Source organism: Xanthomonas sp. WHRI 1810A, assembly GCF_040202885.1.
Lineage (GTDB): Bacteria > Pseudomonadota > Gammaproteobacteria > Pseudomonadales > Pseudomonadaceae > Aquipseudomonas.
This window is the reverse complement of record NZ_JBEGED010000001.1, coordinates 447,397-505,067: the sequence shown is the minus strand read 5'-3', so window position 1 is coordinate 505,067 and position 57,671 is coordinate 447,397. Positions and strand designations below refer to the sequence as shown.

Below are 57,671 nucleotides of genomic sequence, written 5' to 3'. Positions count from 1 at the left end.
GCCATCGGCGCGACGTGATTTGGAAATCGCCCACAGCAGGCTCGCTTCGATCGGCGTGGTCTCGGCGTTCATGTCATGGCCATACAGGCACAAGCCGGCTTCCAGGCGCAGCGAATCGCGAGCGCCCAGGCCGATGGGGGCCACTTCCGGCTCGGCCAGCAGGCGGCGAGCCAGCGATTCGGCCTGATCGGCAGGCACCGAGATTTCGTATCCGTCCTCACCGGTGTAGCCGGAACGGCTGACATAACAGTCGATGCCGTCAATGCTGATGCTTTTGAACTGCATGAAAGTCATTTTTGCCACGTCCGGCGCCAGGCGCGACAGCGCAGTCACTGCTTGCGGGCCTTGCAGGGCCAGCAATGCGCGCTCTTCGAACAACGGCTTGATGTCGCACTGGCCGCCGATGTGCTGCTGCAGGTGCGCCAGGTCTTCGTTTTTGCAGGCGGCGTTGACGACCAGCATCAACTGATCGTTGCCCAGATTGGCCACCATCAAATCATCGAGAATGCCGCCGGTTTCGTTGGTGAACATCGCGTAGCGCTGCATGCCCACCGGCAGGTCAATGATGTCCACCGGTACCAGGGTTTCCAGGGCCTGGGCGGCATGGGCGCCAGTGAGGAGAATCTGGCCCATGTGCGACACATCGAACAAACCGGCCTGCTCGCGGGTGTGCAGGTGTTCTTTCATGACGCCGGCCGGGTATTGCACGGGCATGTCGTAGCCGGCGAAGGGGACCATCCTGGCACCCAGTTCCCGGTGCAGGGCGTGAAGCGGCGTTTGCAGCAATTCAGTGGACATAGAAACTCCTTGAAGGGGGACAGGCATCGACCGGAGTCGCCGCCCTCGAAATAGGCTGTATCAGCACTCGATAATGTTGACGGCCAGCCCGCCACGGGCTGTTTCTTTGTATTTGCTTTTCATGTCGGCGCCGGTCTGGCGCATGGTGCGAATCACCTTGTCCAGCGAGACAAAATGCTGGCCGTCACCACGCAGCGCCATGCGCACGGCGTTGATCGCCTTCACCGAACCCATCGCGTTGCGTTCGATGCACGGCACCTGCACCAGCCCGCCGATGGGGTCGCAGGTCAGGCCGAGGTTATGTTCCATGCCAATCTCGGCGGCGTTTTCCACTTGATTGACGTTGCCGCCCAAGACTTCGCACAAGGCACCGGCGGCCATGGAACAGGCCACGCCGACCTCGCCCTGGCAGCCGACTTCGGCACCGGAAATCGACGCGTTTTCCTTGTACAGAATGCCGATGGCCGCAGCGGTCAGCAGGAACCGCACCACGCCGTCTTCGTTGGCGCCGGTGATGAAGCGGATGTAGTAATGCAGCACGGCAGGAATGATGCCCGCTGCGCCATTGGTGGGTGCTGTCACCACCCGGCCGCCGTTCGCGTTTTCCTCGTTCACGGCCAGCGCGTACAGGTTGACCCAGTCGAGCACGGACAACGCATCGCGCAATGCCGCTTCCGGGTTTTTGCACAACTGCCGATGCAACGCGGCGGCGCGACGCTTGACCTTGAGCCCGCCCGGCAGAATGCCCTCGTTCCGACAGCCCGCTTCGACGCAGTCCTGCATGACTTGCCAGATGTGCAGCAGTTTCTGGCGGGTTTCGGCTTCAGGGCGCCACGCTGCTTCGTTAGCCAGCATGACCTGGCTGATCGACAGGTCGCTGGCGGCGCAGTGCGCCATCAACTCCCTGGCCGTCTTGAACGGGTAAACCAGCGGGGTGGTGTCTTCGACGATGCGATCAGCGCCGGCCGCGTCCTCATCGACTACGAAACCGCCGCCCACCGAGTAGTACTCGCGGCTGCGCACTTGCAGTCCCGAGGCGTCGAAGGCACGGAAAATCATGCCGTTGGGGTGAAAGGCCAGCGGTTTGCGAATCATCGCCAGGTGTTGTTTTTCGATGAACTCGATGCTGTGTTCGCCCAAGAGGTTCAGGCGTTCGCTGCCGCGAATCTGCTGCAGCCGCGCGGCGACGGTTTCGGTGTCTACCGTGTCGGGGTGTTCACCTTCCAGGCCCAGCAACACGGCCTTGTCGCTGCCATGGCCCTTGCCGGTGGCGCCGAGGGAGCCGTACAGCTCGACCCGCACGCAGGTGATCGACGCGAGCACGCCATCGCGCCGCAAGCCTTCGGCGAACCGCGCTGCGGCTCGCATCGGGCCCACGGTGTGAGAGCTGGAGGGGCCGATGCCAATCTTGAACAGGTCGAACACGCTCAGGGACATGGTTGGGCTCCGGTTATTGTTATGGTGTTTGGAGGCTTGCCGCAGGTGGCTTCTTCGCGAGCAAGCTCCCTCCCACAGATTAACGTATGACCTGTGGGAGGGAGCTTGCTCGCGATAGCAGTGAGCCAGACACACCGCGTCAACCTGATCGCGGGCAAGCGCGCTCCTACGGTGGGGCGCGAATTACGCGTCCTGGTAGCTCTCGATCGACGGGCAGGCACAGACCAGATTGCGGTCGCCGAACACGTTATCGACCCGACCTACCGGCGGCCAGTATTTGCCGTCGATCAACGACGCCACCGGGTACACCGCCTGTTCGCGGCTGTACGGATGGCTCCATTCGCCAACCAGCTCTGCAGCGGTGTGCGGGGCGTTTTTCAGCGGGTTGTCTTCTTTGTCCAGTGCACCGCTTTCTACCGCACGAATCTCTTCGCGGATCTTGATCATGGCATCACAGAAACGGTCCAGTTCTTCCCGGGATTCGCTCTCGGTCGGCTCGATCATCAAGGTGCCCGCCACCGGGAACGACATGGTCGGGGCGTGGAAACCGAAGTCGATCAGGCGCTTGGCCACGTCGTCGACGGTGATGCCGCTGCTGTCCTTGATCGGGCGCAGATCCAGAATGCATTCGTGAGCCACCAGACCGTGGGTGCCAGAGTAGAGCACCGGGTAATGCTCTTCCAGGCGGCGGGAAATGTAGTTGGCGTTGAGAATCGCCAGCTGCGATGCACGCTTGAGGCCCTGGCCGCCCATCATGCGGATGTACATCCAGGTAATCGGCAGAATGCTTGCGCTGCCGAACGGCGCAGCGCACACCGCGCCCTCCTTGCGTTCCATCTTGCCGTGGCCGGGCAAGAAAGGCGCCAAATGCGACTTCACGCCAATCGGGCCAACACCCGGGCCGCCACCGCCGTGGGGGATGCAAAAGGTTTTGTGCAGGTTCAGGTGGGACACGTCGCCGCCGAACTTGCCCGGCGCGCAGAGGCCGACCATCGCGTTCATGTTGGCGCCGTCGATGTACACCTGACCGCCGTTGTCGTGGACGATGCCGCAGATCTCGCGAATGCCTTCTTCGAACACGCCGTGGGTGGACGGGTAAGTGATCATCAGCGCCGCGAGGTGCTCACGGTGCTCGATGGCCTTGGCGCGCAAGTCTTCGATGTCAACGTTGCCGCGCGCGTCGCACGCCGTCACCACCACGCGCATCCCCGCCATGTTGGCAGTGGCCGGGTTGGTGCCGTGGGCGGACGAAGGAATCAGGCAGATGTCGCGACGCTCATCGCCACGGCTCTGGTGATAGGCACGAATGGCCAGCAAACCGGCGTATTCACCTTGGGAACCGGCGTTGGGCTGCAGCGAGATCGCGTCGTAACCGGTGGCGGCGCAAAGCATCTCTTCCAGCTCATCGGTGAGCTGTTGATAGCCGGCGCTTTGCTCGGCAGGGGCGAACGGGTGCAGGTTGCCGAACTCGGCCCAGGTCACAGGGATCATTTCGCTGGCGGCGTTGAGCTTCATGGTGCAGGAGCCCAGCGGAATCATGGTGCGGTCCAGCGCCAGGTCCTTGTCGGCCAGTTTGCGCAGATAGCGCATCAGCTCGGTCTCGGAGTGATAGCGATTGAAGACCGGGTGGCTGAGGATCGGTGAACGGCGCAGCAGTTCGCTTGGCAGTTTCGCTTCCACCGCGTCAGCCAGTTCGGCGAAGTCAGGCAGCGATTTGCCGTCAGCGAACAGTGCCCACAGGGCTTCAACGTCGGCTTGCTGAGTGGTTTCGTCCAGCGAGATACCCAGGCGTTGTGCATCGACTTCGCGCAGGTTGATCTGCTGAGCCCGTGCCTTGGCGTGCAAGTCAGCGGTGTTGGCGCCGGTGTTAATCGTCACGCTGTCGAAGAAGAACGCTTGCTCGACAGTCAGGCCCAGTTGGCTCAGGCCCTGGGCGAAAATGGCGGTCAGGTGGTGCACGCGATTGGCAATGCGCGTCAGGCCCTGCGGGCCATGGTAGACGGCGTACATGCTGGCGATGTTGGCGAGCAGCACCTGCGCCGTGCAGATGTTGCTGGTGGCCTTCTCGCGACGGATATGTTGTTCGCGGGTTTGCATGGCCAGACGCAGCGCGGTCTTGCCGAAACGATCAATCGACACGCCTACCAGGCGGCCCGGCATGTCGCGTTTGTAGGCGTCGCGGGTGGAGAAGTAAGCGGCGTGCGGACCACCGAAGCCCAGCGGTACACCGAAACGTTGCGCGCTGCCGATGGCCACGTCAGCGCCGAACTCGCCCGGAGGGGTCAGCAGGGTCAGGGCCAGGAGGTCAGCGGCCACGGCCACCAGTGCGTTGGCGGCGTGAAAACGCTCCACCAGCTCGCGGTAATCGAACAGATCACCATTGCTCGCCGGGTATTGCAGCAACGCGCCGAAGAAACCGCTGACGTCGGTCAGTTCGCTTTCGTCGGCGACCACAACCTCAATCCCCAGGGGCTCGGCACGGGTGCGCAGCACGTCGAGGGTTTGCGGGTGGCAGTGGCTCGAGGCGAAGAATTGCTGGCTGCTTTTGTTTTTGCTCAGGCGCTTGCAGAAGGTCATCGCTTCGGCGGCGGCTGTGGCTTCGTCGAGCAGCGATGCGTTGGCAATCGGCAGGCCGGTGAGGTCGCTGATCAGGGTCTGGAAGTTCAGCAGCGACTCGAGGCGGCCCTGGGAAATCTCTGGCTGATACGGCGTGTAGGCCGTGTACCAGGCCGGATTTTCGAGCAAGTTGCGCAGGATCGGTGCCGGGGTGTGAGTGCCGTAATAGCCTTGGCCGATGAAGGTCTTGAACAGCTGGTTTTTGCTGGCGATGGCCTTGATGGCCGCCAGTGCATCGGCTTCGCTCTGACCATCGGACAAGCCCAGAACGCTGGTGCCTTTGATGGATTCGGGGATAACGCTGGCGCTCAGCTCTTCCAGGGACGTGAAGCCCAGGGTGGCGAGCATGGCTTTTTCGTCGTCGGCGCGGGGGCCGATGTGACGCGCGATGAATTCGTTGGCAGTGCTCAATTCGATACGGTCAGTCATGTCGGACTCCTCAGGCTTCGGCGGTGGCTTTGATCAGGCGGTCGTAGGCGTCCTGATTCAGCAATTGACCGACAGCGTTTGCATCGGAAGGGAAGAAGCGAAAGAACCAGCCTTGGCCCATGGGGTCTTCGTTGACCAGCTCCGGGTTGCTGTCCAGGGCGGGGTTGAGTTCGACCACTTCACCGTTGAGTGGCATGTACACGCCGCTGGCGGCTTTGACCGATTCAACCGTAGCTGCTTCCGCGCCTTTTTCGTAGGACTGCAGCTCAGGGAGTTGTACGAAAACCACGTCACCCAGCGCGTTCTGCGCAAAAGCCGTGATGCCGACAGTCACGCTGCCGTCGGTTTCGGTGCGCAGCCATTCGTGATCTTCGGTAAAACGCAACTCGCTCATGAAAACTCCCCAGGATGAACACTATGCTCGTCAAATGGCGCGAGCACGAATGGGGCAAGTGCATAGCAAGTTTGCGGCCAATGTTTGCGAGAACGTGCAGGGCGGGGTGCTTAGGCCCGTTTGCGGTTTTTTGGCCTTTGCTTGGCGTAACGATATCGTTCCGGAATGTTTGAGCGCTGAAAATCTTTTCAGCGTGGACGCCTTATCCACCGCGCCGGTCTCGTTACCGTATTGGAATCGTTACGGCGGATTGAAATCGTTCCACGTTGTAGGAGCGGGCGCGTTACCCCTTCCCGGAAATCCCATACTTGCGTAGCCGATGGGCAATAGCGGTGTGGGAGGTTTGCAACCGCGCGGCCAGTTGGCGGGTCGAGGGGTAGTGGCTGTAAAGCTTCTCCAGCAACGACTTTTCAAAATCATCGACCGCTTGCTCCAGGCTGTCGATCTCGCCATTGTTCTGCCGCGCCACGGAGGTCCCGGCGATGTCCAGATCGCCGATGTCCACCAGTGTGTGTTCGCATATCGCCGCCGCGCGGAAAATCACGTTTTGCAGCTGGCGCACGTTGCCTGGCCAGCGATTGCCCAGCAGCGCGGGGTACGTGCCCGGTGCAAGGCGGCAAACGGGCCGCTGAATCTGGGCGCAGGCCTGCTCCATGAAATAACGCGCCAGCAGCAAGATGTCCTGCCCGCGTTCGCGCAGGGGCGGCACTTCCAGATTCAGGACGTTCAGGCGGTAGAAGAGGTCCTCGCGAAAGGTCCCTTCGCTGACCATCTTCTCCAGATTGCGGTGGGTGGCGCTGAGGATGCGCACGTTGACTTTCACTTCCTTGTCGCCACCGACGCGGCGGAAGCTGCCGTCATTCAGAAAGCGCAGCAGTTTGGCTTGCAGGTAGGGCGACATTTCCCCGATTTCATCGAGAAAGACCGTGCCTTGATTCGCCATTTCCATCAGGCCGGGCTTGCCGCCGCGTTGAGCGCCGGTGAACGCACCAGGGGCATAACCGAACAGCTCGCTCTCGGCCAGGTTCTCTGGCAACGCCGCACAGTTCAACGCCAGGAACGGTGCGCTGTGGCGGGCGCTGACGGCATGGCAGGCGCGGGCGACCAGCTCTTTGCCGGTGCCGGTTTCGCCCTGGATCAACAGCGGGGCGTCCAGTGCGGCCACCCGTTGCGCCCGGGCTTTCAGGGTGCGTATCGGGATCGAGTCACCCAGAAGCGCGTCGAAACCCTCGGCGTGATCGTGATGCAGCGCCGACAAACGTTCGCCAATCCGGCTGGGCACATACAGAGTGAGCAGCGCACCTGCGTCAGTGATCGGAGTCGCGTCCAGTAGCAGCGCTTCTCCGTTGAGGGTGACTTCACGCAATGGCAGGCGGAAGCCGTTTTCCAGCAACGCCGTTTGCAGGCCCGGATCGGAAAACAGCACCCCAACCGATTCGCCTGCCGGTTCGCGGCCGCATACGGCTATCAGCGCCGGGTTCGCCAACAACACATGACCCGCGCTGTCGAGGGCCAGCACCGGATCGGTCATGGCCGCCAGCAACGCATCGAGTTGCAGGTGACGTCGTTGCCCCGGGAGGATGTCGACCACGGTGATGGCTTCCACGCCGCGCACCCGAAACAGCCGGTCTTTGAGCTCTTCGAGCACTTCATGGCTGAGGGTCGGGGCGTCGATGTAGACATTGGGTGGCACCATCTCCACCGCATCCAGGTTCAGATTACGCCCGCCGAGAATGGCCAAGACTTCCTGGGTGATACCGACTCGGTCGATGAAACTGACGTGGATGCGCATGGGGGTGGGAGGTCAGGTGGGGAGAGGGGCGATTATGCCAGTAAACGATCGCGGCTTTCGCCAGGTATCACTTGCAGGAGCGCGCTTGCCCGCCATTGCGGTGTTTCAGCAAGCGCTGTGTCTTTGGGCGCAACCCTTTTGCGGGCAAGCGCGCTCCTACAAAGCTTCAGGTTTGCTTACTCCAAATGCTCCGGCTTAACCGGATCCCCTGATTTCATGTCCAGCTTTTCGCGAATGTCTTCGAACATGGCATCGTACTGACCGTGCATGGCATGCATGTCCACCTCTTTGGGCAGGCCATGTTTCTGTGCGATGCGGGAGGCTTCACTGGCGAAGTTGTAGGCCTTGTCCTTGGGCAGCTCGAATTCGTCACTGAACGCATTGCCGGCGATTTCGCCCTCGACGGAGAAATGCATGCCTTCACTTGAGCCAGCGGTCTGGCTGACCTCGTAGCGAATGTGGATGTCGTAACCCACCTCATCCTTCTGCACGGCAGGATGGGCGAGGTGAAGATGGCCTGGCTCGAACATGAGTGTTGCTCCAGCGATCTGTGATGAATGTACAAGGACAGACCCTGCGCCGACCAAGGGGTTCATGGCTGGCCGGGATGCTCGGGTCAATCGTTTGCCTGAACCGCAGGCTCCGGGCGAGACCATATCCACAGGTTGACCAGCACCATGCCGCTCACCGCGAAATAGATCCACCAATTATGGTTGAGCACCACCAGCATCATGATCGCGCATAACAGCATGGTGACCGTTGCACTGATCTTGGCCCGGCGAGCGATCATTTTTCCGTTGCGCCAGTTGTAGAGCATCGGACCGAAAAGGCGGTGATTTTCCAGCCAGGCACTCAACCGGGGCGAGCTTCGAGTGGCCGCCCAGGCCGCGAGCAGGATGAATTCGGTGGTCGGCAAACCGGGAATGAAAATCGCGATGATGCCGATGGTCAGGCTGACGTACGCCAGGATGCCAAAGAGGATTCGGGACAGTTTGCTGCCGGGTGGTTTGCTGGTCATGGTCTCGGGATACGACAGGGTCAAGAGAGGCAATCCACGGTGTTTTGTCCACGGAAGGCGCCCAGCTTACCAGCGCCGGGCGCAACATGAAGCACTCAGGCAGAAACAGACTCGGCTGAGCCGGCGTAAGCGTATTGCAGCAATTGATTGAACCGCTCGAAGGCAGCCACCGCGCCGGCGTCTATCTGCTGCTCTTGCTCAGGGCCGAATGGCAAATCGTCGAGAATGCGGATGAAGCGTTTCCAGCCATCAGAGCGTCCTCCGGCAGGTTCGCCCAAGTGTCGGGCGCCGAAGCTGTCGCTCAGGTTCAGGGCCACTGCGTGCTTGATAAGGAACGCCGCGCCGAGCTTTGACCCTTCTGATACGAAGAGCCAGCCCAGCGCCTCCGCAACGGTCGGGTCCTTGACTTCGCCGGCCACCGGTTCGGGTATCGACAGCTGCAAGTCCGCCAGGTCGGCCTTGGCCTGACTGGCACGGCAGCGCTCTGCCAGGTCCGGGACGATCTGAATAAGCTGAGGGTCGGCGTACAGCCCTTTTAGTTCGTCTTGAAACAGGTATTGAGCGATCAGGAACCGGCTGTAACTGGCCAGCGTCTCAAATGGCGAATTGGCTTTGACGGCCTTGTCCAGGCGTGCATGCGGCGCGTGGGTGATCTGGTTCAGGCGCTGCGAACGAAGGGCAGGGCGGGGAGTGTCTTGAGTCATGGGCTTTCCTTGCAAAAACAGGTTCGCGTATTAACCAGACGTACGAGTGCGGATTAAACGCAGTAAAAAAGGCGCCGACGTGGATCGACGGCGCATGGGTCATCTAGATGTTCCACACCACGTTGACGCCGAAGTTGCGTCCGGGCTGGGTCAGACGGTCCAGGTTGGCAGGGCTGGTGATGGCCGCTTCTCCGAATCGGTCGTAGCCGCGCACGTCGTCCCAGCGCCAGTACTTCTTGTCGGTGAGGTTGTAGATGCCGGTGTTCACCGTCAGGTCGTCGGTGACGTTGTAGTAGGCGGTCAGGTCGAGAAAGCCTGCGCCGGGCGTTTTGAACAGGGTCGCATCACGGTTTTGCGATTTGAGCGCACTGCTGTCGACCCGGGTCTGGCGCTTCATCAGCGTCCAGCTCAGCAAACCGCCGTAGTGGCGCTGGTCATACCCCAGTCCAAACACGCCGGTCAGTGGATTGATGCTGTTAAGGGGTTTGCCGGTGTCATCGTTGCGCCCATGGGCGTACGCCAGCGAGCCCAGGCTGTAGAGACCCTCTGGCGCACCCATGACGTCCAGATCAAGACGGCCCTTGAGTTCAAGCCCCTTGATGATGGCGTGTTTGATATTGGCGCTGTGGAATGTCACCTGGTTATAACCGGGCTTGAGCGCGTCATCGTTGATGAAATCCTTGTATCGGTTCTCGAACACCGCCACCTCGAACCAGCCCTTATCGAAGTGCCCGCGCAGGCCGGTTTCATAGCTCTGGCTTTTTTCCGGTTTGAGCGCCGAATTAGGCTCGACGACGTAGCCCTGCGTCCCCTCGAAGCGCCCGTACAGCGCTTTGGCCGTCGGCGTGCGGAAACCTTCGGTGTACTGCCCGTACCAGGTGTAGTGGTCGTTGAATGCATAGGTCACCCCCAGTTTCGGGGAGAGCTGGTGCCACACCTTGTCGGCAGCGTTGACCTTGCCAGCTGTTCCAGCCGAAGCCCCGGCCGCAGGCAAACCGGCCAGGAATTTCGGGGTGACTTTCGGATCGAGCCGTGTGTGGTCGTAACGAAGGCCGGGTGTGAACGTCCAGTCGTTCCAGCGCACCTCATCCTGGGCAAACAGCCCGTAGCGGGTGACGGTGGGGTTGGGGAAATCGCTCACGGGCTTCAGGCGATCACGGGGGCTGTCGTCCCCGACGGTTTTGCAACTGCCGAAGGCCGACGCGCAACGGCCGCTGCCGGAACGTTCGCCCGTTGTCTTTTGCTGCTTGAGCGTGGCGCCGTAGGTCAGCACATGGTCGGTCTGGGCAACGGAAAATGCCTTGTCCAGTTGCGTGTCCAGCACCCACTGACTTTCCTTGTAGCGCGTATCGCGTTCCCGATGAACGAGGCGTCCGGGGGCGCCGGCGGCGGAATGCGCTTTGGCATGACTCGATGCCGGGCGGCCACCCGTGGCGCCAGCCGGGCCATGGTTGGCCGCAGGCCTCGCAGCGGTTCCATGAGGGCGACCTGCAGGCGCGCCGTGTCCATTCGCGGCTGAACCCTTCGCACCGGGTCCGGACGTTGGTCTACCCCTCGGCGGAACGTTGTAGAGCTCGTCAGTCTTCTGCTCGGTCTTGGCGATCTGGTGATTGAGGCTCCACTTCACGTTATCAGCCAACAGACTGTCCACCTTGAAGCGGTGTTCCAGACCGAAACGTTCCCGGGTTATCCGGTCGTTACTGTCACGCCATCGGTACATGCCCTGACCGACGCCACCACCAAACGGACCGCCTACCGCACTGCGCTGGGCGGTATCGCGATCGTTGCTGTACTTCTCATAGGTGAGCCCGACTCTTGAATCATCCGCGTAATTCCAGCCCAGCTTCGCCAGCACATTGGTGGCATCGACGTCTTCCGGATTGGCCCGGGTGCGGGACAAACCGGCGCCTGCGTTTTCACCGTACGAGGCGGTTTCCCGGCCATTGCGTTCGCTCACATGCAACAGCGCATCCAGCTCATCCTGGCGCCCTGCAACGGTGGCCGATTTGAGCCAGCTGCGGTCCGCAGAGCTGTAGCCGGTCTTGAGCCTGGCGCCCGTCGATTGGCCATCCTTGATGATGTCGTCCGGGTCCAGCGTGAAGTAGCTGACGGCACCGCCAATCGCGCTGCTCCCGTAAAGCGAGGAGGCAGGACCCCGGAGGATTTCGACACGCTTGATGATTTCCGGGTCGACGTAATTGCGGTGTGACTCAGCGAACGGGCCGAAGAAGAAACTGGCCGGCGTTTCCACACCGTCGATTTGCGTCAGGACCCGATCCCCATCGATCCCGCGAATGTTGTAGCCCGTGGTGCCTGCGCGTTGACCTGCGCCTCCCACCGAGACGCCGGGTTCGTAGCGCACCAGATCACGAATGGTGTTGGTGTTCTGCCGATCCAGCTCGCTGCGCTCCAGCACGCTCACGGTGCTGGGCACGGACTTGGGGTCTCGCGGCTGGCGCGTTGCGCTGATCGTCGTGGGTGCCAGCGAGATGGCGTGCGGATGGTCGGAGTCGCCTGATTCGGCGAGCGCCGAAGGCGCGGTCAGCACGCCGGCTGACAGGATGGACGCGGTCAGAAAAGACAAGGCGTGAGTCGGGTAGTCCTTGGCGCAGACACGTGAGGGAGACGAAGCGGGCGTGACGGATTTGAACCTTGACGGCATGGATAGCGCTCTTTTTCTGCGGATCGTGTTAGCGCAACTGTTCTTTGATGGGAATCAATTGCATTGGCTAAGACTTAACGATTCAGAAGGGGCTATCGCGTAAAAATAAATCTTCTTGGGTGGGCGCGGGGCGTTGGAGGGCGTCGCTCAGAGCAGCGAGGCGGCGTCATGCACTGATGGCGAGTCCCAGACCGCCCTGGCCTTGTCGAACGCAGCGCGGTTTTTCGGGTCGGTCTCGATCCACGCCAAAAACGCCTGGCGCTGTTCCGGCGTGGCGGTTTCGGACTCGACGAGCCAGGTCAATGCCTGATCCATGGCGGGATCACTCAGCACCTCGTGCGCCAGTGCCAGGAAGTCTTGATTGCTGTTGTCGCTCACTGCGGCCTCGGCGGTCGTGTATTCGTCCAGAACGGGCAATGAGTGTATCGCCTGGAACCAGACAAAACTTCCGGAAATTGAGACGTTTCCTACGCCAGCCACCTAAAAAGGCGACGCAGATCCGCTAGCAATCATCGAGACGCGCAGCCACCCCGATACAGATGGCCATGATGAGCTTGAGCTCCTTTTGCACGGTGCTTGCCGATACGTCGAGTTGCTCGGCTATTTCCAGATAGGTGCAGCCATGCAGCCGATTGAGGCTGAAAATGCGCTGCTGCCGCGGGGACAGGCACGTGATGTGGCGGCTCAGACGTTCCAGCAAACGGGCCGCGTGGGCCGCTTCATCCAGCGATGAAGCGGGTGTGCTGATGTGGTGAAGTTCTGCGGGCGGTATGTCATCGACGATCGTGCGGGCTCGCGTACGACGAGCACGCAGGTGGTCCAGCGCCAGGTTGCGCGCGGTCTGGAAAACGAAGGGTTCGAGGTGATCGATGCTGCGCTGCTGAAGGACGCGGTTCACCCGCAGCCAGGTCTCGTGCAGCAGGTCTTCGGCGGTGGGGCGGTGATCGACGATGCGCTGCAATGTGCGCAGCAGGACGGTGCGTTGTGCAGTGAACAGCTCGTTGAGCGGCAGTTGACTCACAAGAGCACCCGGCCAGAAAAGGTCCGGATGATAATGCTTATCAACTGGCGGTCGATCAATAAATTGTAAGTGTCGGGGTTTTGCGAGGCATGGAGCCATGTGCGTGCAGGAACCAACGTGGCGAGCGCCGTTTTCTCAAGCTCGACGCCTCGCGAACACGTTCGCTCCTACAGAGTAAACGGTACCGGGTAAAAATTACTCCGCGTTCATCAGCGCCAGACAGTTGTCCAGCATGCGGTTGGAGAATCCCCATTCGTTGTCATACCAGGCCAGCACTTTCAGCAGTTTGCCGGACACCTTGGTGTGGTTGGCGTCGAAAATGGACGACAGCGGGTTGTGGTTGAAGTCGTGGGAAACCAGCGGCAGGGTGTTGTAGCCCAGGATTTTCGAGTGCTGACTGGCTTCTTTCATGATGGCGTTGACCTCATCCGCCGTGGCCTCGCGTTTGAGGTGAATCGTCAGGTCAACCAGCGAAACGTTGATCACTGGCACCCGCACCGCCATGCCGGTCAGCTTGCCGGCCAGTTCCGGCAACACCAGGCCTACGGCTTCGGCGGCACCGGTTTTACTCGGGATCATCGACTGCGTGGCGGAGCGCGCCCGGTAAGGGTCGGTGTGGTAAACGTCGATCAGGTTCTGGTCGTTGGTGTAGGCGTGGATGGTAGTCATCAAACCACTTTCGATGCCCAGTTCGCGGTGCAGCACCTGCGCCACCGGGGCCAAACAGTTGGTGGTGCAAGAGGCGTTGGAGATCACTTCGTGGGATTGACGCAACATGTCATGGTTGACACCGTAGACCACGGTCGCGTCAGCGCCCTTGGCAGGGGCCGAGATAATTACTTTGCGCGCGCCGGCGGTAATGTGGGCAGCGGCTTTATTGCGATCGGTGAACAGACCGGTGCATTCAAACACGACGTCGATGTTCTGGTCCTTCCAGGGCAGTTCGGCCGGGTTACGAATGGCGGTGACCGAAATCCGGTCGCCATTGACCGTCAAACCTTCCTTGTCGAAATCGACAGTGCCATCGAACTGACCATGAACCGTGTCGTACTTGAGCAGGTGAGCGTTGATTTCGCTGTCGCCCAGATCATTAATGGCGACGACTTGCAGGTCCTGGCGGTAGCCTTGGGTATAAAGTGCACGTAGGACGTTACGGCCGATTCGGCCAAAACCGTTGATTGCGATACGAAGTGTCATACACCCGTCCTCACTGAATTTGTTGTTGGAATTACAAGATTATTCTCATAGAAATAGAAAACAAGCCCTTTTAGTGGCAGTATTTTGGTTTATCTACAAATAGAAACCTGTAGCGCCGGTACAAATGTCCGAAAATCAAGTCGTTGCGTTCTGCCCGGTTTGTTCGTCGAGAATTTGCGAAGCCTGAACGGGTGACCACATCAGCTAGCCTGGAGTTCATCACAATGCATCCCCGCGTCCTTGAGGTAACCGAACGGCTGATCGTCCGCAGCCGTGACACCCGTCAGCGGTATTTGCAGCTTATTCGAGACGCTGCGAGTGACGGTCCGATGCGCGGCAAGCTGCAATGTGCCAACTTCGCCCATGGCGTCGCAGCGTGCGGGCCCGAAGACAAGAACAGCCTGCGGATGATGAACGCCGCCAACATCGCCATCGTCTCTTCCTACAACGACATGCTCTCGGCGCACCAGCCTTATGAGCACTTCCCTGAACAGATCAAAAATGCCCTGCGTGAGATCGGTTCCGTCGGCCAGTTTGCCGGCGGCGTGCCGGCCATGTGCGACGGGGTCACGCAAGGCGAGCCAGGCATGGAACTGAGCCTGGCCAGCCGTGAAGTGATTGCCATGGCGACCGCGGTTGCGTTGTCGCACAACATGTTCGATGGCGCGTTGATGCTGGGAATCTGCGACAAGATCGTGCCCGGCCTGATGATGGGTTCGCTGCGCTTTGGCCATTTGCCGATCATTTTCGTGCCGGGTGGGCCAATGGTGTCGGGCATCTCCAACAAGCAAAAAGCGGACGTGCGCCAGCGTTACGCCGAAGGCAAGGCCACGCGCGAAGAGCTGCTGGATTCGGAAATGAAGTCCTACCACGGCCCGGGCACCTGCACCTTTTACGGCACCGCCAACACCAACCAACTGCTCATGGAAGTCATGGGTCTGCATTTGCCAGGCGCTTCCTTCGTAAATCCCTACACGCCGTTGCGCGATGCGCTGACACGCGAAGCGGCATTCCAGGTGACGCGTCTTACCAAACAGAGCGGTCAGTTCATACCGCTGGGTGAGATTGTGGACGAGCGTGCGCTGGTCAACTCGATTGTTGCGCTGCACGCGACGGGCGGCTCGACGAACCACACGCTGCACATGCCTGCCATTGCGCAATCGGCCGGCATTCAACTGACCTGGCAGGACATGGCTGATCTTTCTGAAGTCGTGCCGACCCTGACCCACGTCTATCCAAACGGCAAAGCCGACATCAACCATTTCCAGGCAGCGGGCGGCATGTCGTTCCTGATCCGCGAACTGCTGGACGCCGGCCTGATGCACGAAGACGTCAACACCGTCATGGGGCCGGGCTTGCGTCGTTATACCCAGGAGCCGTTTCTGGAGGACGGCAAACTGGTCTGGCGCGATGGCCCGTTGGAAAGCCTGGACGAGAATATCCTGCGCCCGGTCTCCCGCCCGTTTTCGGCGGAAGGCGGCTTGCGGGTGATGGAGGGCAACCTCGGTCGTGGCGTGATGAAAGTGTCGGCCGTGGCGCTGGAGCATCAGATCGTCGAGGCGCCGGCTCGTGTTTTCGAAGACCAGCAGGACTTGGCGGACGCCTTCAAGGCAGGCGAACTGGAGTGCGATTTCGTCGCGGTGATGCGTTTTCAGGGGCCTCGTTCCAACGGCATGCCGGAGCTTCACAAGATGACGCCGTTTCTGGGCGTGCTGCAGGACCGTGGCTTCAAGGTCGCGTTGATTACCGACGGCCGCATGTCGGGCGCCTCCGGGAAAATTCCGGCGGCGATACACGTTTGCCCTGAAGCTGCCGATGGCGGTCCGTTGGCCCTGGTGCGTGACGGGGATCTCATTCGGGTGGATGGCGTAAAAGGGACGTTGCAAGTTCTGGTCGAATCGGCAGAATTGGCCGCCAGAGAACCGGCAATCGGACGGCTGGCCAACAATGTGGGCAGCGGTCGCGAACTGTTCGGTTTCATGCGCATGGCCTTCAGCTCCGCGGAGAAGGGCGCCAGTGCCTTTACTTCGAATCTGGAGATGCTTACGTGAAATTGGCGATGGTGGGTGATATCGGTGGGACCAATGCGCGTTTTGCCATTTGGGAAGACGACGCGCTGCATTCGATCCGGGTGTTTCCCACCATCGACTATGCAAGCCCCGAGAAAGCGCTGCTGATCTATCTGGAAGATCTGGATCTGCAGCCGGGCGACGTCGGCTCGATTTGCCTGGCCGTTGCCGGGCCTGTGGTCGGCGATGATTTCCACTTCACCAACAGTCACTGGAAGATCAACCGGCCGTCGTTCTGCGCCCAGTTGAAGATCGACCTGCTGATCATGGTCAACGACTTTACGGCGATGGCCTTGGGCATGACGCGCCTGCGTGACGATGAATACCTCACGGTCCGTCACGGCAAGGGCGACCCCAATGGGGCCAAGGTCGTGATTGGCCCTGGCACGGGCCTTGGCGTCGGGACGCTGGTGCGCAACGGTCCCAAACACTGGGCGGCCGTCCCGGGCGAGGGCGGGCATGTCGATTTGCCGATCGGGACGGCCCGGGAAGCGTTACTGTGGATGCGCCTGATGGCGGATCACGAACACGTCAGCGCCGAAACGGTGTTGAGCGGTGCCGGTCTGCTGCTGTTGTACAAGGTCAGCTGTGGGCTGGACGAGATCGAACCGACGTTGAAGTCGCCCGCCGCCATCACCTCGGCGGCGTTGAACGGCGATCCAGTGGCGGCGGCCGTGCTGGAACAGTTTTGTGTGTTCCTTGGCCGGGTCGCGGGCAACAACGTATTGACCGTCGGAGGTCGCGGCGGGGTGTACATTGCCGGGGGTGTGATCCCGCGGTTTGTGGATTTCTTCATGAAGAGCGGCTTTAATCGCGCCTTCAGCGAGAAAGGCCAGATGAAGGACTACTTCGATGACGTACCTGTGTGGCTGGTGACGGCCGAGTACCCGGGACTGACGGGGGCGGGCGTGGCGCTGGATCAGGCGCTGGCAAATGCCTGACGGTCACTGTGAATGCTTGAATCTGTAAGAGCCAACTGGCTGGCGAAGCGATAGACGCGCCGTATCAGTTGGCCGCTTCGCGAACAAGTTCGCTCCTGCAGAGATTGGCGCGTTACCCATAAAAACAAACTACGCACACAAGGACGATCAACGTGAACGCTGTCACCAAGTCGATTCTGGTGGTCGATGATGACCAGGAGATCTGTGAGTTATTGCAAGCGTACCTGAGCCGGTCCGGCTTCCAGGTCCGAACGGTCGGCGATGGTGCGCAGTTTCGCCAGGCGTTCAACGAAGAACCCAGCGACCTGCTGATTCTCGATGTCATGTTGCCCGACGAAGACGGCTTCAGCCTTTGCCGCTGGGTCCGGCAGCACCCGCGTCAGCCCCACGTTCCGATCATCATGCTCACCGCCAGCTCTGACGAGGCCGACCGGGTCATCGGACTGGAACTGGGCGCCGACGATTACATGGCCAAACCTTTCAGCCCCCGTGAACTTCAAGCGCGCATCAAGGCGCTGCTGCGGCGTGCCCAGTTCGGTCAGGAACGCTCCGGTGGCGAAGTGCTGGCGTTTGACGAATGGCGCCTGGACATGGTCAGCCACCGGCTGTTTCACCGTGACGGCGAAGAGGTGATTTTGTCAGGCGCCGACTTTGCCCTGCTCAAGCTGTTCCTCGACAATCCCCAGCAAATCCTGGATCGCGACACCATTGGCAACGCCACCCGCGGTCGCGAGCTGATGCCGCTGGAGCGCATCGTCGACATGGCGGTGAGTCGTCTGCGCCAGCGTCTGCGCGACACCGGCAAGGCGCCGCGGCTGATCCGGACCGTGCGAGGCAGTGGCTACCTGCTGGCGGCCAATGTGCTGCCGCAAGCCAGCAACGGCTACTGACCGTTGAGCCTGATCGACACGCGCCGAACGCTGCCGGTGCCGCGTTCGCTGTTGGGGCGCATGTTGCTGCTGACGCTGTTGGCGGTGTTGCTGGCCCAGGCACTGTCCAGCGTGATCTGGCTGTCGCAGTTGCGCGCCACGCAGATGGAAGGGCTGATCACCAGCGCTCGCAGCCTCGCCCACTCGATGGCGGCCAGCGTCAGTTACTTTCGGTCGTTGCCGGTCGCCTATCGCCCGCTGGTGCTGGACCAGCTGCGCAACATGGGTGGTACACGGTTTGTCGTTTCACTCAACGACCATCCCCTGGACATGGCGATTCTCGAACCCACCCCGCGCAAGGAGGCCGTGCTGACCGCGGTCGATGAAGTGCTGCGTCAGCATCTGGGCAACGACCCTGACATCGCCATCTGGTTCGTGCGCCCCGAGGACCTTCGGATCTTCAACGGCGGCCTGAAGCTCGACGAGTTGCCGCGCTCGTGGGCGCATTACGCCTTGAGCCTGGAGCCGATCAACCCCCCGGTGCTGGTGACGCAGATCCAGCTGTCGCCAGGGGAATGGCTGTACATCGCCTCGTTGCTGCCCGAGCCGTACACCAGCCTGGAAGAACAGGATCTGCCGACGCAGCAGGTGTGGTTCATCATTCTCACGAGCAGCTTTTTGCTGTTGTTCATCGGCCTGTTGGTGCACTGGCAAAGCGGCCCGCTCAAGCGCCTGGCACGGTCCGCGCGCGATATGTCCCTCGGCGCGGAGGTCGAGCCGGTGGTGGAGGGCGGGGGCAGCGAAGTCGTCGAAGTGACCCGCGCGTTCAACACCATGCGCGAGCGGATCAGTCGTTATTTGAGCGAGCGAGGGCAGCTGTTCAGCGCCATTTCCCACGACCTGCGCACGCCGATCACGCGCTTGCGGCTGCGCGTCGAATTGCTGGAAGACGAGGCGACCCAGGCCCGATTCACCCGCGATCTCGACGAGCTGGAGCTGTTGGTCAAGGGCGCGCTGCAATGCGTGAAAGACACCGATATCCACGAAAACATCGAGCCGGTGGACCTCAACCATGCCCTCGACTGCCTGATCGAACCCTACCTGTCCCCCGCGGGCGACGGGCGTGTCACGTTGCAAGGCAAAGCGATGTCGATGTTCCCCGGCAAACCATTGGCGCTGCGGCGGTGCATGGGCAACCTGATCGACAACGCCATCAAGTACGGCGAGAAAGCGCACCTGCAGGTGGAAGACGACGCCGAAGCGTTCATTCTGCATGTGGTCGACGAAGGGCCAGGGGTGCCTGAGCAGCGTCTGGAGCAGGTGTTCGAGCCGCATTTTCGTCTGGCTGGCAAACATCAGCAGGGCTACGGACTCGGGCTGGGTATCGCTCGCAATATTGCCCACAGCCATGGGGGCGAGGTGACGCTGCAGAATCTGCGCGAAGGCGGGATGCGGGTGACGTTGTTTTTGCCGCGAGGCCTGGAGTAACACGCTGTCCGTTGGAGCGAGGCTTGCCCGCGAAGCTTTTTGCAGCAGCATATTAGCTTCAGATGCTGTGGCGCTTTCTTCGCGGGCAAGCCTCGCCCCAACAAAGCGTCATGCAGGGGGTAGTTCGTGGTGTTATTTGAATGTCACCGCGCTGTGACAATCACGCGTCCCTTCGTTACTGTCCGCTCTAGCCCGTTGGTTAGAATCCACGCAGCGCAAGCGCCAGACTTGCCCAGGCATAACAACAAGAAAGGTTATTTAGATGAATTCGATCACACGTCTCGCCGCACTCGTTTCCCTCGCCTCGTTGTTTCCTCTTAGCGCTCTTGCTGCCGACTCCAAAGGTACGGTCGAAGTGGTCCATTGGTGGACGTCCGGCGGTGAAAAGGCCGCTGTCGATGTCTTGAAGGCCCAGGTCGAAAAAGACGGTTTCGTCTGGAAAGACGGCGCAGTCGCCGGTGGCGGTGGTGCGACCGCCATGACCGTTCTCAAAAGCCGCGCAGTCTCCGGCAACCCGCCCGGTGTTGCCCAGATCAAAGGTCCTGATATCCAGGAGTGGGCGTCCACCGGCCTGCTGGATACCGACGTGCTGAAAGACGTCTCCAAGGAAGAGAAGTGGGACAGCCTGCTGGACAAGAAAGTCTCTGACACCGTGAAGTACGACGGCAATTACGTCGCTGTGCCGGTGAACATCCACCGCGTGAACTGGCTGTGGATCAACCCGGAAGTCTTCAAGAAAGCCGGTATCGAAAAAGCCCCTACCACCCTCCAGGAATTCTACGCCGCAGGCGACAAGCTCAAGGCCGCGGGCGTGATTCCGCTGGCTCATGGCGGTCAGCCTTGGCAGGACAGCACCGTTTTCGAAGCGGTCGTGCTCTCGGTGATGGGCGCTGATGGTTACAAGAAAGCGCTGGTTGATCTCGACAATGGCGCATTGACCGGCCCCGAGATGGTCAAGTCGCTGACCGAGCTCAAGAAAGTCGCCACTTACATGGATCCGGACGGCAAAGGCCAGGACTGGAACCTGGAAGCAGCCAAGGTTATCAATGGCAAGGCCGGCATGCAGATCATGGGTGACTGGGCCAAGAGCGAGTGGACCGCTGCCAAGAAAGTCGCCGGCAAGGACTACCAGTGCGTACCGTTCCCTGGCACCGAGAAGGCGTTCACCTACAACATCGACTCCCTGGCGGTGTTCAAGCAGAAAGACAAAGGCACCGCTGCTGCCCAGCAGGACATTGCCAAAGTCGTTCTGGGTGAAAACTTCCAGAAAGTCTTCAGCATCAACAAAGGGTCGATCCCCGTTCGCAACGACATGCTGGCTGACATGAACAAGTACGGTTTCGACTCCTGTGCCCAGACTGCCGCCAACGACTTCCTGGCGGACGCCAAGACCGGCGGCCTGCAACCAAGCATGGCGCACAACATGGCGACATCGCTCGCAGTGCAAGGCGCGTTCTTTGATGTGGTGACTAACTACATCAACGACCCGAAAGCCGATCCGGCTGACGCGGCGAAGAAGCTGGGCGCTGCGATCAAATCCGCCAAGTAACGCCGTGTTTTACCTGTAGGAGTGAGCTTGCTCGCGAAAGCGTTACGTCAGTGGAATGCACCTGCGCCTGACACGCCGCATTCGCGAGCAAGCTCCCTCCCGCACGATGTGCTTTTGTAATCTTCATTTCTTGTACTGGATTTCACCATGAGTTCTGTTGCTGTGTTCAGCAAAGCCTCGCCGTTCGATGCACTGCAGCGTTGGCTACCCAAACTGGTGCTGGCGCCGAGCATGTTCATCGTCCTGGTGGGCTTCTACGGTTACATCCTGTGGACGTTTGTACTCTCGTTCACCAACTCGACGTTTCTGCCGACTTACAAATGGGCCGGGCTGGCACAGTACGCGCGGCTGTTCGACAACGACCGCTGGTGGGTCGCGAGCAAGAACCTGGCGGTATTCGGCGGCATGTTCATCGGAATCAGCTTGGTCATCGGCGTGATGCTGGCGGTGTTCCTCGATCAGCGCATTCGTCGTGAAGGTTTTATCCGCACCATTTATCTGTACCCGATGGCGCTCTCGATGATCGTCACCGGCACCGCCTGGAAATGGCTGCTCAACCCGGGCATGGGCCTGGACAAATTGTTTCGCGACTGGGGCTGGGAAGGGTTCCGGCTGGACTGGCTGATCGACCCGGACCGCGTGATTTACTGCCTGGTCATTGCCGCTGTGTGGCAGGCCTCCGGTTTCATCATGGCGATGTTCCTGGCCGGGCTGCGCGGGGTCGATCAATCGATCATCCGTGCCGCGCAGATCGATGGCGCGAGCATGCCCAGGATCTATTGGAAAGTGGTGCTGCCAAGCCTGCGTCCGGTGTTCTTCAGTGCCGTGATGATTCTGGCGCACATCGCAATCAAGAGTTTCGATCTGGTGGCTGCCATGACGGCAGGCGGGCCGGGCTATTCATCGGACTTGCCGGCGATGTTCATGTACTCGTTCACCTTCAGCCGTGGGCAAATGGGCATGGGGTCTGCCAGTGCGATCCTGATGCTGGGGGCGATCCTCGCCATCCTCGTGCCGTACCTGTATTCCGAGCTGAGGACCAAGCGCAATGACTAGTCTTGTGGGCAAACCGTCGCTGACCCTCAGCCGCATCGCGATCCATGCCGTATTGATCATCGCCTGCCTGCTGTATCTGGTGCCACTGGTGGTCATGCTGCTGACCAGTTTCAAGACGCCGGAAGACATCGGCAGCGGCAACCTGCTGAGCTGGCCCACCGTGGTCACGGCCATCGGCTGGGTCAAGGCCTGGGCTACCGTGGACGGCTATTTCTGGAACTCGATCAAGATCACGGTGCCTGCCGTGCTGATCTCCACCGCCATTGGCGCGCTGAACGGCTACGTGCTGTCGATGTGGCGTTTCCGCGGCTCGCAGATGTTCTTCGGCCTGTTGCTGTTCGGCTGCTTCCTGCCCTTCCAGACGGTGCTGTTGCCGGCTTCGTTCACGCTGGGCAAGATGGGTCTGGCCAACACCACCACCGGTTTGGTGTTTGTGCATGTGGTTTACGGCCTGGCGTTCACCACGCTGTTCTTTCGTAACTACTATGTAAGCATCCCGGATGCGCTGGTGAAGGCCGCCCGCCTGGACGGTGCAGGATTTTTCACGATCTTTCGCAAGATCATTCTGCCGATGTCGACCCCGATTGTGATGGTCTGCCTGATCTGGCAGTTCACCCAGATCTGGAACGACTTCCTGTTCGGTGTGGTGTTCTCCAGCGGCGATTCGCAACCCATCACCGTGGCGCTGAACAATCTGGTCAACACCAGTACGGGCGCCAAGGAATACAACGTTGATATGGCTGCCGCGATGATCGCCGGTCTGCCGACCCTGCTGGTGTACATCGTCGCAGGCAAGTATTTCGTGCGCGGGCTCACGGCCGGCGCAGTCAAGGGGTAATCATGGCAACGCTTGAACTACGCAACGTAAACAAGACTTATGGCGCCGGCTTGCCCGACACCCTGAAGAACATCGAACTGCAGATCAATGACGGCGAATTCTTGATCCTGGTCGGCCCCTCCGGCTGCGGCAAATCGACGTTGATGAACTGCATTGCGGGCCTGGAAAACATTACCGGTGGCGAGATTGTGATCGACAATCAGGACGTCAGCGGCATGAGCCCCAAGGACCGTGACATCGCCATGGTGTTCCAGTCCTACGCGCTGTACCCGACCATGAGCGTGCGTGAGAACATCGAATTCGGCCTGAAGATCCGCAAGATGAACCAGTCGGCCATCGACGAAGAAGTCGCCCGCGTGGCTAAACTGCTGCAGATCGAACACTTGCTCAACCGCAAGCCCGGTCAGTTATCCGGCGGCCAGCAGCAGCGGGTGGCCATGGGGCGTGCCTTGGCGCGGCGACCCAAGATCTACCTGTTCGACGAACCGCTTTCCAACCTTGATGCCAAGTTGCGCGTCGAGATGCGGACCGAAATGAAACTGATGCATCAGCGGCTGAAAACCACCACGGTCTACGTCACCCACGATCAGATCGAGGCAATGACGCTGGGCGACAAAGTGGCGGTCATGAAGGACGGCATCATTCAACAGTTCGGCACGCCCAAGCAGATCTACAACGATCCAGCTAACCTGTTTGTGGCGAGCTTTATCGGTTCACCCCCGATGAACTTCATTCCGCTGCGTCTGCAGCGCAAGGATGGCGGCCTGGTTGCGCTGCTCGACAGCGGTCAGGCGCGCTGCGAACTGCCGATGACCATGAGCGACGCGGGTCTGGAAGACCGTGAGGTGATTTTGGGCCTTCGCCCTGAGCAGATCGTGCTAGCGTCTGGCGAACCGAGTGCCATGCCGAGCATTCGGGCGCAAGTGCAAGTCACCGAGCCGACCGGACCCGACACACTGGTGTTCGTCATGCTCAACGATAGTAAGGTCTGCTGCCGTCTGGCACCGGACATCGCGCCGCAGGTCGGCGAGTCACTGACCTTGCAGTTCGATCCAAGCAAGGTTCTGCTGTTTGACGCGACGACAGGAGAGCGACTGGGTGCTTTGGGAAAGTCTCCAGCTGCTGAACGGCTCAGCAACGTGACACGGCTGAACCGCAACTGATCGGACCAGGTACTCTTGAAAAGGGCACAGCTGACGGGGCATCCCTGCCGTAATGGCCTGTCAGTCACACGAAGCAAGTAGTTACAACGCTGTTTAAAGCTAATAAAAATAAAACGAGGATTTAAGGGATGAAGAAGGTACAAGGCAAATCGCTTAAGCAATTTCAGCTTATCGGTGGGTTGTCGGTGTTGAGTGCGTTGACGTTGTCCGGAACCGCTTTTGCAATGGAGCCGTTCCACGCCAGCGAACACATGACCGGTGACTGGGGTGGTCTGCGCCAAGAGCTTTACGACAAGGGTTTTGACTTCCCTATCGAGTACGTGGGTGAAGCGGGCTCCAATCTCAACGGCGGGTACAACGACGACACGACAGGCCGCTACAGCGACCAGTTCGCGTTCGGCGTACAAATGGACCTGCAGAAAATCCTCGGCTGGCACGACGCAGAATTCAAACTGGCGATCACCGAGCGTAGCGGCAACAACATCTCCAACGACCGTATCGGTGATCCACGCGCCGGCACGCTCAGTTCATCCCAGGAAGTCTGGGGTCGGGGACAGACCTGGCGTCTGACGCAGATGTGGGTCAAGCAGAAATACTTCGACGGCGCGCTGGATATCAAACTCGGCCGATTCGGCGAAGGCGAAGACTTCAACAGCTTCCCATGCGACTTCCAGAACCTGTCGTTCTGCGGCTCGCAAGTCGGTAACTACGTCAACACCTGGTACAACTGGCCAGTCAGCCAGTGGGCATTGCGCGTGAAGTACAACATCACGCCAGAAGTCTTCGCCCAGGTGGGTGTGTACGAGCAGAACCCGTCGTACCTGGAAACCGGCAACAGCTTCAAGCTCAGCGGCAGCGGCGCGAAAGGCACTGTGGTGCCGGTTGAGTTGGTTTGGTCGCCAACCGTCAACGCCCTGGCCGGCGAGTACCGCGTGGGTTACTACGTCAGCAGCCCGAGTGCCGACGATCTCTACGAAAACGAAAACGGTCAGCCACAGGCCACTGCTGGCGGTGACTTCAAGTCGCACAAGAACAAGCATGGCTGGTGGGTCGTGGCGCAGCAGCAGTTGACCAGCGTCGGCGGCGACACTTCCCGGGGCTTGAGCATCTTCGCCAACGCCACCGTGCATGACAAAGCCACCAACTTCGTCGACAACTACCAGCAGGTCGGTTTTGTCTACAAAGGTCCGTTCAATGCCCGTCCGAAGGATGACATCGGTATCGGTATCGCCCGTATCCACGTCAACGACGATGCTCAGGACAACCGTCGCCTGGTCAACGCCGTCAACGGTATCGACGATTACGACAACCCGGGCTACCTGCCTATCCAGAAGACTGAGTACAACTCGGAAATCTACTACGGCGTACACGTCACCGACTGGCTGACCGTGCGTCCCAACTTGCAGTACGTGAAAAGCCCGGGCGGCGTAGACGACGTTCAAAACGCTCTGGTGGCCGGTATCAAGATCCAGTCGAAGTTCTGATTCAGCGGACGCTCCTCCGCTTCACTGACGATCAAGGGTCGTGTGTGCTTTACGGGCAGCCTGGCTGCCCGTTTTTTTTGTGGTTGGGTTCTGGATCTTCAGGACATTTTTTATTGTTGGAAAACCTGCGTGATCCTGTAGGAGCGCGCTTGCCCGCGATGTGTGTATCAGGCGACGGCGATGTGTTGATCTTACCAACGATATCGCGGGCAAGTGCGCTCCTACAGGTTGAATCGCATCGCTCACACGGGAAAGCAATGGCCATCAGGGAATCAGGCTCGCTTGAGCATCCTCTGCAACGTTTCTTCACCGCCACGCGGCCCATGCCGACGTTTCAGTGGGAGCGTTATCAGCAGCGAGACGTGCTGGTCATCGACCACCCCCAATGCCAGGCGGTGTTCAGCCGCCAGGGCGGGCAACTGCTGCATTTCCAGCCACACGACCAAAAGCCCTGGCTGTGGTGCGCCGCGCATTGGCCGCAGGTTGGCGCCATACGCGGCGGCGTGCCGGTGTGCTGGCCCTGGGTCGGACGGCATCCGAGCGAGAAGGTCTGGCCAGCGGACGGCTGGGCTCGGTTGCTCGACTGGAAATTGATCGACAGCGCCGAGACCGAGGCCGGCGTCACCTTGCACTGGCGGCTCAAACTGTGGGACTGGCAGGCCGATTTATACGCCGAGCTGGGGGAGGGCATGGAGTTGCGGCTGGAGACTCAGCACGAAGACAGCCAGCCGTGTCAGTTCAGTCATGCCTTGCACGCCTACTGGCGCATCAGCGACGTGGCCGATGTCGCGGTGGACGGTCTGGATGGTGCGCAGGGCTATGACCAGCTGAGCCGAAGTCCGTGTGAGCAGAAAGGCGAACTGCGCGTCGCCGGTGGCTGCCAGCGGGTGTTCGAGCGGCCAGGGACCCTGGAATTGCAGGACGAAGCGTGGCATCGACGGCTCAGCATCGACACCGGGGACAGCGCCAGCACCGTGGTCTGGCACCCCGGCAGCCGCCCACTGCTGGGCGTCGGTGGCGCAGAAGCCAGTGGGTTTGTGCGGGTGGAAGCGGCGTCAACCGCGGCGGACAGTTTCAGCCTGGCGCCGGGGCAGCAGGCCAGTTTGAGTCTGCAGGCGCATTTGGTGCATTGAACCTGAAACCGTCTGTAGGAGCGCGCTTGCCCGCGATTGCGTAGTGTCAATCAACACTCATGGGATGATCTGCCGCCATCGCGGGCAAGCGCGCTCCTACAATGTTTAGCGTATTCAGTTGAGCTCATCATCCACCGGATACCGGCTGGCATTCAGGCTTTCCTTGATCTTGCGCAGGTGCGGCTGGAAGTCGACGCCACGGCGCAGGGTCATACCTGTAGCCAGCACATCGAGCACGGTGAGCTGGATGATGCGCGAGGTCATCGGCATATAGATGTCGGTGTCCTCGGGCAGTGGAATGTTCAGGCTCAAGGTGCTGGCGCGGGCGAGGGGCGAATCAGCGGCGGTCAGCCCCAGCACCGAAGCACCGTTTTCCCGAGCGATCCGCGCCACCTCCACCAGCTCGCGGGTGCGGCCGGTATAGGAAATGATCACGAACAGCTCACCGGTGTGTGCCACTGACGCCAGCATGCGCTGCATCAGCACGTCGGCATGGGCGGTGACGGCCAGATTGAACCTAAAAAACTTGTGCTGCGCATCCAGCGCCACCGGCGCCGAAGCACCGAGGCCGAAGAAGTGGATCTGCCGCGCCTGAATCAACAGGTCCACGGCCTTGCTGACGAGGATTGGGTCCAGCGCCTGCAACGCGCTGTCCAGCGATGCGATGGCGCTGCCGAAAATCTTCTGGGTGTAGGCCTGGGGATCATCATCGGCTTCCACGGCCCGGCTGACATACGCCGCGCCGCTGGCCAGGCTCTGTGCCAATTGCAGCTTGAGTTCCGGATAACCACTGACCTCGAACGAGCGGCAGAATCGGTTGACCGTCGGCTCGCTGACTTTCGCCGCCTGGGCCAGGGCGGCGATACTGAAGCGGGTCGCCTGCTGAGGGTTGAGCAGGATGGCCTCGGCGACTTTGCGCTCGGCCTTGTTCAGGTCGCCAAGCCGGCTCTGGATCTGCTCCAGAAGATTGCGTATGCGGTCCATTGAATGTCTTCCTCTTAAAGCAGCGGCAGACAATCTGATGGGCCTTTTTCAAAGGGGCCTTTAGCCTGTCGCAAAGGTGGCCTATCGTACTGAGGGCCTGTGTTGATCACCACTGGAATGTGCGTTATGACGAAATGTTGTGGTTATTACTACATATGGCCTTGAGTAACGCCTTTAAAAAAGGTATTTGTAGCCTAACTTGATAAAAGAACCAACATTATGCTCTCGATTACGGTTGAACCGTGCACATTTGCCCTGTTTGGCGCCTTGGGTGACCTGGCAGTCCGCAAATTGTTTCCAGCGTTGTACCAGCTCGACCGAGCCGGACTGCTGCATGCCGACACCAAAATTCTAGCCTTGGCTCGTGAACTCGGAACTCCAGAAGAGCATTTGGCTTACATCGACAAGAGTCTGCGTCGCTTTGTCCCTGAAGCCCAACTCGAAAACGAACACGTTGAGCGTTTTCAGGCGCGCCTGAGTTACCTGCACGTGGACTTCCTGAAGGCCGACGACTACGTCGCCCTGGCCGAGGCGGTCGGTGACGCAGAAACCCTGATCGCCTATTTCGCCACCCCCGCGTCAGTTTACGGCGCGATCTGCGAAAACCTGGCGTCGGTCAACCTGACCGAGCGCACCCGTGCCGTCCTGGAAAAACCCATTGGCCACGACCTGGCGTCGTCGCGTCGAGTCAACGATGCCGTTGCCCAGTTCCTCCCGGAAAATCGCGTTTACCGGATTGACCACTATCTGGGCAAGGACACCGTTCAAAACCTGATTGCCCTGCGCTTTGCCAACAGCCTCTTCGAAACCCAGTGGAATCAGAACTACATCTCCCACGTTGAAATCACGGTGGCGGAGAAAGTAGGGATCGAAGGCCGCTGGGGGTATTTCGATCAGGCAGGCCAGCTGCGCGACATGATTCAAAACCACCTGCTGCAGCTGCTGTGCCTGATTGCAATGGACCCGCCCAGCGATTTGTCCGCCGACAGCATCCGCGACGAAAAAGTGAAAGTGCTTAAAGCGCTGGCGCCGTTCACCCCGGAACGCCTGGCGACCCAAGTGGTGCGTGGCCAGTACATCGCCGGCTACAGCGAAGGCAAGCCGGTCCCGGGGTATCTGGAAGAAGAGAATTCCAACACCCAGAGCGACACCGAAACCTTCGTCGCGATCCGCGCCGACATCCGCAACTGGCGCTGGTCAGGCGTGCCGTTCTATCTGCGCACGGGCAAGCGCATGCCGCAAAAGCTGTCGCAGATCGTGATCCACTTCAAAGAGCCGCCGCACTACATCTTCGCGCCTGAGCAACGGCTGCAGATCAGCAATCGCCTGATTATCCGTTTGCAGCCCGACGAAGGTATCTCGCTGCAGGTGATGACCAAGGACCAGGGTCTGGACAAGGGCATGCAGCTGCGCAGCAACCCGCTGCAGCTGAGTTTTTCCGATGCCTACCGCAGCGCGCGGATCCCGGATGCCTACGAGCGGTTGTTGCTGGAAGTGATGCGCGGCAACCAAAACCTGTTTGTCCGCAAGGACGAAATCGAATCGGCGTGGCAGTGGTGCGACCAACTGATTGCAGGCTGGAAGAAGGCGGGCGATGCGCCCAAGCCTTATCCGGCCGGCTCATGGGGTCCGATGAGCTCCATTGCCCTTATTACGCGTGACGGGAGATCCTGGTATGGCGATATGTGAACTTGAATTTCCGGCCGGTCTGAAAACCGCCGAATTCGACAGCCCGAGTTTGTTGGCCGAAGGCCTGGCCGATCATGTGGCCGAGCTGTTGACGGCGGCCATCAACAGCAATCCCCACGGCGTTGCGACGCTGGTGGTGTCAGGCGGCAAAAGCCCGGTGGCGTTCTTCAAGGCCCTGGCGCAGAAACCCATTCAGTGGTCGCGCGTCGCGATCAGTCTGGCCGACGAACGCTGGGTGCCAACCGAGCATGAAGACAGCAACGCCGGCCTGGTCAAGCGCTACCTGTTTCAGGGCCCGGCGGCCGAGGCGGGCTTCTTCAGCCTGTACCGTGCCACCCGGACCGTGGACGAAGCGGCGGCTGCCACTGACAGCGCACTCAAGGAATCGATGCCGTCCATTGACGTGCTGGTGCTGGGCATGGGCGATGACGGGCACACCGCATCGTTGTTCCCCAACAGCCCGAATCTGGCCGACGCGCTGGACCTGAACAGCGAGCATTTGTGTCTGCCCATGCTCGCGCCGAGCACGCCGCATCAGCGCCTGACCATGACCCGCAAACTTCTGGCCTCGGCAAAGTCGCCGATTCTATCGATTTCCGGACAGGCCAAACTGGAAACCCTGCGCACGGCACTGGCAGGCGATGACATCGCTGAAATGCCGATCCGTGCCTTTCTCAACCCGACTCTCGAGATTTACTGGTGCCCATAAGCAAAGGATCAGCCGCCATGGAAAATACCCAAGCGAAACAGCCGTTCAATGACATGGCGAGCAAGATTGCCCAGATCGACGCACTCTGCGCGAAAGCGAAGATTCTGCCGGTCATCACCATCGCGCGCGAGCAGGACGTGCTGCCGTTGGCCGATGCGCTGGCCGCCGGCGGCCTGAACGCGCTGGAAGTCACACTGCGCTCGGAATTCGGGCTCAAGGCCATTCGCATCCTGCGTGATCAGCGTCCCGAGCTGTGCACAGGGGCTGGCACTATTCTCGACCGTCGTATGCTGGCCGACGCCGAGGCTGCGGGCTCGCAGTTCATCGTCACGCCGGGCAGCACGCAGGATCTGCTGGAAGCCGCCGTGCAAAGCGAATTGCCGTTGATTCCCGGCATCAGCAGCGCGTCGGAGATTATGATCGGCTACGCCTTGGGCTATCGCCGCTTCAAGCTGTTCCCGGCAGAGATCAGCGGCGGCGTCGGCGCAATCAAAGCGCTGGGCGGTCCCTTCCCGGAGGTGCGTTTCTGCCCGACCGGTGGCGTCAGCGCCGCCAACCTCAAAAGCTACATGGCCCTGCCGAACGTGATGTGCGTCGGCGGCACCTGGATGATCGACAACGAATGGGTGAAGAACGGCGACTGGAATCGGATCACCGATGCCACCGCCGAGGCCATCGCACTGTTTGATTGAGTCCTTGATGTGCAGGCGCGCGCTTGCCCGCGATAACGTTGTGACAGCCGCTTGATGATTGGCTGACACGGCGCAATCGCGGGCAAGCGCGCGGCTACAAACGTCCAAGCCATAAGCGGCGCCCTGCAAAGGAGCGCCGTTTTTTATGTCTTGAGTTAACCGATCAGGCCAATACGCGCAGTGCTTCTACCAGCCGCGCCATGTCATCGGCGGAGGTGGTGAAGCCTGGCGTCACGCGGATGCACGTACCGCACGCAGCGCCCTGACGAGGCACGGTGAACAGGCCGTGTTCATCCAGCAGACGCTGGATCATCAGCTCTTGATCGGCGTGGCGGGTGAACCGGAAAGCCGTAATCCCGCAGTAGAGCCTCGGGTCATCCGGCGTCAGCACCTCGATGCCATCGATCTCCCGGGCGGGCTTGACCCACAGGTCTCGCAGGTAGTTGAGCCGCGCGCCCTTGACCGCTGCGCCCCCGACGGCAAAGTGCTCTTCGAACACGGTGGGCAAGGTCATCAGCGCGGGGATGTTGGGCGTTCCGTAGGGTACGCGTGACAGAAGTTCATCAAGTGGGTAGCGGGCGTCGCCCATGTCAGGGTCGATGGACAGCAGGCGGTCCTTGGCCACATACACAAAGCCCAGACTCAGCGGCGCGCCGATCCACTTCTGCAGGTTGTACCCGGCAAACGCCACCCCCAGCTCGCTCACGTTGAAGTCCAGTTGGCCCAAGGCGTGGGCCCCGTCGAGCATCACGTCGACGCCATGCGCCTTGGCGAGCTGCGCGATGGCCTGTACCGGCATCACCAGCCCGGTACGGTGGGTGACATGGGTCAGCGCCATGAGCTTGAGGCGAGGGTGACGTTGGAAGGCGTCGCGGTAGCGGTCGAGGATGGCGTCGTAGCTGGCCGGGTGGGCGTGCTGTATTTCGATCAACTCCACACCTCGCGTTTTCGCCAGCCAGCGCATGGCGGTTTGCACGCTCATGTAGTCCAGGTCGCTGATCAGCAATTGGTCGCCGGCGCGCAATTCGTTGTAATTGCGGATCAGCGACTGCAGGCCTTCCGTTGCGCAGCGTGTGATCGCGACCTCGGCTGTCTGCGCGCCTACCCACTGTGCCAGTTGCCCACGGATGACCTCGCTGTCCACCGCATCGAACTGCTGGCGCACATACACCGAGTTGCTGCGGTTCACGTACGCCAGGTTTTCTTCGTAATTGCTGAGCGCCTTGCGGGTCATTCGCCCGAAATAACCATATTCCAGATTGATCGGGCCCGGTGCCACTTCGTATTGAGCCGCCACTTCCAGCCAAAACGCTTCGTCGCGTGCACGCGCTTGAGCGTTGACCTCTGGCACTGTGTGGAGGGTGTCTGGCATTGATCAATCGTCCCTGTCGGAAAAGCGGATGGTGGTTTTGGCCGGACGCTCGGTCAGCGGCTGGCGGGGGCGGGTACGCAATGGATCCAGCAGTCCCGACAAGCCGTTGTGGTCGATCTCCTGCATCAACGAAAGCAGGCTGCCCAATTCGCCTTTGGGAAAACCTTCCCGGGCAAACCAGTTCAGGTATTGGCCGGGCAGGTCCGCAATCAAACGCCCCTTATATTTGCCGTAGGGCATTTCACGCGTCACCAGAAGTTTGAGTTTCTCGGGATCCATCAGGGCGCCGTTTATCTATTCAAATGAACTAGGAAGATACGTGCATTCTGCAACGGTGCCAATCGACAGATCATGCAGAAAGCTTGGTGGAACTGTATGGCGTAAATCGTATCTACTTGATTTATAAGGATAAATTATCGCACGAAAACCTGGCACGACCGCTGCAACACTCATGGCATAGCGATGAAGCATCAGCTTTAAAGCATTCAGTATTACAAGTTCGATCAACCTGCCATGAAGGAAATGACAAATGACTGATATCAACAAAGAAGCGATCTCGGTACTCAATGACCTGATCGAAACCAGCATCGACGGCGAGAAAGGTTTTCACACCGCTGCCGAAGACGCCAAGAACCCAGAAATTAAAGCGTACCTGCTGTCGCGTTCGACCGAATGCAAGACAGCCGTAGCTGAACTGCAAGCCGAAGTCCGCGCACTTGGTGGCGACCCGGAAACCTCGTCCAGCGCTGCTGGCGGCGTACACCGTCTGTGGGTAGAGCTGAAATCCGCTCTGTCGGGCAAGACTGATGAAGCTGTTCTGAACGAAGTTGAAAGCGGTGAAGACCACGCGCTGAAAGCTTACAAAGAAGCTTCGCAAAAAGCTGTGGAGAAAAACCTCCCAGTGAACGTCACCAGCCTGATCCAACGTCAGCTGGCCGGCACCCAGGCCAACCACGATAAAGTGAAAGCCCTGCGTGACAGCGTTCGTCGCGCTAGCTAAGTTGTAGCCGATAAAAAAACGCCGACTTGTTCGGCGTTTTTTTATGGGTGAAATACAGGGTTCTCCGGCCAGAGGCATACGGTCAAACCGGCAAATTAATCCCAAACGTATTGACGCCATCCTGACTGCGCACAAACACGGTGCCGCCGTGCATCAGTGCGATGGCTTTGACGATGGCCAGGCCCAGGCCGTGGTTGGCGCCGCTGTTGCTGCGCGAGGCGTCGACCCGGTAGAAGCGCTCGAACAGTTTGGGCAGGTGCTCTCCGGCGATGCGGCTGCCGGGGTTGGCGACGCCGATGCTGACGTGATCGCCTTCGGTGTGGATGTCGACGTGAATGACCTGACCCGCGTCGGTGTGCTGAACGGCGTTGTGCAGCAGGTTGATCAAGGCGCGGCGCAGGTGTGCTTTCTCGATTGGCACGTTGGCGTCGCCCCTGACGTGCACTCGCACCTGAGCGTCTTCGAGGATGAAATCCAGGTAATCCAGCGTGGTGGCCACTTCCTCGGCCAGTGAAGCGCGGGTCAACGCCGTGGCTCTGGTGCCTTGATCAGCGCTGGCCAGAAACAGCATGTCGTTGACGATGGAGCGCAGCCGTTCCAGTTCTTCGAGGTTGGACTGCAGCACCTCGAAATACTGGTCGGCGGAGCGGCCTCGGGTGAGCGCGACCTGGGTCTGGCCGATGAGGTTGGTCAGGGGCGAGCGCAGCTCGTGGGCGACATCGGCGTTGAACGACTCCAGACGCGAATAGGCCTGTTCGACCCGTTCGAGGGTCGAGTTGAACGAGCTGACGAATTCATCCAGTTCCGGCGGCAGCGGCGTCATTTGCAGGCGACCCGACAGGCGTGGCGGCGCCAGCTTGCGCGCCTCCTGGGACAGATCGCGCAACGGCTTCAAACCGATGCGTGCCACCCAGTAACCCAGTGCGCAGGCCATGGCAATGCCAATGGCCACCAGGCTGATCAACGCGATCAGCAGCGAATGCTGGGTTTGCCAGAACGTCTCGGTGTCGATGGCCGTCAGAAACCGCAACGGCGGGCGTTGGTCCTTGGCCGGAAACTGGCTGACCAGCACTTTGAAGGGGTAGTCGTAGTTGTCCAGCCTCAGGTCGCGCATGCCCAGCGGCCCTTTGGCGAACGCCCGGATAGCCGGGTCGGGGTTGCCGAACTCGTAGTCCGGGTTGTCGCTGACCACCCAGAACCGCAGGCGCTTGTCCTCTTCGCTGAGCAATCGCAGCTTGGCGTTGATCTTGGCCCAGTGCTCGGGGTTGCCGTAACGCATCACCGCCGATTCGAGCACGCTGTAGCGCGCATCCACTTCGGCTTCGGGCAGCAGGCCCAGGCCCTTGTCGACCTGGATGTACAGCGCTGAACCGATCAGCACGAACACCAGCAACGCCACCAGCGCGAACAAACCGCTCAGGCGCAGGGCGATGGAGTTAGTCGACACGGCGGCTCTCCAGCACGTAGCCCATGCCACGAATGGTGTGCAGCAGTTTCTGTTCGAACGGACCGTCAAGCTTGGCGCGCAGGCGCTTGATCGCGACCTCGACGACGTTGGCGTCACTGTCGAAATTGATGTCCCAGACCATTTCCGCGATGGAGGTCTTGGAAAGGATTTCGCCATGCCGGCGGGCCAGCACGCTGAGCAGCGAAAACTCTTTGGCGGTCAGATCCAGCCGCGACCCCGCACGCGTGGCCTTGCGGCTGATCAGGTCGATCCACAGGTCGGCGATGCTGATCTGGACCGGCTCGTGGCCGCCGCTGCGACGGGTCAAGGCTTGCAGGCGGGCCACCAGTTCGAGAAACGAAAACGGTTTGCCCAGATAGTCGTCGGCACCTTCGCGCAGGCCGCGAACGCGATCGTCAACGTTCTCCCGCGCCGTGAGCATGATCACCGGCGTTTGCTTGCGCGCACGCAGGGCTCGCAGAATGCTGTAACCGTCGAGCCCTGGCAGCATGACGTCGAGAATGATCACGGCATAATCGGATTCGAGTGCCATGTGCAGACCGCCGATGCCGTCGCGCGCCACGTCCACCGTGTAGCCCTGCTCGGTCAGGCCGCGGTGCAGGTAATCAGCGGTTTTCTCTTCGTCTTCGATAATCAGGACGCGCATCGGTCCACTCTCACTTTTCGGTTATCAGCGTCGCCGCAGGTCTCTGGGTCGGGGACGGCGTCGCTGTGGGTGTCGCGGTAGTAACGGGGCGCGAACGATGAAACAGCCGCTCCAGTTGCAGGTAGATCACCGGCGTGGTGAACAGCGTCAGCGCCTGGCTCACCAACAGGCCGCCCACCACGGCAATCCCCAGCGGCTGACGCAATTCGGCGCCGACACCATAACCGAGCATCAGCGGCAAGGCACCGAGCAATGCGGCCAGCGTGGTCATGATGATGGGCCGGAAGCGCGTCAGGCAGGCTTCGTAAATCGCATCCTGCGCGCTCAGGCCGCGATTGCGTTGAGCGTCCAGGGCGAAATCCACCAGCAGGATGCCGTTCTTCTTCACGATCCCGATCAGCAGGACGATGCCGATCAGCGCCATGATCGAGAAGTCCTGCCCCATCAACCACAGCAGCAACAATGCGCCGATGCCCGCCGAGGGGAGAGTGGAAATGATAGTCAGCGGGTGCACGAAGCTTTCGTATAGGACGCCAAGAATGATGTACACCGCCACCAGCGCCGCCAGAATCAACCAGGGCTGGTTGGCCAACGAGCTCTGGAACGCCTGGGCGGCGCCCTGGAAGTTGCCGTTGATCGATGCGGGCATGCCGATTTCGTTCTTCGCCTGATCCAGCAGAATGACTGCGTCGCCCAGCGCTACGCCGGGCGTGAGGTTGAACGACAGGTTGGCGGCCGGGAACATGCCATCGTGGGAAATAGACAGCGGCCCCATCACTGGCGCGCCGACCTTGGCCAGCGCTGACAGTGGCACCATTTCATTGGTCAGCGGCGAGCGCAGGTAGAAGTAATTCAGGCTTTCGGCCTTGCCTCGCTGCTGGGGATCCAGCTCCAGAATCACCTTGTATTGGTTGATTTCGGTCTGGAACTCATTGATCTGGCGCTGCCCGAAGGCGTCGTACAGCGCCTGATCAACATCGGCGGTGGTCAGCCCGAAACGCGCCGCCGCACTGCGATCGATCTCCAGATGGGTCACGCTGCCGCCCAGTTGCAAGTCGTTGGACAGGTCGCGGAATGCCGGGACTGTGCGCAGCTTTTCGGTCAGTTTCTGGGTCCACAGATTAAGCAGCGGGCCGTCATTGCTCTTGAGCACGTATTGATACTGCGCGCGGCTCGGGCCGGAGCTGAGGTTGATGTCCTGCCCGGCGCGCAGGTAAAGGACGATGCCGGGAATCTTCGCCAGTTTCGGGCGCAGCCGATCAATGAACTGGCTGGCAGACACGTCCCGGTCGCTGCGATCTTTCAAGGCAATCCAGAACCGGCCGTTGGCGATGGTCTGGTTACTGCCACTGACGCCGACCGAATGCGAGAAGGCTTTGACGGCCGGATCCTCGCCGATGATCTTCGCCAGTGCCTTGTGCTTCTCGACCATGTCGGGGTAGGAAATGTCCGCCGCCGCTTCACTGGTTCCCAGGACCATGCCGGTGTCCTGGACCGGAAAGAAGCCCTTGGGAATAAACACGTAACCGACCACCGCCAGCACCAGCGTCAGGCTGAACACGCCCAGCATCAGCCGTTGATGAGCGAGGGCGAAGCGCACCCCGCGTGCGTAACGGTTCAGCAGACGCTCGCCGAAGCCTGGCTTGGCGTGCGGGTCATGTTTGGGCGCGCGCATGAACAGCGCCGCCAGCGTGGGCGCCAGCGTCAGGGACACCACCACCGAAATCAGAATGGTCGAGGTCGCGGTCAGGGCGAACTCTTTGAACAGCCGCCCGACCACGCCGCCCATGAACAGCAACGGAATGAACGCGGCAATCAGCGAGAAGCTGATGGACACCACGGTGAAGCCGATTTCCCCGGCGCCCTTGATGGCGGCATCGCGCATGTTTTCGCCGGCTTCCAGATGACGGTGGATGTTCTCCACCACCACAATCGCGTCGTCCACCACAAAGCCAACCGCCACCACGATCGCCACCAGCGTCAGGTTGTTCAGGCTGAAGCCCATGATGTACATCAGCGCGAAACTGGCGATCAGCGAAACCGCCAGCACGGCCGTCACGATCAGGGTGGCCGACAGCTGCCGCAGGAACAGCGCCATCACTGCAATCACCAGCAACACTGCGATCAGCAGGGTCATTTCCACTTCGTGAAGCGAAGCGCGAATGGTTTTGGTGCGGTCACTGAGCACCGAGACATCCACCGATGCCGGGAGCATTTCCTGCAGGCGCGGCAGCTCGGACAGGATGCGGTCTACCGTTTCGACGATGTTGGCACCGGGCTGGCGAAAGACCACGATGTTCACGCCTTGCCGGTCGCCGGACCAGGCCGTGACGTAGGCGTTTTCCGAGCCGTTGATCACTCTGGCCACGTCTTGCAGATGAACCGGTGCGCCGTCCTTGTAGGAAACGATCAGTTGCTCGTAGTCCTTGGCTTCGAACAGCTGATCGTTGGAGGCGAGGGTGGAAATGCTGTTCTGGCCGTACAGCGCGCCTTTGGCCAGGTTCAGGCTGGTCTGTTGCAATGATTCCCGCAGGTCAGCGAGGGTCAGACCGATGGAGGCCAGCTTGTCCGGAGACGCCTGGACCCGGATGGCCGGGCGTTGCTGGCCGACGATGTTGACCTGGCCTACGCCATTGACCTGGCTCAGTTGGCGGGCGAGCAATGACTCGGTCACGTCGCTGAGCTCGGTGCCGGGCATCAGGTCGGAACTGACGCTGAGGATCAGGACCGGGCTGTCGGCCGGGTTCACTTTGCGCCAGGTCGGCAGGTTCGGCAGGTCGGCGGGCAATCGGCCTGCCGCGGTATTGATCGCGGCCTGCACTTCCTGGGCGGCGGTGTCGATGCTCTTGTTGAGGGTAAATTGCAGGGTCAGATTGGTGGAGCCCAACGCACTGCTGGATGTCATCTGGGTCATGCCGGGGATGGCGCTGAATTGCACTTCCAGCGGCGTGGCGACCGAGGAGGCCATGGTTTCCGGGCTGGCACCGGGCAACTGGGCCGACACCTGGATGGTCGGGAATTCAGCTTCCGGCAAGGGCGCCACTGGCAGCCGCGGAAAGGCAATCAGCCCCAGTAAGACCAGGGCGAACGTCAGCAGGATCGTGGCGACCGGGTGGTTCACGCACCAGGCTGAAATCGAACCGTGGCCTTTCATTTGGAGCGCTCCGCCGTGTCAGCCAGGGCTTCATCGGTGGGCGCCTTGACCACTTCAATGCGCGAGCCCGCCTTGAGTCTGGATTGACCATCGCTGATCAAGACGTCCTGGGCGTTAACGCCACTGATGAGCACCTGATTGCTGTCCTGATACAGCACTTTGACCGGCACGATCTCCACGCTGTCGCCTTTGACCCGGTACACGTAGTGATGCTCGGCGCCGCGTTGCACCACCTGCGGCGGGACTTTGAGGGCGTCACGGTCGATGGCGGTCTGGATCTTCACGGTCACCAGCTGCCCGGGCCAGAGCTTCTCGGCGGGGTTGGCGAACTCGGCCTTGGCGCGGATGGTGCCGGTCGCCGCGACGACCTGGTTGTCGATCAGGGTCAGCTTGCCGTCACCGAGCAACGTGCCGGTCGCGCCTTCGCCCAGGTAGGCTTTGACCGAGGCGGGGGCCTTGGCGCTGATCAAGCCTTGCAGGGTCGGCAGCATCTGTTGCGGCAGCGAAAACGTGACCGATACCGGGTCAATCTGGGTGACTGAAAACAGCCCCTGGGTATCGCTGACGCGCAGGAAATTACCCTCATCCACGTTGCGGATGCCGACCCGGCCTGTCACCGGCGAGCGTATTTGTGTGTAGGACAGCTGGACCTGAGAGGCGTTGATCGAGGCCTGATTGCCGGCGGCAGTGGCTTTGAGCTGATTGACCAGGGCTTGTTGCTGATCGTATTGCTGCCTGGAAATGCTGTTGTCCGTGCTGAGGGTTTTGTAGCGTTTCAAGTCCAGCAGCGCGACGTCAAGTTGCGCCTGGCTCTGGGCCAGCTGGGCCTTGGCCTGCTCCAGTGTTGCGCGGATCGAGCGGTCATCGATGGTGGCGAGCAGGTCACCCGCCTTGACCTGTTGGCCCTCCTTGACCAGCAGCCGGGTCAGGATGCCGTCCACTTGCGGGCGGATCATCACGCTCTGCAACGACAGCACCGATCCGATGCCGGTGACGAAGCGCGGCACATCCTCTTGCACCACATTCACTACCCGTACCGGCACCGCGACCGGGGCGCTGACCTTGGCGGTGGCCGGGCGGGTATACGTCCAGCTACCCACTGCCAATAGCGCCACGATGCCCGCAGCCAGGACGAAAATCTTTGTCTTTTTGTGCATACACGGTTAACGCCAGCGAATGGGTGATCGAGGACAACTGAGGCCTTCTTTATAGCCCTTTGACCCGGTCAGCAAAATGACTGTCACCTGTCAATATTGTCAGCAAGCGACGAGCAGAACATGGCCAGGCATCAAGAAAACCTGCACGAGGGCGATACGTAGTTAGAGAACGTGAGTATCGATCAGGACGTGCCCGAACGCTCGGGACTTGCCGGTCAGGTCATTGTGTACTCAGGAAGTGGGCCCCCGCTCAATTCCACCAAGCAGGCGAGTCCCTCACACTGGAGTACGGCGATGGGTGTTACAAAGGCAGGTTTACAGTTCTATTCAGCCGCGTGTGTCTGGGCTTGCCTGATGTCGGGCCAGGCTATTGCGAGTGAAAACGGGGTGGCGTTCAAGGGTGCCATGGTCAACGGCGGATGCAACACGTCGGCTGCGGCTGGTCAGGTCCAACAGGGGGTGGTCTCGCTGAAGGCCGATGGGCAGCGCGCACCGGCCCCCGATCTCTTCCGCACCGCGTGTGGCCAGCAAAAGCTGCCGCTGCAAGCGTATTACGCCGAGCGTGCCTCGGACAACGCAAAAAGCCGCCTGGGCGTCATGACGCTGACCTACCCGTAACGACGCCGATGTCTTGAACCGAAGCTTCAAGCCCTGACGCCAGACGCATTGACCCACGATGCGGCTGGCGTTTTTGCGTCTGGCAAACGGCGCCGCCCCGATTTGCCAACGCTCCGCCCGTGCGAACAGTTACTACGTTTTGCCCACACTATTTATGCCGTCATGCTCTGCAGCCCTTGTGTGCTGTGGCTTCCAGAGGCGTCCGACTTATTCCTACGGAAAAGTCTTGCGCTTGCCACTGTCAATTCTGAATCCCCTAACTCCCAATCCTGACAGCCGCTAATAAGACATCCGCTTATAGTTCTGGCGTCCCCTGAGGGCACACTCGAATTAACACAAGGATTGTCGTTAGCATGAAAAAAATGTCTCTCTCTCTGGCCGTATTGGCAGCACTGGGTCTGGCTGCAGCAGGCAGCGCCAATGCCGCAAACAACGGCAAACTGGTTCTCACCGGCACCCTCACCAACATCTCCTGCGACGTCGGCGCAGGCTCCGGTGCCAGCGCCGGCAACAACCCAGGCGAGATCAACGTTGATCTGGGCAACGTTTCCTTCACCGACATTGGCCGTCCGGCCGACAACAAAATCGAAACCGCTTCGCCGATCCAGCTGTTGGTCAACTGCTCGGCCGGCGCCGCTCAGTACAACACCGTCAAAATGCGCTTCGTCGCCCGTCAGGGCAGCGGCCTGGACAACAGTGACCAGACACTGCTTCGCACCACGGGCGCGGCAGATGGCGTCGGCATCGCGATGCTCAACTCTTCGAACGAGTTCATGGACCTGAGCGGCAACGAAACCATCGATGCCGCACTGGTCAAGCAGGGCGACGGCGCTACAGCTGAACTCAATTTCGCTGCTGTATACGCGCTCAACGGTTCGGCCGCCGCGACCAACCCTGGTAACGCAGACGGCTTCCTGCCTTTCGTGCTGGATTACGAATAAGGCAACCGGGCAGAGCGGGCCTTGCTTGCTCTGCCCCTCCTCGAGAGACAAGGAGAGGCCCTCATGCGCCCTATTTTCATTCGCAGCCTTACGCTGTTGCTGGGTATGACGCTGGCGATCAGCGTCCAGGCGGGCATCGTGCTCAATACGACGCGGGTCATTTATCCGGCCACAGACAAGGAAGTCAGTCTGGGCATTCAAAACAGCGGCTCAGGCGAAATCCTTGCCCAGTCATGGCTGGAATCGGACGTCGAAAACCCGGACGCCGACCCGGCCGGTTTGCCGTTCGTGATCACGCCCGCCCTGACCCGGATGTCGGGCAACGCCAAACAACTGGTGCGGATCATTTATGCCGGCAGTGGTTTGCCGCAGCACCGCGAATCGGTGTTCTGGCTCAACGTTCAGGAGATCCCGCAGACCGCTGATGAAAACGTGCTGCAGATCGCGATCAGGCAGCGCATCAAGGTGTTTTTCCGTCCGGTCGGGCTGCCGGGCGACCCTCTGGAGGCGCCAGGAAATCTTGAATGGCGACTCATCGACGGCGGCACGCTGGAGGTGAGTAACCCCGGCCCCTACCACGTGTCGATGGTCCAGATCGGTGTGCAGCGCGGGGCGACACGCTTGCTTCAGGAAGACAGCCGAATGCTGGCGCCCTTGCAGCGTGTGAGGTTCCCGATCGAACACTCCGCACAACGCGATCCGGCCACCCTGCGCTTCATCGCCATCAATGATTTCGGCGCTCAAGTGCCTTATCACGCGGTGTTGGCTGACGCCTCATCAAAGCTGGCGACAAAAGCCGTCCCCCAACCTGACTAGCGTCTGACCGCTGGCCGGGTTTTGCCCTTTTCTACCCTTTTTGAGCGGCACTGCTGGCGCTCATACGTCGCGCGCCGGGCGAAAGGATTCAACCGCGCACTGATACCCGAAATCGAGTGATACCTGCTAATGGAACGGCGAGACAACGACAACAAAGGACTGGTTTCGGCGTTGGCACTGGCTGAAGCACTGCGCCTGAAACGCCAGAGCCGACCCCCGGCCAGCCGCGCATCCATGCCGATGCTTATGGCCATGGCTGCCAGCGTGGCCATCGGGTTTCCGGACGCAGCCATCGCTGAATACGCCACCGGGCAACCGGTCGAGCAGCGCGGCAAGCCTGCACATGCGCGGTTCAATACCGCCTTCATTCAAGGCAGCGACCAACCCCCGGATCTCCAGGCGTTTCTGGAGGGCGCCAGTGTGGTGCCAGGCACGTATCGCGTGGACGTATTCGTCAATCGCGGCCTGAGCGGACGACGGGACATTACCTTCAGCGCCAACCCCGTCACCGGTGCGATAGAGCCTTGCCTGACGCTGGAGATGCTGGTGCAGTTCGGCCTGGACAGCACGCGGCTCAAGGAGGCGGGCGCGAGCGAATCCTCCGCCAGCTGTTTCGATTTGCCTGCGCGGGTCGAGTTTGCGCGGGTCGATTACCAGCCCAACAACCTGCGCCTCAACATCAGCGTGCCGCAGGCCTCCATGTCCCGCAGCGCCAAGGGCTACGTCCCGCCGGACTTGTGGGATCAGGGTGAAACCGCAGGTTTCATCAACTACAGCTTCAGCGGCTCACGGCGCAGCAATCGCGGGCAGAGCGCCGATCAGTATTACCTGGGCCTGCGCAACGGCATTAACCTGGGTGCGTGGCGTCTTCGCAACGAATCGTCGCTGGTCTATAGCGACGGGCAACCTTATCGCTTCAGCAGCAACCGTACGTTTGTGCAGCGCGATATCACTGCGCTCAACAGCCAGCTGACGCTCGGCGAGACCTTTACCGATTCACAGGTTTTCGACAGTGTGCGGTTTCGTGGCGCCATGCTCATGTCCGACGACGGCATGTTGCCTGACAGCGAGCGCGCGTATGCACCGATCATTCGCGGCATTGCCGACACCCAGGCCACCGTCGAAGTCCGGCAGAACGGCTTCATGCTCTACAGCGGCAATGTGTCGCCCGGGCCCTTCGAGATTTCCGACATCTACCCAAGCGGCTCCAACGGGGATCTGGAAGTCACCGTGATCGAGGCCGATGGGCGCAAGCGCGTGTTTATCCAGGCCTACGCGTCGTTGCCGATCATGGTCCCGGCGGGCGCCTTTCGCTACAGCCTGGCTGCGGGGGCGTACGACAGCCATGGGGAAAACGGCACCGCGCCGCACTTTGCCAGCGGCACGCTGATCTATGGCGTGAGTGATCGCGTCACCGGATTTGGCGGGCTGCAGATAGCCGAGGCGTATCGGGCCGGCAATCTGGGGGCGGGAATCAATACCGGCTTTGGCGCGCTGTCAGCGGACCTGACGCATTCGGTCAGTCAGCAGCGCGAGCAAACCCTAAGCGGGCAAAGCCTGCGACTGCGCTACGCCAACACGTTAGACCTGACGCACACCACCCTGGCGGTGGCCGGTTATCGCTATTCCACCGATCAATATCGGTCGCTGGACGAACACGTCGATGAACGGGACAACCGTATTGGCCGCTATGGCGCCGGTCGAGCCAAGGATCGGCTCGAACTGAGCGTGACCCAGGCCTTGCCCAAAACTTCCGGGTCGCTGACGTTGACCGGCTCGGAGCAGCGTTATTGGGACATGACCGGAAAGACGCGGCAGCTGTACCTTTCCTACAACGCCAGTTGGCGTTCGCTCAGCTACAACCTGTCTCTGGAGCGTAATCAAACCTTCGACCGAAGTGGCCAGAGCGCCACCGACAACAGGGTCGCGCTCACCTTTAGCCTGCCGCTGGGCGACAATCCGGGCGCGTCGCGGTTGTCCTTCAATGCGGTGCGCGACAGCGCGGGGGATTACAGTGGCCAGAGCGGGTTAAGCGGCCAGGTGTTCGACGACCGCGACACGTTCTATTCACTGCAGGCCGGACACGACAACCGTTCGGGCTCATCAGGCTTCGGCAAGCTCAATACCACGACGCCGTTCGGGCGCTTTGACGCCGGCTACGGTCAGGGCGCGCAGTACCGGAGTCTCTCCTTGGGCGCGGCGGGTTCGGTGGTGGCCCATGCCGGGGGCGTGAACCTGGGGCAAACCCTGGGGGAAACCTTCGCGCTGGTTCAGGTAAAAGATGTCGGCGGGGCGAAGCTGACCAATTACAGCAACGTGCAGACCGCCAGCAATGGCTACGCGGTCTTGCCCTACGCCCAGCCTTATCGAACCAACTGGGTCACCCTCGATACGCGCCAGCTTGGCGCCGACGTCGAGCTGGAAAACGCCGTGTCGCAAATCGTCCCGAGGCGCGGCGCCATGCCCCTGGTGACCTTCAAGGCCTCGGTGGGCCGGCGCGTGCAATTTGAGCTGATGCGCGCTGATGGCAGCAAGTTGCCGTTGGGCGCCGTGGTCAAAGACGGTCAGGGCAAGGTGCTGGCAGCGGTGGACCCTACCAGTCGCGCGTTGGTGCTGAGCGAGGTCGATCAGGGCGAGCTTAATGTCAGCTGGTCGGATCAACACTGCAGCGCGGCGTTCAGTCTGGGACCCCGGGACCCGCAGCGCAGCTATGAACGGCTCAACGTGGTGTGCCAGTGAGTCGCGTCAGAACGGCCGTCGCGTCGTGGCTGGCTCTGCTCTGTCTGGGTCTGTTACTCAGTGCGCAGGGTCACGCGGCGGTATCGCTGGCGGGCACGCGGCTGATCTTCGATGGTCGCTTTCGTGAAGTCAGTATCCAGGCCAGCAATCAGGGCGCTTCAGAAGTGCTGTTGCAGGCCTGGCTGAGCGATGCCAGTGAGGACGCCACCCGCCCCGGCGATCTGCCGTTTGTGGTGACCCCGCATCTGGTGCATTTGCCCGCTCAGGGCAAGCAGTCGTTACGGCTGCTGTACCAAGGCGTGGGCATGCCGTCAGAGCGCGAGTCCCTGTTGCATCTGTACGTGATGGAAATCCCGCGCCGCAGTGATGCCCGGCAGCAACTGACCATCGCTGTGCGGCAGCGCATCAACGTGTTCTATCGGCCCGCGGGTCTGATTGGCAACCCGGCAGACGCGGCGCAGGCACTGTCATGGCAACTGGCGACGGGGCCTGGCGGCGCGTCTGAACTGCGGGTGCATAACCCGACGCCGTTTCACGTGTCGCTGCTGGACGTGCAGCTTGATGGACTGCCGGTCAAGGACGACTGGCTGCTCAAGCCCGGGGAAGCGACGTCCCTGTCCTTGGCCCGGTTATCACCGGCAACGCGGCTTTCATTCAAAGCGCTGACTGACTACGGCGGGCAGCGTGATTTTTGCGCCGACCTGAATCCCGATAAGCCGGTCAACGCTCAATTATCAAGCGGGATCGTGCACCCACCCATAGGGAAATGCTGAGTATGAACATGCGTGTATTCACCCGTCCGAGCCTGTTGCTGGGGCTGGTATTGCTGGCGGTGCCTGCGGGCGCCAGCGCAATGACCTGCAAGACTCAGGGCGCCAACGAGGCGGTGATCCGTGCCGACCTCGGCAGCTCGGTCGCGATTCCTGCGTCGCTTTCCGAAGGCGCCGTGGTCTGGCGTTCCGAGCGCCTGAACCTTGCGGTCGTCTGTGCCAAGGATGGCCAATTGGGGGTCACCGAAGAGGTCTCCCTTTACCTCAACCCCGAGAATCTCCAGATAGGGCAGGGCATTCGTGCCGGGCTGACGCTCAACGGCGTGGACCATGTGCAGACGCAAGGGCGGATCGGTACGCAACAGTATCTGCCGGCGTGCCAGGAGGACGAATCGAACATCGCCGCCTGCCCCACGGTCAGTTTCAACCTGCCGTTTTCGGTGTTCATCCAGAAGTCCGGCCCGACACCGCCGTCCGGCGTGGCCAGCGGTCTGCTCGATTACCGCATGTTCCAGCTCGACAGCGCGTTGGGCCTGAACCCGGTGGCCGACAACAACCTCAATTACGTCATCAACAACCTGACCGGCTTGCGGTTCATTGCCTGTGACGCCGAATTGCGGGTGATGCCCGAGGTGGTGGACTTCGACAACGTCAGCATCCGTGACGTGCAGGTGGGCAAGGTCGCGGACTTTCGGCGTTTTGCGCTGGCCACCAGCAGGACGTGCGATTCCCCTTTCAGCCTGGATGCACGTTTTACTCCGGTGTCCGGCGTGTTGTCCGGCGACGTGCTGGTGCCGGTCAACAACGACAGCATCGGCATTCGTATCACCCGGGTTCAGGACGGCATGCCGTTGCGCTACAACGAGCCGTTTCATCTGAACGATCTGCTGGGTACCGACTATTCGGCCACGGCGGACTTCAATGCCGAATTGCTCTGGCAAACGGAAAAGCCCAAGCCTGGGCCGTTCCAGGCAGAAGTGCTGGTGGATCTGTTCTACAAGTGAGCGAGCAGGCGCACCCGATGAGAGGGCGTGAGGCGGCAGGCAGGCGCGAGGCGATTGAGGTATGCTGCGCGACCTTTTGGGCAACCGATGCCTGATTTCTGGAGCTTTTCATGACCACTTCTGAACACACGCCGGCTCCCGAAACCGTCGACAGCGCGGCATCGGATACCCAAACCAAGGCCGACATCCCGGCATTCAGCTTCCCGTTCAAACCCGGTGAATTGTTGGAAGCCAAGAAGGCTCAGGGCTGGTACCAGAAGGGCGGCAAGTCCAATCACGATAAACGCCCGGCGTTTCCGCCTGCCGGCACGCGCCGTACGATGGGTAAGCGCTAACTCGATTCCCTTGTAGGAGCGAACGTGTTCGCGAAGCTTTGTTTTTTCGCCAACAAGTTGGCTCCTACAGGTTCAGGTCAGCTCATCCTGCGTTGCGAAACCTCTCCCGATACTGCGTCGGTGTCAGCCAAGTCGCTGGCTGAAAATCAGGCGCATGCGGGCGGCGCTGGCGAACCCGCAGTGATACGCCACCGCCTTGATCACCCTATCGCTGCCCTCCAGCAGATGCCGAGCCGCGTCGATCCGGGCGCGCAGCACAAATTCTGCCGGCGTGACGTTGGCGTCGCGGGCAAAGATGCGGGCGAAACTGCGGGGGCTCATGGACACCACCTCGGCCAAGCGCTCGACTGAGAACGGCTCGGCGATGTGTTCCATGACGTAGCGCTGGATCTTCGCCACCGGCGAATCGTCTCCGCCCGATTCCGTCAGGTAGGGGCTGAACTGCGACTGTCCGCCCTGGCGTTGGGCTACCACCAACAGACGTTTGGCAACGGCCAGTGCTATCGCGGCGCCGTGATCCTGCGCCACAAGGGATAACGCCATGTCGATGCCGGCAGTGACCCCGGCCGAGGTGATCAGCGCCCCGTCACGCACGTAAATACGATCAGGCTCGACCCGCGCCAGCGGAAACCGGTCCGCCAACTGCTGGGCATGGCTCCAGTGTGTGGCGGCCTGTTTACCGTCGAGCAGGCCGGCATGCCCCAGAATAAAGGCCCCGGTGCAGATCGAGCCGTAGCGCTCGGCCTTGGGGGCTGCCGCCTTCAGCCAGCGGGTGATACTCGGCATCGCGTCCGCGTCCGGCAGCAACGGCCCGCCCGGTACCAGCACCACGTCGAACTGATCCGGTGCCTCGTCGATCTCCAGTTGCGCGCCCAGCGCCATGCCGTTGGAAGCGAGGATCGGGTATGGCGCAGCGCCAATGGTGACGATGCGGTAGCCGTCCCCGGCAGGGATGAAACGGTTGGCTTCGGCAAGGACGTCCAGCGGGCCGGCCACGTCCAGCGACTGCACGTCGGGGAACAGCACAATCGCGACGCTTTTCATGGGCAGGGGCTCATGCGCTCTGGAGAGGGATGAACGTATAGCCCAGTGGCTCGCCTGTCTCGAGTCGTGCGCCTGCATTGCGCAAGGTGGTTTCGACGGCCTCGCCGATCACGCGGAAATTCCAGCCGCTGGCTGCCGATGTCACAGCGCCTGCGGCCTTTTGCTCCACCGCCGCGATGAACGCGTTCATGTCAGGTAGATAAGCCACAAAGCCGTTGCCCTTGAGCGCGGTGGTGCGCATGCCCAGCGCGGCACAGATGGCCTCCTTGCGGGCGATGTCCATGCGATCGGCCTGGCGCGATTGTTCGATCAGCGTCATCAGCGCCTGATCAACCAGCACGTTGCCAACAATCAGGTCCGGCCCTTGAGTCCAGGATTCCGGCGGGCAATCCTTGGCCTCCGGGCGCAATGGGATGTGTGGATTGATCTCCATGGGATAAATCCTGCACACCAACGGGCGTCGTTCGTAGATGCGACAGAGGTTCTGCGCGTCAAGATTTCGGCAACGTCCTGCGTTATAGGCCGCGAACGTGATGGCGACATGAGCATGGGTCGAACCGGTTTCCACACGCTGCGAGCGACGCGTGGCGTGGGTGAGTTGCTCTTGCGAAACACCGTAGCCGTCTGCCATGAAAGCTTCAGTCAGGACAATCAGTGAACCGCCATCAACCGCCCACTGTATGGCCTCGGAGAGCGTAAGAGGGACGTGATGGTCAGTGCAGCATTTGCCACAACCCACGCAGGAAAACTGAGTATCCATCGAAAGAAATTACCCACCGGCATTTGAGAAAAGGGGCACGGACAAGCGCTGGCAAATTGGCACGGCCAGGCGTCATCTGAATTGCACCGGGATGCGCAGCAAGTTACGCGCCAGTCGCAGCAAGTCTGCGACGGCGCGAGAGGGGAGGGCGGGAGGGGGCTATTGCTTGGGCAGCGTGGTCAGGTTGTCCCATTCGGTGCTGACCGCTTTTTTATGATTGCGGTCATAAAGGCACAGTTCTGTGCCGGTTTTGTTCTTCATGAACGCCTGTTTGTACTGGCCCTTGATCAGCAGTGCGTTATAGCCGACCGAATCATCGAACAGCGCGGACGTGCCGGCCGGTTTCGCGTTCTTCAGCTGGCTGGCCTTCACACAGCTGTCGATCACGGCCTTGTCCAGCGCGGTCCATGCCTCACTGCTGGAGGCATTGGCCTGGCTCGCGAATCCGGCCAGGGCCAGCAGTAGCAGAGTGGTGGTTTTCATGTGCATCTCCATGGGGTGTTATCCAGTGGGGGACGGACGACTGAGCGCCCGTCAGTCCGAATCCAGTTCGACGCGTCGCACGTACTGCATGCCGGCGCGTTCGTAGAGGCGTCTGGCTTTCAGGTTGCTTTCCATGACCTTAAGGTCAACGTGGTGCTCGCGGCGTTGGTAGAAGGCACTGAAGGCGTGCTCAAGCAGGTGTCTGCCAAGCCCCTGGCCTTGAGCGCGGGGGTGGACGGCCAGATTGCGGATGAATGCGCTGGTCCAGCACTGCGCCACCCCGATCACGCCTTCCGCGTCCTCGGCCACGAACACCAACTGCGGGTCGAACTCAGGGTCGGTGTCGAACGCGTTCAGCCAGGTATTGAAGTCTGCGACTCGGCCGCCACCGTGCTGGCGACCGAGCATCAACAATTGGTGGGTCTGGCGCGCGTTGCCGGCCGTCATCGTGGCGACCCGCGGGGAGGAGGGCCATTCATCAGGCGCCGGGGCGGGCCTGAGTTCGCGGCGCATCAGCCAGTAATGCCTGGCGGATGCATCGAGGGGATTGGGCTTCAGATGCCCTGTGCTTCTACCGTACGCGCGGCTTCGATCAAACATCGTGTCAGCTCTGGTGAGGAAAACTTGGTCAGCACGGCGTTCGCCCCGGCCGCCTTGGCTTTCTCGGCGTTCATCGCACTGTCCAGAGAAGTGTGCAGCAGAATGTACAGCTCTTGGAAGTCGGGTGTTTCGCGCAGCGTACGGGTGAGCGCGTAACCGTCCATCTCCGACATTTCGATATCCGATACCACGACGTTGATCTGCGCGGCCGTTCCCTGCAGCTCCAGCAACTGGTCAATCGCTTCTCTGGCGCTGCGTGCGGTATGGCATTCCACCCCCAGGCTGCGCAGGGTAATCACCGATTGCTGCAACGCGACCTGGCTGTCATCGACCACCAGAATGCGTGCTTTGGCCAGCACTTTGGCATCTTGCGCGCTGAGTTCGGCAGGCGCCGAGGTGATGCGCGCAGGGGCGATGCCGTGGATGACTTTTTCGATATCCAGCACCTGCACCAGCGTCCCGTCCACCTGGGTCACGCCGGTGATGAACGACCGGCTACCGGCGCCGTAGGGTGGTGGACGGATGTCGGTGGTCAGGCAGTGCACGATCTTGCTCACCGCCTGCACGTGCAGACCCTGCTTGGAACGGCTGACGTCGGTGACGATCAGGCAGCCGCCATTCGGGTCTTCCAGCGGCTGCTCACCGATGGCCCGGCTCAGGTCGATCACCGACAGCGAAGCACCGCGCAACGTCGCGACGCCTTTGACGTGCGGGTGTGATTCCGGCAGCCGAGTAAGGGCGGGGCAGGGGATGATTTCACTGACTTTGAGCAGGTTGATCGCCATCAGCTTGCCGCTGCGCAAGGTGAAAAGCAGCAGCGAGAGTGAGTCTGCGCGAACGGTCTTGGACATATGAACCTTCTGACATGAGTTGTCGGCTGCACCCGGCGGCAAACAGCTTTCGATGACGTGTTATCGACTTGAGCAGGGCAGGCTTTAACGCTTTTGGCACACGGGGGTGCTCGATGCCGGTTTTACAGGGTGGTGAGTCGTGTCAAAAAGACCCGTCAGAGTCTTAATGACTTCATTTGGTCATTGGTCAATATGACTCCTTGTCGCTAAGTACCTGAAACTTGGACGAATATTTCATGGCACGCTTCCTGATACAGCGCAGGTAACGTTTCAATCCTCATGTCGGGAGTTGCCCATGTTGAATGCTCAGGATCATGCCATCGTCAAAGCCACTGTTCCGCTGCTTGAAAGCGGCGGCGAGGCACTGACCACCCATTTCTACAAAATGTTGCTCAACGAGCACCCGGAGGTTCGCCCGCTGTTCAATCAGGCGCACCAGAGCAGCGGCGATCAGCCACGCGCGCTGGCCAATGGGGTGCTGATGTACGCCCGTCATATCGATCAACTGGATCAGTTGGGCGATCTGGTGGCCAAGATCATCAACAAGCACGTCGCCCTGCAGATTTTGCCGGAGCACTACCCGCTGGTGGGTAACTGCCTGCTGCGGGCAATTTCCGAAGTGCTCGGCAGTGAAGTCGCCACTCCGGACGTCATTGGCGCGTGGGGCCGGGCGTATCAGCAACTGGCCGATATCCTGATGGGCGCCGAGAAGACCGTCTACGACGAGAAGGCGCAGGCCGTGGGAGGCTGGCGTGGGGCGCGTGAATTCAGGATCGCGGCCAAGGTTCGGGAGAGCGCGGAGATCACCTCGTTCTATTTCACCCCCGCCGATGGCAAGCCGATACTCGATTTCGCTCCCGGCCAATACATCGGCATGCAGCTGTTTCTGGAGGGCGAAGAAATCCGCCGCAATTATTCGCTTTCCGCCATGGCGGGCAGCAACCAGTACCGCATCAGCGTCAAGCGCGAACCCGGCGGACGTGCGTCCAATCATTTGCACGACGACCTGCACATTGGGGACAGGATCAACCTGTTCACACCCTCCGGAGAGTTCACGCTTGCCCACAGCGACAAACCGCTGGTCTTGATCAGCGGCGGGGTGGGCATTACGCCGACGTTGGCGATGCTCGAAGCGGCGTTGCTGACCGGGCGGCCGATTCATTTCATCCATTGCGCACGTAACGGCGCGGTGCATGCCTTTCGCGACTGGGTCGACGACCTCGCTGGCCGGCACCCGCAACTGAAACGCTTTTATTGCTACAGCGAAGACGATGGCGCGAGCGCGGCGGGCGACGCAGTGGGCTTGCTGGATCAGGCACGTCTTGAGCAATGGTTGCCTGCCAATCGCGACCTCGATGCCTACTTCCTCGGCCCAAAGGGGTTTATGGCCATGGTCAAGCGCAAGCTGAAGGCTGCGGGTGTTCCCGAGCAGCAAAGCCGATTCGAGTTCTTCGGTCCGGCGTCGGCGCTGGAGTGAGTGGTTGAGTGGTTTGTCCTGCGGCAATACGTCGCACGCTTCTATATATATAGAAGCGTATTATTTTCACGTGGCTCGCGTTTCGCAGAAACACTCAGAAACGGAATCGCTGAGCCCCGAATTTTTTGGCCCTTTGCCATGGTTGAAATGAGCACGTGGGCTGTTCATACGCTGCATTGGCTGCCTCCGGGCCGGCCGAACGCTCCGTATGGCGCCAACGGGTTGAGTCCGCTTGCAGGGAACCTGATCATCGCGCCCGGCGCGGGGCGGTGAGGCAGTGTTAAGCTCTCGGCCCGTTCGGGCGACGAGCCCGTAGGCATGGACTCCATTTCAAAGGGTATGTGAATGAGCGACAACACGTTTTATCTGCGACGAGAAAAGCAGTTCCTGGTGCTGCTCGGTATTGTCTGCCTCGCCCTGATCGGCGGCGCACTTTACATGCAGGTGGTACTCGGTGAGGCGCCATGCCCGCTGTGTATCCTTCAGCGTTACGCACTACTGTTCATTGCCATCTTCGCGTTCATTGGCGCGGCAATGCCAGGGCGAGTCGGTGTCACGGTCTTTGAAGTACTGGTCACACTCAGCGCTGTCGGCGGTATCGCGGCTGCGGGGCGACATGTGTACATCCAGAGTCATCCCACCGAGAGCTGCGGTATCGATGTGCTGCAACCGATCGTTGATGGTTTGCCGCTGGCCAAGATGTTTCCGCTGGGCTTTCAGGTGGGTGGGTTTTGCGAGACGCCATATCCGCCAGTTCTCGGATTGTCGCTGGCACAGTGGGCGTTGATTGCATTCGTTTTGACGGTAATCCTCGTTCCGGCGGGCATTATTCGGAACCGCCGAAAAGCACGATGATTACAAAGTGTTGCGTAAGGAATCGCCCCGAATCCATTAAGAAAAACGGGGCTATTCGATGTTTTTTGAGCTTGATTAGATGCGGTACTGTTACTGGATCGGAAATTAACTGTTGCGCAATAAGTCATAGTCAATAAAACTTTACGTATCTACAATCGCCCCCACTTAACGCCGGCAAGCTTGACTGCCAGCGTAAAATGAGGTCAGAAAGCCGCGTTTACGCTGCTGTAGACGCCAATTGGACGGCCTCATGTGTCAAATTCAGAATGTCTTCGCCGAAAGGAATGGGTCTGCGAAGGCCGTTGCCACCATTCGAATAAGAAACCAAAGCTTAATCCGGATTTGTTACGAAGCTCTCCAGCTTCATGACAGGCCCCTGTTCAATCCAAAAATTTGCCAGCACCTGGCAGGGTGAAGTGTTGGCGGTCGAAACCCAACTGCGATGCGAAAGTTGCTTTTAGAGGTCGTGAGATGAGTAAAAAAAGGTACCCCAGGTTGTTTGGCTTCTTGGCGCTTTTCGGCATGCTCCTGCTAAGCGGGTGCGATTACACCTTGCTGGATCCCAAGGGTCATGTCGGCATCCAGGAACGTGACCTGATTGTCACTGCTACCTTGCTGATGTTGCTGGTGGTCGTTCCGGTTATTTTCATGACCATCATCTTCGCCTGGAAATACCGCGCGACGAACAAGGCCGCGACCTACACACCGGATTGGGCGCATTCGACCAAAATCGAACTGGTCATCTGGTTGGTGCCGCTCGCGATCATCATCGTGCTCGGTTACATCACGTACAAGTCGACCCACGCGCTGGACCCTTACCGTCCGCTCGAATCCGACGTCAAGCCTGTCACGATCGAAGTGGTTGCGCTGGACTGGAAGTGGCTGTTTATCTACCCGGAACAGGGTATCGCCACGGTCAACAAAATCGTGTTCCCGGCTAACACCCCTATCAACTTCCGCATCACTTCAGATTCGGTGATGAACTCGTTCTTCATCCCTGCACTGGGTGGCCAGATCTACGCGATGGCCGGCATGCAGACCAAGTTGCACTTGATCGCCAATGAAAACGGCGAGTTCGACGGTATCTCCGCCAACTACAGCGGCGCAGGCTTCACCGGCATGAAATTCAAGGCAACTGCGACTTCACAGGCTGATTTCGACGCCTGGGTTGCCGAGGTCAAGAATTCACCTAAACAGCTGGCAACGGCTGAATACACTGCATTGGCCAAACCTAGCGAACGGAATCCCGTTGAACTCTACTCCGCGGTCACGCCCAACCTGTTTCAGATCATCATCGACAAGTATGAAGGTATGAAGCCGGGCAAGGTTGTCCACGAGAAGAAAGAAGTGGCCGGTATGGAAGGGATGGACATGGGTAAAAATTCAGCTGCTGAGGCAGAGGAGTAAACGATGTTTGGTAAATTAACGCTGGACGCGATTCCGTTCCACGAGCCGATAGTCATGATCACGATCGCCATGATCGCTATCGGTGGTTTGGCGGTGTTCGGTCTGATCACGTATTTCAAGAAGTGGACGTACCTGTACACCGAGTGGTTGACCTCAGTCGACCACAAGAAAATCGGTGTCATGTACATCATCATCGCGATGGTCATGCTGCTGCGCGGCTTTGCCGACGCCATCATGATGCGTTCACAACTGGCACTCTCCACTGAAGGCTCACCGGGCTACCTGCCGCCTGAGCACTATGACCAGATCTTCACCGCTCACGGTGTGATCATGATCATCTTCATGGCGATGCCGTTCTTCACCGGCCTGATGAACATCGTTCTGCCACTGCAGATCGGCGCTCGTGACGTTGCGTTCCCGTTCCTGAACTCCTTGAGCCTGTATCTGCTGCTGTCCGGCGTGATCCTGGTCAACGTGTCCCTGGGCGTCGGCGAATTCGCACGTACCGGCTGGGTTGCGTATCCGCCACTGTCTGAGTTGGGCTACAGCCCGGGCGTGGGTGTCGACTACTACATTTGGGCTCTCCAGTTATCCGGATTGGGGACAACGTTAACCGGGGTTAACTTCCTGGTGACGGTGCTCAAGATGCGCGCACCTGGCATGAAGCTGATGGACATGCCGATCTTCACCTGGACCTGCACCTGGGCCAACGTTCTGATCGTGGCATCGTTCCCGATCCTGACCGCTACCCTGGCGCTGCTGACCCTCGACCGCTACATGGACTTCCACATTTTCACGAACGAATTGGGTGGTAACCCGATGATGTACGTGAACCTGTTCTGGGCATGGGGTCACCCTGAGGTTTACATCCTGGTACTGCCTGCGTTCGGGGTCTTCTCCGAAGTTATCTCGACGTTTACCGGCAAGCGCCTGTTCGGCCATCACTCGATGATCTACGCCAGTGGCGCGATCACCGTACTGGGCTTCATGGTCTGGCTGCACCACTTCTTCACCATGGGTTCGGGGGCAAGCGTCAACGCCTTCTTCGGGCTTGCGACGATGCTGATCGCCATCCCGACGGGTGTGAAGCTGTTCAACTGGCTGTTCACGATTTACCAGGGCCGTCTTCGATTCACCGCACCCGTGCTGTGGACCCTTGGCTTCATGGTGACCTTCTCGATCGGCGGCATGACCGGCGTTCTGTTGGCTATCCCTGGCGCTGACTTCGTACTGCACAACAGCCTGTTCGTAATCGCTCACTTCCACAACGTCATTATCGGCGGTGCGGTCTTCGGTTACATCGCTGGCTTCGCGTTCTGGTTCCCGAAAGCGTTCGGCTTCACGCTGAACGAGAAGTGGGGCAAAGCGGCATTCTGGTTCTGGATCTCCGGTTTCTACGTGGCATTCATGCCGCTGTACGCACTGGGCTTCATGGGCATGACTCGTCGTCTGAACACCACTGACAACCCGGACTGGACGCCGTACCTGCACGTCGCCTTCTACGGCGCCGTGCTGATTGCCATCGGTATCGCCTGCCAGTTGATCCAGATCTACGTGAGTGTTCGTGACCGCGAGCAAAACCGCGACCTGACTGGTGACCCGTGGAATGCCCATACACTGGAATGGTCCACTTCGTCGCCACCGCCGTTCTACAACTTCGCAGAAATGCCGAAGGCTGAAGAGATCGACGCGTTCTATGCGGCCAAGCGGGACGGTGAGGCTTATCAGGTTCCGGCTCACTATTCGGACATTCACATGCCGAACAACACCGCGACCGGCATGATCATGGGCGGCCTGCTGACCGTGTTCGGCTTTGCGATGATCTGGCACATCTGGTGGCTGGCGATTGCAGGTCTGGTCGGCACCATCGTGTACTTCATCATCCATGCCTCACGTGACGATCAGGGCTACATGGTTCCTGCTTCGGAAGTGGCACGCATCGAAGGCGAGCACCACAAGATTCTTGCCTCGGTTCGCGATCGTCAGGCAAACACTCCTGTCAACAAGCTGGAGCAGGCATAAACAATGTCGAACTTAGTATTTGAAGGTGCCAAAGGTCATGACCACGGTCATGACCACGCCCACGATCACCATGATGCCGGGGAGATGAAACTCTTCGGTTTCTGGATCTACCTGATGACGGACTGCATTCTGTTCGCGTCGATTTTCGCCGCTTACGCAGTGCTGGTTAACAACGTCGCAGGCGGTCCGGCGGGCCACGATATTTTCGAACTGCCCTACGTGCTGGCCGAAACTGCGTGCCTGTTGCTCAGCTCGATCACCTACGGCTTCGCCATGCTGGCGATGCACAAAGGCAACAAGTCGGGCGTCCTGGGTTGGTTGTTCGTAACCTTCCTGTTTGGTCTGGGCTTCATCGGCATGGAGATCAACGAGTTCCACATGTTGATTTCCGAAGGCTACGGTCCTAACCGCAGCGGCTTCCTGTCGGCGTTCTTCACTCTGGTCGGTACTCACGGTGTGCACGTCACCAGTGGTCTGATCTGGATGGCCATCATGATGTATCAGGTCCAGAAGCATGGCCTGACGCCGGGCAACGCCACTCGCTTGAGCATGCTCAGCCTGTTCTGGCACTTCCTGGACGTGGTCTGGATCTGTGTGTTCACCGTTGTCTACTTGCTGGGGACCATTTAAATGGCAAATCCACATCAACACGCTGACGACGCCCACGCTGGCCACGGCAGCATGAAGACCTACATGATCGGCTTTGTACTGTCGATCATCCTGACTGCAATTCCGTTCGGTCTGGTCATGTTCCCGACGATTTCGAAGATCGCGACCCTCTGGGTGGTGGTGATTTTCGCAGTCGTTCAGGTACTGGTTCACCTGGTGTACTTCCTGCACCTGGATCGCTCGGCAGCACAACGTAACAACCTGATTGCCTTCGCCTTCGCGGGCCTGGTCATCTTCCTGCTGGTTGGCTTGGCGGTCTGGATCATGTTCAGCATCCACACCGCCATGATGGCGCACTGAGGGAACCCCTGATGTCACTGAAGCACTTTATCCAAATCACCAAACCGGGGATCATTTTCGGTAACGTGCTTTCGGTGGCAGGTGGCTTTTTTCTGGCTTCCAAAGGGCATGTCGACGTCGGTCTGTTTCTGGCAGCGATGATCGGGACCTCGCTGGTTGTAGCGTCCGGGTGCGTATTCAACAACTGCATCGATCGCGATATCGACGTAAAGATGGAGCGCACCAAGAACCGCGTTCTGGTTCAGGGGCTGATTTCCCTGAACATGGCGTTGCTGTTCGCCACTGTGCTGGGTGTCGTCGGGGTAGGCCTGCTGTACACGAAGGCCAACCCGCTGGCGGCGCTGTTTGCGGTGATCGGGTTCGTGATTTATGTCGGGTTCTACAGCCTGTACCTCAAGCGTAAATCCGTTCATGGGACGCTGGTCGGCAGTTTGTCGGGGGCTATGCCTCC

The 57,671-nt window shown here is 60.2% G+C and carries 52 protein-coding genes (2 of these 52 only partly in view); 28 read left to right on the top strand and 24 right to left on the bottom strand.

Annotated elements, in window-relative coordinates:
- The 12 genes from gcvT to gap all read right to left on the bottom strand — a co-directional run.
- Positions 1–798 carry the 5' portion of a glycine cleavage system aminomethyltransferase GcvT gene (gene gcvT, locus ABQX22_RS02280; protein ID WP_349796065.1) on the bottom strand. Its footprint begins 324 nt before the window's first position, so 798 of the gene's 1,122 nt are visible here — the first part of the coding sequence; its start codon is at positions 796–798; the stop codon falls past the left edge of the window.
- 60 nt (positions 799–858) lie between these two features.
- Entirely contained in the window at positions 859–2,235 is a 1,377-nt protein-coding gene (locus tag ABQX22_RS02275; RefSeq protein ID WP_349796063.1) for an L-serine ammonia-lyase, read from the bottom strand.
- A 183-nt stretch (positions 2,236–2,418) separates the two neighbouring features.
- The gene (gcvP, locus tag ABQX22_RS02270) at positions 2,419–5,280 is read right to left on the bottom strand and encodes an aminomethyl-transferring glycine dehydrogenase (RefSeq protein ID WP_349796061.1); all 2,862 of its coding nucleotides are present in this window, start codon (positions 5,278–5,280) and stop codon (positions 2,419–2,421) included.
- Between the two features lie 10 nt (positions 5,281–5,290).
- Positions 5,291–5,674 (bottom strand): glycine cleavage system protein GcvH, encoded by a 384-nt coding sequence (gcvH, locus tag ABQX22_RS02265; protein ID WP_349796059.1) that lies wholly within the window; start codon positions 5,672–5,674, stop codon positions 5,291–5,293.
- Between the two features lie 283 nt (positions 5,675–5,957).
- Positions 5,958–7,466, bottom strand: a complete 1,509-nt coding sequence (locus ABQX22_RS02260; RefSeq protein WP_349796058.1) for a sigma-54-dependent transcriptional regulator — start codon at positions 7,464–7,466, stop codon at positions 5,958–5,960.
- A 176-nt stretch (positions 7,467–7,642) separates the two neighbouring features.
- Complete coding sequence (locus tag ABQX22_RS02255; protein WP_349796057.1) at positions 7,643–7,996, bottom strand: DUF5064 family protein; 354 nt, start codon at positions 7,994–7,996, stop codon at positions 7,643–7,645.
- An 86-nt stretch (positions 7,997–8,082) separates the two neighbouring features.
- On the bottom strand, positions 8,083–8,508 hold the full coding sequence (locus ABQX22_RS02250; RefSeq protein WP_349796055.1) for a YbaN family protein: 426 nt from the start codon (positions 8,506–8,508) through the stop codon (positions 8,083–8,085).
- 71 nt (positions 8,509–8,579) lie between these two features.
- The gene (locus ABQX22_RS02245) at positions 8,580–9,188 is read right to left on the bottom strand and encodes a biliverdin-producing heme oxygenase (protein WP_349796053.1); all 609 of its coding nucleotides are present in this window, start codon (positions 9,186–9,188) and stop codon (positions 8,580–8,582) included.
- A 103-nt stretch (positions 9,189–9,291) separates the two neighbouring features.
- A complete protein-coding gene (locus ABQX22_RS02240; RefSeq protein ID WP_349796051.1) occupies positions 9,292–11,850 on the bottom strand; it encodes a TonB-dependent hemoglobin/transferrin/lactoferrin family receptor in 2,559 nt (852 codons plus the stop codon).
- Positions 11,851–11,997: 147 nt separating this feature from the next.
- A complete protein-coding gene (locus ABQX22_RS02235) occupies positions 11,998–12,267 on the bottom strand; it encodes a DUF4880 domain-containing protein (RefSeq protein WP_349796049.1) in 270 nt (89 codons plus the stop codon).
- Between the two features lie 85 nt (positions 12,268–12,352).
- Positions 12,353–12,871 (bottom strand): RNA polymerase sigma factor, encoded by a 519-nt coding sequence (locus ABQX22_RS02230; protein ID WP_349796047.1) that lies wholly within the window; start codon positions 12,869–12,871, stop codon positions 12,353–12,355.
- 195 nt (positions 12,872–13,066) lie between these two features.
- On the bottom strand, positions 13,067–14,068 hold the full coding sequence (gene gap, locus ABQX22_RS02225) for a type I glyceraldehyde-3-phosphate dehydrogenase (protein ID WP_349796045.1): 1,002 nt from the start codon (positions 14,066–14,068) through the stop codon (positions 13,067–13,069).
- 224 nt (positions 14,069–14,292) lie between these two features.
- On the opposite strand from gap, the gene edd reads away from it, so the two are divergent.
- The 10 genes from edd to ABQX22_RS02175 all read left to right on the top strand — a co-directional run bounded on the left by edd (position 14,293) and on the right by ABQX22_RS02175 (position 26,658).
- Positions 14,293–16,119, top strand: a complete 1,827-nt coding sequence (edd, locus tag ABQX22_RS02220) for a phosphogluconate dehydratase (RefSeq protein ID WP_349796043.1) — start codon at positions 14,293–14,295, stop codon at positions 16,117–16,119.
- Positions 16,116–17,078, top strand: coding sequence for a glucokinase (locus ABQX22_RS02215; RefSeq protein ID WP_349796041.1), 963 nt, complete (start codon positions 16,116–16,118; stop codon positions 17,076–17,078). Before edd ends, ABQX22_RS02215 begins: the two co-directional genes overlap by 4 nt.
- A 152-nt stretch (positions 17,079–17,230) precedes the next feature.
- A complete protein-coding gene (locus tag ABQX22_RS02210; protein ID WP_349796039.1) occupies positions 17,231–17,968 on the top strand; it encodes a response regulator transcription factor in 738 nt (245 codons plus the stop codon).
- A gap of 3 nt (positions 17,969–17,971) precedes the next feature.
- A complete protein-coding gene (locus ABQX22_RS02205; RefSeq protein ID WP_349796037.1) occupies positions 17,972–19,435 on the top strand; it encodes an ATP-binding protein in 1,464 nt (487 codons plus the stop codon).
- A gap of 262 nt (positions 19,436–19,697) precedes the next feature.
- Entirely contained in the window at positions 19,698–20,984 is a 1,287-nt protein-coding gene (locus ABQX22_RS02200; protein ID WP_349796035.1) for an ABC transporter substrate-binding protein, read from the top strand.
- 147 nt (positions 20,985–21,131) lie between these two features.
- Complete coding sequence (locus ABQX22_RS02195; RefSeq protein ID WP_349796033.1) at positions 21,132–22,040, top strand: carbohydrate ABC transporter permease; 909 nt, start codon at positions 21,132–21,134, stop codon at positions 22,038–22,040.
- Positions 22,033–22,878 carry a carbohydrate ABC transporter permease gene (locus ABQX22_RS02190; RefSeq protein WP_349796031.1) on the top strand — a complete coding sequence of 282 codons (846 nt, stop codon included), beginning with the start codon at positions 22,033–22,035 and terminating at the stop codon, positions 22,876–22,878. The genes ABQX22_RS02195 and ABQX22_RS02190 overlap by 8 nt, the downstream gene beginning before the upstream one ends.
- Positions 22,879–22,880: 2 nt before the next feature.
- Positions 22,881–24,041: an ABC transporter ATP-binding protein gene (locus tag ABQX22_RS02185; RefSeq protein WP_349796029.1), complete on the top strand. Its 1,161-nt coding sequence runs from the start codon at positions 22,881–22,883 to the stop codon at positions 24,039–24,041.
- 128 nt (positions 24,042–24,169) lie between these two features.
- Positions 24,170–25,525 (top strand): carbohydrate porin, encoded by a 1,356-nt coding sequence (locus ABQX22_RS02180; RefSeq protein ID WP_349796027.1) that lies wholly within the window; start codon positions 24,170–24,172, stop codon positions 25,523–25,525.
- Between the two features lie 257 nt (positions 25,526–25,782).
- Positions 25,783–26,658: a D-hexose-6-phosphate mutarotase gene (locus ABQX22_RS02175; protein ID WP_349796025.1), complete on the top strand. Its 876-nt coding sequence runs from the start codon at positions 25,783–25,785 to the stop codon at positions 26,656–26,658.
- 114 nt (positions 26,659–26,772) lie between these two features.
- Here the strand turns inward: ABQX22_RS02175 and ABQX22_RS02170 are convergent, their stop codons facing one another.
- Positions 26,773–27,633 (bottom strand): MurR/RpiR family transcriptional regulator, encoded by an 861-nt coding sequence (locus ABQX22_RS02170; RefSeq protein WP_441005236.1) that lies wholly within the window; start codon positions 27,631–27,633, stop codon positions 26,773–26,775.
- Positions 27,634–27,861: 228 nt separating this feature from the next.
- Between ABQX22_RS02170 and zwf the strand changes: the two genes are divergently transcribed.
- From zwf to ABQX22_RS02155, 3 genes are read left to right on the top strand one after another with little or no spacing between them, the layout of a single operon-like run.
- On the top strand, positions 27,862–29,331 hold the full coding sequence (gene zwf / locus ABQX22_RS02165; protein ID WP_349796021.1) for a glucose-6-phosphate dehydrogenase: 1,470 nt from the start codon (positions 27,862–27,864) through the stop codon (positions 29,329–29,331).
- Positions 29,318–30,040, top strand: coding sequence for a 6-phosphogluconolactonase (gene pgl / locus ABQX22_RS02160; RefSeq protein ID WP_349796019.1), 723 nt, complete (start codon positions 29,318–29,320; stop codon positions 30,038–30,040). The genes zwf and pgl overlap by 14 nt, the downstream gene beginning before the upstream one ends.
- Before the next feature lie 17 nt (positions 30,041–30,057).
- Positions 30,058–30,732, top strand: coding sequence for a bifunctional 4-hydroxy-2-oxoglutarate aldolase/2-dehydro-3-deoxy-phosphogluconate aldolase (locus ABQX22_RS02155; RefSeq protein WP_349796017.1), 675 nt, complete (start codon positions 30,058–30,060; stop codon positions 30,730–30,732).
- Between the two features lie 163 nt (positions 30,733–30,895).
- Here the strand turns inward: ABQX22_RS02155 and ABQX22_RS02150 are convergent, their stop codons facing one another.
- Positions 30,896–32,104 carry an aminotransferase class V-fold PLP-dependent enzyme gene (locus ABQX22_RS02150; protein ID WP_349796015.1) on the bottom strand — a complete coding sequence of 403 codons (1,209 nt, stop codon included), beginning with the start codon at positions 32,102–32,104 and terminating at the stop codon, positions 30,896–30,898.
- Between the two features lie 3 nt (positions 32,105–32,107).
- A complete protein-coding gene (locus tag ABQX22_RS02145; protein ID WP_349796013.1) occupies positions 32,108–32,383 on the bottom strand; it encodes a DUF3820 family protein in 276 nt (91 codons plus the stop codon).
- 250 nt (positions 32,384–32,633) lie between these two features.
- On the opposite strand from ABQX22_RS02145, the gene ABQX22_RS02140 reads away from it, so the two are divergent.
- Complete coding sequence (locus tag ABQX22_RS02140; RefSeq protein WP_349796011.1) at positions 32,634–33,104, top strand: PA2169 family four-helix-bundle protein; 471 nt, start codon at positions 32,634–32,636, stop codon at positions 33,102–33,104.
- Between the two features lie 82 nt (positions 33,105–33,186).
- Here the strand turns inward: ABQX22_RS02140 and ABQX22_RS02135 are convergent, their stop codons facing one another.
- Genes ABQX22_RS02135 through ABQX22_RS02120 form a run of 4 tightly spaced genes read right to left on the bottom strand, consistent with a single transcriptional unit; the run spans position 33,187 to position 39,529 of the window.
- Entirely contained in the window at positions 33,187–34,551 is a 1,365-nt protein-coding gene (locus ABQX22_RS02135; RefSeq protein ID WP_349796009.1) for a heavy metal sensor histidine kinase, read from the bottom strand.
- Positions 34,541–35,218 carry a heavy metal response regulator transcription factor gene (locus ABQX22_RS02130; RefSeq protein WP_349796007.1) on the bottom strand — a complete coding sequence of 226 codons (678 nt, stop codon included), beginning with the start codon at positions 35,216–35,218 and terminating at the stop codon, positions 34,541–34,543. The genes ABQX22_RS02135 and ABQX22_RS02130 overlap by 11 nt, the downstream gene beginning before the upstream one ends.
- Positions 35,219–35,228: 10 nt before the next feature.
- The gene (locus tag ABQX22_RS02125) at positions 35,229–38,372 is read right to left on the bottom strand and encodes a multidrug efflux RND transporter permease subunit (protein WP_349796005.1); all 3,144 of its coding nucleotides are present in this window, start codon (positions 38,370–38,372) and stop codon (positions 35,229–35,231) included.
- Positions 38,369–39,529 (bottom strand): efflux RND transporter periplasmic adaptor subunit, encoded by a 1,161-nt coding sequence (locus ABQX22_RS02120; protein WP_349796003.1) that lies wholly within the window; start codon positions 39,527–39,529, stop codon positions 38,369–38,371. Before ABQX22_RS02120 ends, ABQX22_RS02125 begins: the two co-directional genes overlap by 4 nt.
- Positions 39,530–39,823: 294 nt before the next feature.
- On the opposite strand from ABQX22_RS02120, the gene ABQX22_RS02115 reads away from it, so the two are divergent.
- From ABQX22_RS02115 to ABQX22_RS02085, 7 genes are all read left to right on the top strand, one after another.
- On the top strand, positions 39,824–40,147 hold the full coding sequence (locus tag ABQX22_RS02115) for a hypothetical protein (protein WP_349796001.1): 324 nt from the start codon (positions 39,824–39,826) through the stop codon (positions 40,145–40,147).
- Positions 40,148–40,500: 353 nt separating this feature from the next.
- Positions 40,501–41,088: a fimbrial protein gene (locus ABQX22_RS02110; RefSeq protein ID WP_349795999.1), complete on the top strand. Its 588-nt coding sequence runs from the start codon at positions 40,501–40,503 to the stop codon at positions 41,086–41,088.
- A 63-nt stretch (positions 41,089–41,151) separates the two neighbouring features.
- A complete protein-coding gene (locus ABQX22_RS02105) occupies positions 41,152–41,904 on the top strand; it encodes a fimbrial biogenesis chaperone (RefSeq protein ID WP_349795997.1) in 753 nt (250 codons plus the stop codon).
- A 129-nt stretch (positions 41,905–42,033) separates the two neighbouring features.
- Positions 42,034–44,643, top strand: coding sequence for a fimbria/pilus outer membrane usher protein (locus ABQX22_RS02100; protein ID WP_349795995.1), 2,610 nt, complete (start codon positions 42,034–42,036; stop codon positions 44,641–44,643).
- On the top strand, positions 44,640–45,416 hold the full coding sequence (locus ABQX22_RS02095) for a fimbrial biogenesis chaperone (protein WP_349795993.1): 777 nt from the start codon (positions 44,640–44,642) through the stop codon (positions 45,414–45,416). Before ABQX22_RS02100 ends, ABQX22_RS02095 begins: the two co-directional genes overlap by 4 nt.
- A 2-nt stretch (positions 45,417–45,418) precedes the next feature.
- Positions 45,419–46,417 carry a fimbrial protein gene (locus ABQX22_RS02090; protein ID WP_349795991.1) on the top strand — a complete coding sequence of 333 codons (999 nt, stop codon included), beginning with the start codon at positions 45,419–45,421 and terminating at the stop codon, positions 46,415–46,417.
- Between the two features lie 110 nt (positions 46,418–46,527).
- Positions 46,528–46,752 carry a hypothetical protein gene (locus ABQX22_RS02085; RefSeq protein ID WP_349795989.1) on the top strand — a complete coding sequence of 75 codons (225 nt, stop codon included), beginning with the start codon at positions 46,528–46,530 and terminating at the stop codon, positions 46,750–46,752.
- A gap of 123 nt (positions 46,753–46,875) precedes the next feature.
- Here ABQX22_RS02085 and ABQX22_RS02080 read toward each other — a convergent pair whose 3' ends face one another.
- The 5 genes from ABQX22_RS02080 to ABQX22_RS02060 form a co-directional block, all read right to left on the bottom strand.
- A complete protein-coding gene (locus ABQX22_RS02080) occupies positions 46,876–47,796 on the bottom strand; it encodes a GlxA family transcriptional regulator (protein ID WP_349795987.1) in 921 nt (306 codons plus the stop codon).
- A 10-nt stretch (positions 47,797–47,806) separates the two neighbouring features.
- A complete protein-coding gene (locus ABQX22_RS02075; protein ID WP_349795985.1) occupies positions 47,807–48,556 on the bottom strand; it encodes a YkgJ family cysteine cluster protein in 750 nt (249 codons plus the stop codon).
- A gap of 159 nt (positions 48,557–48,715) precedes the next feature.
- A complete protein-coding gene (locus ABQX22_RS02070) occupies positions 48,716–49,039 on the bottom strand; it encodes a hypothetical protein (RefSeq protein WP_349795983.1) in 324 nt (107 codons plus the stop codon).
- 51 nt (positions 49,040–49,090) lie between these two features.
- Entirely contained in the window at positions 49,091–49,486 is a 396-nt protein-coding gene (locus tag ABQX22_RS02065; RefSeq protein WP_349795981.1) for a GNAT family N-acetyltransferase, read from the bottom strand.
- 107 nt (positions 49,487–49,593) lie between these two features.
- Positions 49,594–50,490, bottom strand: a complete 897-nt coding sequence (locus ABQX22_RS02060) for a chemotaxis protein CheV (protein WP_349795979.1) — start codon at positions 50,488–50,490, stop codon at positions 49,594–49,596.
- A 295-nt stretch (positions 50,491–50,785) separates the two neighbouring features.
- On the opposite strand from ABQX22_RS02060, the gene hmpA reads away from it, so the two are divergent.
- The 7 genes from hmpA to cyoE all read left to right on the top strand — a co-directional run.
- Positions 50,786–51,967, top strand: a complete 1,182-nt coding sequence (hmpA, locus tag ABQX22_RS02055; RefSeq protein ID WP_349795977.1) for an NO-inducible flavohemoprotein — start codon at positions 50,786–50,788, stop codon at positions 51,965–51,967.
- 345 nt (positions 51,968–52,312) lie between these two features.
- Entirely contained in the window at positions 52,313–52,822 is a 510-nt protein-coding gene (locus ABQX22_RS02050; protein ID WP_349795975.1) for a disulfide bond formation protein B, read from the top strand.
- Between the two features lie 471 nt (positions 52,823–53,293).
- On the top strand, positions 53,294–54,229 hold the full coding sequence (cyoA, locus tag ABQX22_RS02045) for a ubiquinol oxidase subunit II (protein ID WP_349795973.1): 936 nt from the start codon (positions 53,294–53,296) through the stop codon (positions 54,227–54,229).
- A 3-nt stretch (positions 54,230–54,232) separates the two neighbouring features.
- Positions 54,233–56,251 carry a cytochrome o ubiquinol oxidase subunit I gene (gene cyoB, locus ABQX22_RS02040; protein ID WP_349795971.1) on the top strand — a complete coding sequence of 673 codons (2,019 nt, stop codon included), beginning with the start codon at positions 54,233–54,235 and terminating at the stop codon, positions 56,249–56,251.
- 3 nt (positions 56,252–56,254) lie between these two features.
- The gene (locus ABQX22_RS02035) at positions 56,255–56,881 is read left to right on the top strand and encodes a cytochrome o ubiquinol oxidase subunit III (RefSeq protein ID WP_349795969.1); all 627 of its coding nucleotides are present in this window, start codon (positions 56,255–56,257) and stop codon (positions 56,879–56,881) included.
- Positions 56,882–57,220, top strand: a complete 339-nt coding sequence (gene cyoD, locus ABQX22_RS02030) for a cytochrome o ubiquinol oxidase subunit IV (protein WP_349795967.1) — start codon at positions 56,882–56,884, stop codon at positions 57,218–57,220. It abuts the gene before it with no gap.
- A gap of 11 nt (positions 57,221–57,231) precedes the next feature.
- On the top strand, positions 57,232–57,671 hold the 5' portion of the coding sequence (gene cyoE, locus ABQX22_RS02025) for a heme o synthase (RefSeq protein WP_349795965.1). Its footprint extends 451 nt past the window's final position; the window shows 440 of its 891 coding nt (coding positions 1–440); its start codon is at positions 57,232–57,234; its stop codon lies beyond the right edge, outside the window.

Excerpts from the sequence above, each read along its gene's own strand:
- ABQX22_RS02275 (WP_349796063.1), bottom strand. The coding sequence starts at position 2,235 with ATGTCCCTGAGCGTGTTCGACCTGTTCAAGATTGGCATCGGCCCCTCC.
- gcvP (WP_349796061.1), bottom strand. The coding sequence starts at position 5,280 with ATGACTGACCGTATCGAATTGAGCACTGCCAACGAATTCATCGCGCGT.
- gcvH (WP_349796059.1), bottom strand. The coding sequence starts at position 5,674 with ATGAGCGAGTTGCGTTTTACCGAAGATCACGAATGGCTGCGCACCGAA.
- ABQX22_RS02260 (WP_349796058.1), bottom strand. The coding sequence starts at position 7,466 with ATGCGCATCCACGTCAGTTTCATCGACCGAGTCGGTATCACCCAGGAA.
- ABQX22_RS02255 (WP_349796057.1), bottom strand. The coding sequence starts at position 7,996 with ATGTTCGAGCCAGGCCATCTTCACCTCGCCCATCCTGCCGTGCAGAAG.
- ABQX22_RS02245 (WP_349796053.1), bottom strand. The coding sequence starts at position 9,188 with ATGACTCAAGACACTCCCCGCCCTGCCCTTCGTTCGCAGCGCCTGAAC.
- ABQX22_RS02240 (WP_349796051.1), bottom strand. The coding sequence starts at position 11,850 with ATGCCGTCAAGGTTCAAATCCGTCACGCCCGCTTCGTCTCCCTCACGT.
- gap (WP_349796045.1), bottom strand. The coding sequence starts at position 14,068 with ATGACACTTCGTATCGCAATCAACGGTTTTGGCCGAATCGGCCGTAAC.
- edd (WP_349796043.1), top strand. The coding sequence starts at position 14,293 with ATGCATCCCCGCGTCCTTGAGGTAACCGAACGGCTGATCGTCCGCAGC.
- ABQX22_RS02200 (WP_349796035.1), top strand. The coding sequence starts at position 19,698 with ATGAATTCGATCACACGTCTCGCCGCACTCGTTTCCCTCGCCTCGTTG.
- ABQX22_RS02195 (WP_349796033.1), top strand. The coding sequence starts at position 21,132 with ATGAGTTCTGTTGCTGTGTTCAGCAAAGCCTCGCCGTTCGATGCACTG.
- ABQX22_RS02190 (WP_349796031.1), top strand. The coding sequence starts at position 22,033 with ATGACTAGTCTTGTGGGCAAACCGTCGCTGACCCTCAGCCGCATCGCG.
- ABQX22_RS02185 (WP_349796029.1), top strand. The coding sequence starts at position 22,881 with ATGGCAACGCTTGAACTACGCAACGTAAACAAGACTTATGGCGCCGGC.
- ABQX22_RS02180 (WP_349796027.1), top strand. The coding sequence starts at position 24,170 with ATGAAGAAGGTACAAGGCAAATCGCTTAAGCAATTTCAGCTTATCGGT.
- ABQX22_RS02175 (WP_349796025.1), top strand. The coding sequence starts at position 25,783 with ATGGCCATCAGGGAATCAGGCTCGCTTGAGCATCCTCTGCAACGTTTC.
- zwf (WP_349796021.1), top strand. The coding sequence starts at position 27,862 with ATGCTCTCGATTACGGTTGAACCGTGCACATTTGCCCTGTTTGGCGCC.
- pgl (WP_349796019.1), top strand. The coding sequence starts at position 29,318 with ATGGCGATATGTGAACTTGAATTTCCGGCCGGTCTGAAAACCGCCGAA.
- ABQX22_RS02155 (WP_349796017.1), top strand. The coding sequence starts at position 30,058 with ATGGAAAATACCCAAGCGAAACAGCCGTTCAATGACATGGCGAGCAAG.
- ABQX22_RS02150 (WP_349796015.1), bottom strand. The coding sequence starts at position 32,104 with ATGCCAGACACCCTCCACACAGTGCCAGAGGTCAACGCTCAAGCGCGT.
- ABQX22_RS02145 (WP_349796013.1), bottom strand. The coding sequence starts at position 32,383 with ATGGATCCCGAGAAACTCAAACTTCTGGTGACGCGTGAAATGCCCTAC.
- ABQX22_RS02140 (WP_349796011.1), top strand. The coding sequence starts at position 32,634 with ATGACTGATATCAACAAAGAAGCGATCTCGGTACTCAATGACCTGATC.
- ABQX22_RS02130 (WP_349796007.1), bottom strand. The coding sequence starts at position 35,218 with ATGCGCGTCCTGATTATCGAAGACGAAGAGAAAACCGCTGATTACCTG.
- ABQX22_RS02125 (WP_349796005.1), bottom strand. The coding sequence starts at position 38,372 with ATGAAAGGCCACGGTTCGATTTCAGCCTGGTGCGTGAACCACCCGGTC.
- ABQX22_RS02120 (WP_349796003.1), bottom strand. The coding sequence starts at position 39,529 with ATGCACAAAAAGACAAAGATTTTCGTCCTGGCTGCGGGCATCGTGGCG.
- ABQX22_RS02115 (WP_349796001.1), top strand. The coding sequence starts at position 39,824 with ATGGGTGTTACAAAGGCAGGTTTACAGTTCTATTCAGCCGCGTGTGTC.
- ABQX22_RS02110 (WP_349795999.1), top strand. The coding sequence starts at position 40,501 with ATGAAAAAAATGTCTCTCTCTCTGGCCGTATTGGCAGCACTGGGTCTG.
- ABQX22_RS02105 (WP_349795997.1), top strand. The coding sequence starts at position 41,152 with ATGCGCCCTATTTTCATTCGCAGCCTTACGCTGTTGCTGGGTATGACG.
- ABQX22_RS02100 (WP_349795995.1), top strand. The coding sequence starts at position 42,034 with ATGGAACGGCGAGACAACGACAACAAAGGACTGGTTTCGGCGTTGGCA.
- ABQX22_RS02090 (WP_349795991.1), top strand. The coding sequence starts at position 45,419 with ATGAACATGCGTGTATTCACCCGTCCGAGCCTGTTGCTGGGGCTGGTA.
- ABQX22_RS02085 (WP_349795989.1), top strand. The coding sequence starts at position 46,528 with ATGACCACTTCTGAACACACGCCGGCTCCCGAAACCGTCGACAGCGCG.
- ABQX22_RS02080 (WP_349795987.1), bottom strand. The coding sequence starts at position 47,796 with ATGAAAAGCGTCGCGATTGTGCTGTTCCCCGACGTGCAGTCGCTGGAC.
- ABQX22_RS02075 (WP_349795985.1), bottom strand. The coding sequence starts at position 48,556 with ATGGATACTCAGTTTTCCTGCGTGGGTTGTGGCAAATGCTGCACTGAC.
- ABQX22_RS02070 (WP_349795983.1), bottom strand. The coding sequence starts at position 49,039 with ATGAAAACCACCACTCTGCTACTGCTGGCCCTGGCCGGATTCGCGAGC.
- ABQX22_RS02065 (WP_349795981.1), bottom strand. The coding sequence starts at position 49,486 with ATGACGGCCGGCAACGCGCGCCAGACCCACCAATTGTTGATGCTCGGT.
- ABQX22_RS02060 (WP_349795979.1), bottom strand. The coding sequence starts at position 50,490 with ATGTCCAAGACCGTTCGCGCAGACTCACTCTCGCTGCTGCTTTTCACC.
- hmpA (WP_349795977.1), top strand. The coding sequence starts at position 50,786 with ATGTTGAATGCTCAGGATCATGCCATCGTCAAAGCCACTGTTCCGCTG.
- ABQX22_RS02050 (WP_349795975.1), top strand. The coding sequence starts at position 52,313 with ATGAGCGACAACACGTTTTATCTGCGACGAGAAAAGCAGTTCCTGGTG.
- cyoA (WP_349795973.1), top strand. The coding sequence starts at position 53,294 with ATGAGTAAAAAAAGGTACCCCAGGTTGTTTGGCTTCTTGGCGCTTTTC.
- cyoB (WP_349795971.1), top strand. The coding sequence starts at position 54,233 with ATGTTTGGTAAATTAACGCTGGACGCGATTCCGTTCCACGAGCCGATA.
- ABQX22_RS02035 (WP_349795969.1), top strand. The coding sequence starts at position 56,255 with ATGTCGAACTTAGTATTTGAAGGTGCCAAAGGTCATGACCACGGTCAT.
- cyoD (WP_349795967.1), top strand. The coding sequence starts at position 56,882 with ATGGCAAATCCACATCAACACGCTGACGACGCCCACGCTGGCCACGGC.